53 protein-coding genes and 2 pseudogenes (1 of these 55 running past the window's edge) are annotated in these 57,671 nt (G+C 33.0%); 16 read left to right on the top strand and 39 right to left on the bottom strand.

Translation table 11 applies throughout. The features are described 5' to 3' along the window. Positions 1–166: 166 nt before the first annotated feature. From IMCC3317_RS00005 to dnaA, 4 genes are all read right to left on the bottom strand, one after another. Positions 167–880 carry an SAM-dependent methyltransferase gene (locus tag IMCC3317_RS00005; RefSeq protein ID WP_160127455.1) on the bottom strand — a complete coding sequence of 238 codons (714 nt, stop codon included), beginning with the start codon at positions 878–880 and terminating at the stop codon, positions 167–169. 27 nt (positions 881–907) lie between these two features. Continuing rightward, the gene (locus tag IMCC3317_RS00010; RefSeq protein WP_160127456.1) at positions 908–2,296 is read right to left on the bottom strand and encodes a PQQ-dependent sugar dehydrogenase; all 1,389 of its coding nucleotides are present in this window, start codon (positions 2,294–2,296) and stop codon (positions 908–910) included. 67 nt (positions 2,297–2,363) lie between these two features. Then, on the bottom strand, positions 2,364–2,819 hold the full coding sequence (locus IMCC3317_RS00015; RefSeq protein WP_160127457.1) for a low molecular weight protein-tyrosine-phosphatase: 456 nt from the start codon (positions 2,817–2,819) through the stop codon (positions 2,364–2,366). Between the two features lie 9 nt (positions 2,820–2,828). Then, the gene (gene dnaA / locus IMCC3317_RS00020) at positions 2,829–4,256 is read right to left on the bottom strand and encodes a chromosomal replication initiator protein DnaA (RefSeq protein WP_160127458.1); all 1,428 of its coding nucleotides are present in this window, start codon (positions 4,254–4,256) and stop codon (positions 2,829–2,831) included. A gap of 205 nt (positions 4,257–4,461) precedes the next feature. Between dnaA and IMCC3317_RS00025 the strand changes: the two genes are divergently transcribed. From IMCC3317_RS00025 to IMCC3317_RS00035, 3 genes are all read left to right on the top strand, one after another. After that, positions 4,462–4,869, top strand: a complete 408-nt coding sequence (locus IMCC3317_RS00025) for an acyl-CoA thioesterase (RefSeq protein ID WP_160127459.1) — start codon at positions 4,462–4,464, stop codon at positions 4,867–4,869. 130 nt (positions 4,870–4,999) lie between these two features. Further along, positions 5,000–5,467, top strand: a complete 468-nt coding sequence (locus IMCC3317_RS00030; protein WP_160127460.1) for an N-acetyltransferase — start codon at positions 5,000–5,002, stop codon at positions 5,465–5,467. After that, entirely contained in the window at positions 5,460–6,002 is a 543-nt protein-coding gene (locus IMCC3317_RS00035) for a hypothetical protein (RefSeq protein WP_160127461.1), read from the top strand. Before IMCC3317_RS00030 ends, IMCC3317_RS00035 begins: the two co-directional genes overlap by 8 nt. An 83-nt stretch (positions 6,003–6,085) precedes the next feature. On the opposite strand, the pseudogene IMCC3317_RS23620 reads toward IMCC3317_RS00035, so the two are convergent. The 8 genes and pseudogenes from IMCC3317_RS23620 to IMCC3317_RS00070 form a co-directional block, all read right to left on the bottom strand. Then, positions 6,086–6,258 (bottom strand): annotated as a pseudogene (locus tag IMCC3317_RS23620) (YigZ family protein); the annotation flags it as partial. A gap of 284 nt (positions 6,259–6,542) precedes the next feature. Beyond that, positions 6,543–7,193 carry a DUF2306 domain-containing protein gene (locus IMCC3317_RS00040; protein ID WP_160127462.1) on the bottom strand — a complete coding sequence of 217 codons (651 nt, stop codon included), beginning with the start codon at positions 7,191–7,193 and terminating at the stop codon, positions 6,543–6,545. A gap of 235 nt (positions 7,194–7,428) precedes the next feature. Beyond that, complete coding sequence (locus IMCC3317_RS00045) at positions 7,429–7,896, bottom strand: hypothetical protein (protein ID WP_160127463.1); 468 nt, start codon at positions 7,894–7,896, stop codon at positions 7,429–7,431. A gap of 345 nt (positions 7,897–8,241) precedes the next feature. Beyond that, the gene (locus IMCC3317_RS00050; protein WP_160127464.1) at positions 8,242–8,784 is read right to left on the bottom strand and encodes a hypothetical protein; all 543 of its coding nucleotides are present in this window, start codon (positions 8,782–8,784) and stop codon (positions 8,242–8,244) included. An 84-nt stretch (positions 8,785–8,868) separates the two neighbouring features. Continuing rightward, complete coding sequence (locus tag IMCC3317_RS00055; protein WP_160127465.1) at positions 8,869–9,321, bottom strand: GNAT family N-acetyltransferase; 453 nt, start codon at positions 9,319–9,321, stop codon at positions 8,869–8,871. Beyond that, positions 9,321–9,782 (bottom strand): hypothetical protein, encoded by a 462-nt coding sequence (locus tag IMCC3317_RS00060; RefSeq protein WP_160127466.1) that lies wholly within the window; start codon positions 9,780–9,782, stop codon positions 9,321–9,323. The genes IMCC3317_RS00055 and IMCC3317_RS00060 overlap by 1 nt, the downstream gene beginning before the upstream one ends. Before the next feature lie 349 nt (positions 9,783–10,131). Next, positions 10,132–10,524: a rhodanese-like domain-containing protein gene (locus IMCC3317_RS00065; protein WP_160127467.1), complete on the bottom strand. Its 393-nt coding sequence runs from the start codon at positions 10,522–10,524 to the stop codon at positions 10,132–10,134. Between the two features lie 43 nt (positions 10,525–10,567). Further along, positions 10,568–10,873: an ArsR/SmtB family transcription factor gene (locus IMCC3317_RS00070; RefSeq protein WP_160127468.1), complete on the bottom strand. Its 306-nt coding sequence runs from the start codon at positions 10,871–10,873 to the stop codon at positions 10,568–10,570. Between the two features lie 207 nt (positions 10,874–11,080). Between IMCC3317_RS00070 and IMCC3317_RS00075 the strand changes: the two genes are divergently transcribed. From IMCC3317_RS00075 to IMCC3317_RS00095, 5 genes are all read left to right on the top strand, one after another. Continuing rightward, positions 11,081–11,434 carry a hypothetical protein gene (locus tag IMCC3317_RS00075; RefSeq protein ID WP_160127469.1) on the top strand — a complete coding sequence of 118 codons (354 nt, stop codon included), beginning with the start codon at positions 11,081–11,083 and terminating at the stop codon, positions 11,432–11,434. Positions 11,435–11,440: 6 nt separating this feature from the next. Continuing rightward, entirely contained in the window at positions 11,441–13,042 is a 1,602-nt protein-coding gene (locus tag IMCC3317_RS00080; protein WP_160127470.1) for an FAD-linked oxidase, read from the top strand. Between the two features lie 72 nt (positions 13,043–13,114). Further along, entirely contained in the window at positions 13,115–14,050 is a 936-nt protein-coding gene (locus IMCC3317_RS00085; RefSeq protein ID WP_160127471.1) for a DNA/RNA non-specific endonuclease, read from the top strand. Between the two features lie 73 nt (positions 14,051–14,123). Further along, complete coding sequence (locus tag IMCC3317_RS00090) at positions 14,124–15,020, top strand: CHAT domain-containing protein (RefSeq protein WP_160127472.1); 897 nt, start codon at positions 14,124–14,126, stop codon at positions 15,018–15,020. Positions 15,021–15,035: 15 nt separating this feature from the next. Next, positions 15,036–16,133 carry a hypothetical protein gene (locus tag IMCC3317_RS00095; protein ID WP_160127473.1) on the top strand — a complete coding sequence of 366 codons (1,098 nt, stop codon included), beginning with the start codon at positions 15,036–15,038 and terminating at the stop codon, positions 16,131–16,133. A gap of 157 nt (positions 16,134–16,290) precedes the next feature. Here the strand turns inward: IMCC3317_RS00095 and IMCC3317_RS00100 are convergent, their stop codons facing one another. The 12 genes from IMCC3317_RS00100 to IMCC3317_RS00155 all read right to left on the bottom strand — a co-directional run bounded on the left by IMCC3317_RS00100 (position 16,291) and on the right by IMCC3317_RS00155 (position 27,760). Further along, positions 16,291–16,842, bottom strand: a complete 552-nt coding sequence (locus IMCC3317_RS00100; RefSeq protein WP_160127474.1) for a GNAT family N-acetyltransferase — start codon at positions 16,840–16,842, stop codon at positions 16,291–16,293. A gap of 68 nt (positions 16,843–16,910) precedes the next feature. Then, positions 16,911–17,291 (bottom strand): hypothetical protein, encoded by a 381-nt coding sequence (locus IMCC3317_RS00105; protein ID WP_160127475.1) that lies wholly within the window; start codon positions 17,289–17,291, stop codon positions 16,911–16,913. A 12-nt stretch (positions 17,292–17,303) separates the two neighbouring features. Beyond that, positions 17,304–18,506 carry a hypothetical protein gene (locus IMCC3317_RS00110; RefSeq protein WP_160127476.1) on the bottom strand — a complete coding sequence of 401 codons (1,203 nt, stop codon included), beginning with the start codon at positions 18,504–18,506 and terminating at the stop codon, positions 17,304–17,306. Next, the gene (locus IMCC3317_RS00115) at positions 18,503–21,010 is read right to left on the bottom strand and encodes a DNA cytosine methyltransferase (RefSeq protein ID WP_160127477.1); all 2,508 of its coding nucleotides are present in this window, start codon (positions 21,008–21,010) and stop codon (positions 18,503–18,505) included. The genes IMCC3317_RS00110 and IMCC3317_RS00115 overlap by 4 nt, the downstream gene beginning before the upstream one ends. Next, positions 21,007–21,330: a helix-turn-helix domain-containing protein gene (locus IMCC3317_RS00120; RefSeq protein ID WP_160127478.1), complete on the bottom strand. Its 324-nt coding sequence runs from the start codon at positions 21,328–21,330 to the stop codon at positions 21,007–21,009. The genes IMCC3317_RS00115 and IMCC3317_RS00120 overlap by 4 nt, the downstream gene beginning before the upstream one ends. A gap of 149 nt (positions 21,331–21,479) precedes the next feature. Then, positions 21,480–22,055, bottom strand: a complete 576-nt coding sequence (locus IMCC3317_RS00125; RefSeq protein ID WP_160127479.1) for a YdeI/OmpD-associated family protein — start codon at positions 22,053–22,055, stop codon at positions 21,480–21,482. 5 nt (positions 22,056–22,060) lie between these two features. Then, entirely contained in the window at positions 22,061–23,398 is a 1,338-nt protein-coding gene (locus IMCC3317_RS00130; protein WP_160127480.1) for a M28 family peptidase, read from the bottom strand. Further along, entirely contained in the window at positions 23,395–24,024 is a 630-nt protein-coding gene (locus tag IMCC3317_RS00135) for a TMEM175 family protein (RefSeq protein ID WP_228054893.1), read from the bottom strand. Before IMCC3317_RS00135 ends, IMCC3317_RS00130 begins: the two co-directional genes overlap by 4 nt. Positions 24,025–24,032: 8 nt before the next feature. Beyond that, positions 24,033–25,295 (bottom strand): DUF6265 family protein, encoded by a 1,263-nt coding sequence (locus IMCC3317_RS00140; RefSeq protein WP_160127481.1) that lies wholly within the window; start codon positions 25,293–25,295, stop codon positions 24,033–24,035. 643 nt (positions 25,296–25,938) lie between these two features. Continuing rightward, positions 25,939–26,523 (bottom strand): pseudouridine synthase, encoded by a 585-nt coding sequence (locus tag IMCC3317_RS00145; RefSeq protein ID WP_160127482.1) that lies wholly within the window; start codon positions 26,521–26,523, stop codon positions 25,939–25,941. Position 26,524: 1 nt separating this feature from the next. After that, positions 26,525–27,007: a 2-dehydro-3-deoxyphosphooctonate aldolase gene (locus IMCC3317_RS00150; RefSeq protein ID WP_160127483.1), complete on the bottom strand. Its 483-nt coding sequence runs from the start codon at positions 27,005–27,007 to the stop codon at positions 26,525–26,527. Between the two features lie 150 nt (positions 27,008–27,157). Then, on the bottom strand, positions 27,158–27,760 hold the full coding sequence (locus tag IMCC3317_RS00155; RefSeq protein WP_160127484.1) for a hypothetical protein: 603 nt from the start codon (positions 27,758–27,760) through the stop codon (positions 27,158–27,160). Between the two features lie 63 nt (positions 27,761–27,823). On the opposite strand from IMCC3317_RS00155, the gene IMCC3317_RS00160 reads away from it, so the two are divergent. Next, entirely contained in the window at positions 27,824–28,180 is a 357-nt protein-coding gene (locus tag IMCC3317_RS00160; protein WP_160127485.1) for a DoxX family protein, read from the top strand. Positions 28,181–28,282: 102 nt separating this feature from the next. Here IMCC3317_RS00160 and IMCC3317_RS00165 read toward each other — a convergent pair whose 3' ends face one another. Next, positions 28,283–28,621 (bottom strand): hypothetical protein, encoded by a 339-nt coding sequence (locus IMCC3317_RS00165; RefSeq protein WP_160127486.1) that lies wholly within the window; start codon positions 28,619–28,621, stop codon positions 28,283–28,285. 62 nt (positions 28,622–28,683) lie between these two features. After that, positions 28,684–30,195: a sodium/proline symporter gene (locus tag IMCC3317_RS00170; protein WP_160127487.1), complete on the bottom strand. Its 1,512-nt coding sequence runs from the start codon at positions 30,193–30,195 to the stop codon at positions 28,684–28,686. A 950-nt stretch (positions 30,196–31,145) separates the two neighbouring features. Here IMCC3317_RS00170 and IMCC3317_RS00175 point away from each other — a divergent pair. Further along, positions 31,146–31,700 carry a hypothetical protein gene (locus tag IMCC3317_RS00175; protein ID WP_160127488.1) on the top strand — a complete coding sequence of 185 codons (555 nt, stop codon included), beginning with the start codon at positions 31,146–31,148 and terminating at the stop codon, positions 31,698–31,700. A 108-nt stretch (positions 31,701–31,808) separates the two neighbouring features. On the opposite strand, the gene IMCC3317_RS00180 is transcribed toward IMCC3317_RS00175, so the two are convergent. The 10 genes from IMCC3317_RS00180 to IMCC3317_RS00225 form a co-directional block, all read right to left on the bottom strand. Then, on the bottom strand, positions 31,809–33,632 hold the full coding sequence (locus IMCC3317_RS00180; protein ID WP_160127489.1) for a DUF262 domain-containing protein: 1,824 nt from the start codon (positions 33,630–33,632) through the stop codon (positions 31,809–31,811). A 4-nt stretch (positions 33,633–33,636) separates the two neighbouring features. After that, positions 33,637–34,443, bottom strand: coding sequence for a hypothetical protein (locus IMCC3317_RS00185; RefSeq protein WP_160127490.1), 807 nt, complete (start codon positions 34,441–34,443; stop codon positions 33,637–33,639). Between the two features lie 545 nt (positions 34,444–34,988). Then, on the bottom strand, positions 34,989–36,800 hold the full coding sequence (locus IMCC3317_RS00190; RefSeq protein WP_160127491.1) for an acyl-CoA dehydrogenase family protein: 1,812 nt from the start codon (positions 36,798–36,800) through the stop codon (positions 34,989–34,991). Positions 36,801–36,841: 41 nt separating this feature from the next. Continuing rightward, positions 36,842–37,195, bottom strand: a complete 354-nt coding sequence (locus IMCC3317_RS00195) for a four helix bundle protein (protein WP_160127492.1) — start codon at positions 37,193–37,195, stop codon at positions 36,842–36,844. A gap of 40 nt (positions 37,196–37,235) precedes the next feature. Then, positions 37,236–38,426 carry an acetyl-CoA C-acyltransferase gene (locus IMCC3317_RS00200; RefSeq protein WP_160127493.1) on the bottom strand — a complete coding sequence of 397 codons (1,191 nt, stop codon included), beginning with the start codon at positions 38,424–38,426 and terminating at the stop codon, positions 37,236–37,238. Positions 38,427–38,484: 58 nt separating this feature from the next. Continuing rightward, complete coding sequence (locus tag IMCC3317_RS00205) at positions 38,485–40,890, bottom strand: 3-hydroxyacyl-CoA dehydrogenase/enoyl-CoA hydratase family protein (RefSeq protein ID WP_160127494.1); 2,406 nt, start codon at positions 40,888–40,890, stop codon at positions 38,485–38,487. Positions 40,891–40,967: 77 nt separating this feature from the next. Then, complete coding sequence (locus tag IMCC3317_RS00210; RefSeq protein WP_160127495.1) at positions 40,968–41,435, bottom strand: MarR family winged helix-turn-helix transcriptional regulator; 468 nt, start codon at positions 41,433–41,435, stop codon at positions 40,968–40,970. Positions 41,436–41,630: 195 nt separating this feature from the next. Then, on the bottom strand, positions 41,631–42,419 hold the full coding sequence (locus IMCC3317_RS00215; protein WP_160127496.1) for a hypothetical protein: 789 nt from the start codon (positions 42,417–42,419) through the stop codon (positions 41,631–41,633). Between the two features lie 83 nt (positions 42,420–42,502). Next, on the bottom strand, positions 42,503–44,380 hold the full coding sequence (locus IMCC3317_RS00220; protein WP_160127497.1) for an eCIS core domain-containing protein: 1,878 nt from the start codon (positions 44,378–44,380) through the stop codon (positions 42,503–42,505). Positions 44,381–44,496: 116 nt separating this feature from the next. Then, positions 44,497–46,272, bottom strand: coding sequence for an AMP-dependent synthetase/ligase (locus IMCC3317_RS00225; protein ID WP_160127498.1), 1,776 nt, complete (start codon positions 46,270–46,272; stop codon positions 44,497–44,499). A 284-nt stretch (positions 46,273–46,556) separates the two neighbouring features. Here IMCC3317_RS00225 and IMCC3317_RS00230 point away from each other — a divergent pair, with 284 nt between their 5' ends. The 4 genes and pseudogenes from IMCC3317_RS00230 to IMCC3317_RS23755 all read left to right on the top strand — a co-directional run bounded on the left by IMCC3317_RS00230 (position 46,557) and on the right by IMCC3317_RS23755 (position 49,912). Then, the gene (locus IMCC3317_RS00230; RefSeq protein ID WP_160127499.1) at positions 46,557–47,135 is read left to right on the top strand and encodes a Crp/Fnr family transcriptional regulator; all 579 of its coding nucleotides are present in this window, start codon (positions 46,557–46,559) and stop codon (positions 47,133–47,135) included. A gap of 227 nt (positions 47,136–47,362) precedes the next feature. Further along, positions 47,363–47,959, top strand: a pseudogene (locus IMCC3317_RS23855) (leucine-rich repeat protein); the annotation flags it as partial. A 234-nt stretch (positions 47,960–48,193) separates the two neighbouring features. Next, entirely contained in the window at positions 48,194–49,663 is a 1,470-nt protein-coding gene (locus tag IMCC3317_RS23860) for a leucine-rich repeat protein (protein ID WP_394351597.1), read from the top strand. 117 nt (positions 49,664–49,780) lie between these two features. Continuing rightward, positions 49,781–49,912 (top strand): hypothetical protein, encoded by a 132-nt coding sequence (locus IMCC3317_RS23755; protein WP_262887071.1) that lies wholly within the window; start codon positions 49,781–49,783, stop codon positions 49,910–49,912. A gap of 536 nt (positions 49,913–50,448) precedes the next feature. On the opposite strand, the gene purL is transcribed toward IMCC3317_RS23755, so the two are convergent. Continuing rightward, complete coding sequence (gene purL / locus IMCC3317_RS00240; protein ID WP_160127501.1) at positions 50,449–54,222, bottom strand: phosphoribosylformylglycinamidine synthase; 3,774 nt, start codon at positions 54,220–54,222, stop codon at positions 50,449–50,451. Between the two features lie 269 nt (positions 54,223–54,491). Next, positions 54,492–55,034 (bottom strand): DUF4287 domain-containing protein, encoded by a 543-nt coding sequence (locus tag IMCC3317_RS00245; protein WP_160127502.1) that lies wholly within the window; start codon positions 55,032–55,034, stop codon positions 54,492–54,494. Between the two features lie 109 nt (positions 55,035–55,143). Here IMCC3317_RS00245 and IMCC3317_RS00250 point away from each other — a divergent pair, with 109 nt between their 5' ends. After that, positions 55,144–56,247 carry a bestrophin family protein gene (locus tag IMCC3317_RS00250; protein ID WP_160127503.1) on the top strand — a complete coding sequence of 368 codons (1,104 nt, stop codon included), beginning with the start codon at positions 55,144–55,146 and terminating at the stop codon, positions 56,245–56,247. 34 nt (positions 56,248–56,281) lie between these two features. Next, positions 56,282–56,938 (top strand): carbonic anhydrase, encoded by a 657-nt coding sequence (locus tag IMCC3317_RS00255; RefSeq protein WP_160127504.1) that lies wholly within the window; start codon positions 56,282–56,284, stop codon positions 56,936–56,938. Between the two features lie 195 nt (positions 56,939–57,133). On the opposite strand, the gene fumC is transcribed toward IMCC3317_RS00255, so the two are convergent. Continuing rightward, positions 57,134–57,671, bottom strand: the 3' portion of a protein-coding gene (gene fumC / locus IMCC3317_RS00260; protein ID WP_160127505.1) for a class II fumarate hydratase. 860 nt of this gene lie beyond the right edge of the window; 538 of the gene's 1,398 nt are visible here — the last part of the coding sequence; its start codon lies beyond the right edge, outside the window — the gene reads right to left on this strand; the stop codon is at positions 57,134–57,136.

The following is a 57,671-nucleotide window of genomic DNA, read 5'->3' on the forward strand; positions in this document are numbered from 1 at the left end:
TTTATAAGTTTATCAAATATGTAAATAATTCACATACCAAAATACCAAGAGCGTTTACACTCAACTTGTAGAAATGTAGCGATCTAAAAGCGAAGCGCGTCTAAAGGCAAAGCCGTTTCCAAAAGCGAAGCGAGTCTAATATCTAACAGCGCTAGCGGTCTAATACCTATTTATCAATAATAAACATCGTCGGTCTCTTATGAAGATTGACAGATGTTTTCTTCCATTCATTAATCGTCATAGTTCTAATATATTCGGTAGTTAAGGTAATATCGCATGCAATGCATAATCGTGTATTTCCAGAAAGTGTTGCGGTTAAATCGGCTAATAATTTATCGTTTCTATATGGAGTTTCTATAAATGCTTGTGATTGTTGAAAATCGCCAGCACGTTTCTCTAATTGCTTTATCGCTTTTTTACGTTCATGACTGTCAATCGGTAAATATCCGTTAAAAGCAAAGTTTTGTCCATTCATGCCTGAAGCCATCATCGCCATTAATATAGAAGATGGACCAACTAATGGCACAACTCGAATTCCTTTTTCGTGCGCAATTTTCACAATTTCCGCACCAGGATCGGCAACACCAGGACAACCAGCTTCCGAAATCAGACCGACATTCTTTCCTTGAAAGCTAGCTTCTAGAAACGCAGGCAATTCTTCATCTTTCGTGTATTTATTTAAAACATGTAACTGTAATGAAGGTTGCGATTTCTTTGGTGTAATCTTTTTGATGAAACGACGTGCTGTTTTTTCATTCTCAACAATATAATGATCGGTTGTTTCTATAATTTTTTTGACAGATAATGGAAGAACTTCTAAAGGTTCATTATCGCCCAAAGTCGTTGGAATTAAATATAAAATTCCGTTGGTTGCATGCATAGGTAAGGAGTTTGATTACAAATAAAACTAATTTATTACTAATTTATGATATGAAACAGCGTCATTATTTGAAATTAATTGCACAATGTAAATTCCTTTACTCAACTGACTTGTTGTAATTTTTTGATTTTCAGTAGAAATACGTGTGTTAGAAATTAATTTTCCACTAAACGAATACATAACAACTTCTTTAATCTGTGATGCTGAATTTTGGTTGTTTATTTGAAAAAAGTCTTGTGTAGGATTTGGATACAATTGATAATTGTTTGAAAGTGAATTTTCTTCCACATCTAAAGTGGTATCAATGATTTTATAAATTACTCCGTTAGATAATCCTGCGGCGTATAATTCTTTGCTTGAATCTTCGCCAAACGTGGCAATATTTCCAGAAAATGGACCGTTAAACGTCATATTCCAGGAACCGCCTGAATATTCTAATGTTCCTATTTCGTTAGTACAATAATCAGCAAAAAAGTACAATCCTTGAAAATCTGAATAATCAGCACCTCTGTAGCGATAACCGCCAGTAATAGAGCATTTAAAAGGACTTCCGCCATAATTATATTGCGCAACAGGAAATGTAATTGTTGACATTGATGGACAACCAGAAGTATTAAAAGTACTATTTCCTTCATAACATCTCCAACCAAAATTATAACCAGCATTTACAATAGGAACATTGTTGATTTCTTCTTTATTGCTTTGTCCAACATCGCCAATCCATAATTCTCCATTATCGCTATCAAAGGACATTTTCCAAGGATTTCGAAGTCCATAAGACCAAATTTCGTCCAAACCTGCAGGATTTCCAACAAATGGATTCGTAGCAGGAACTGTGTATGAAGTCGCGCCGCTCACATCAATTCGAAGAATTTTACCCAAAAGAGATTGTAAATTCTGTGCATAATTTTGTGGATCTCCACCATTTCCGCCATCGCCCAAAGCAATGTATAAAAAGCCATCGTTCCCAAAAGCTAGCGAACCGCCATTGTGATTGTTGTACGGTTGTGTAATTGTGAGTAGAATTTCTTCAGAAGTATCATCAGCAATATCAGGATTTGCGGAAGTTGTAAATCTTGCAATGACCGTATTTCCGCTAAGATTGATATAATTTACATAAAACCGATTGTTGGTTGCGTAATTTGGATCGAAAACCAATCCTAATAATCCTTGCTCATTTGCTGTAGAACGAACGCGCGTGTCAATGTCTAAAAAAGGTGTTGGATTTGTGATTCCTGCCGAATTTAAAATTTTGATGACGCCATCTTGTTCTACAATAAATAATCGGGAATCGTTGGCGTGTTTAATGTCTACGGGTCTTGTAAATCCTGATGCGAATGATTGCAGAGATACATCTTGTGAAAACAATAAAATAGGAAAAAGTAGGACAAATAATAGGTAGTTTCTTGATTTCATAGTAAAGTAGGTTTGCTTTTTTTTAGTAAGATACAAAAAAATGACAAACGCTTTTTTTACTTTTAGTTTAGGAAATTTTCTCTGCAAAAATACCACAAGCTTCATCTAACATTTGATACACATTTTCAAAACCTTGATCGCCGCCGTAATACGGATCGGGAACTTCTGAATTTGAATTTGGTGAGATTTGATTTAACATTAAATGAACTTTTGCGCGATCTTCTGAAGTTTCTGCTAAACTCACCATGTTGCTATAATTGGATTGATCCATCGCAAAGATATAATCAAATTTTTGAAAATCATTTTTTATAAACTTTCGTGAGCGTTGATTGGTAATGTCAATTCCGTATTGTTTTGCAGTTGCGATTGAACGTCTATCGGGAAGTTCGCCAACATGATAACCTGCAGTTCCTGCGGAATCAACCTCGAATTTTGCAGCGTTGAGTTTGGAAGCTAAAATACCTTCTGCTAAAGGAGAACGACAAATATTTCCTAAGCAAACCATTAGAATTTTAGTTTTCATGAAATGAGATTATAGCGAAAGTTTCTTTGTTAAATCTTCAACGTATTTACGGAATTGCTTATCGGTAGAAGATAGGTTGTCAACCGTTTTGCAAGCGTGTAAAACCGTTGCGTGATCACGTTTTCCAATTTGCGAACCAATACTTGCCAACGATGCTTTTGTGAATTTCTTCGCGAAAAACATAGCCAATTGTCTTGCTTGTACAATGTGACGTTTACGTGTTTTAGATTGCAACGTAGAAACGTCCATTTGGAAATAATCTGAAACGACTTTTTGAATATAATCGATTGAAACTTCTCGTTTTGTATTCTTTACGAATTTTTCAACGACTTGTTTCGCCAATTCAATCGTCACTTCTTTTTTGTTGAATGATGATTGCGCGATCAATGAAATAATTGCGCCTTCTAATTCGCGTACATTCGATTTGATGTGCTTCGCAACATATTCTATAATATCATCAGGCATTTCTACACCATCACGATAAAGTTTGTTTTTTACAATAGAAACACGTGTTTCAAAATCAGGAGTTTGTAACTCGGCAGAAAGTCCCCATTTGAAACGAGATAATAAGCGTTGCTCAATATCTTGCATGTCCACAGGTGCTTTGTCAGATGTTAGAATGACTTGCTTTCCGTTTTGGTGTAAGTGATTGAAAATGTGGAAGAAAACATCTTGTGTTCCCGATTTTCCAGAGAAAAACTGAACATCATCTATAATTAAAACATCTATCAATTGATAAAAATGTATAAAATCGTTTCGTGTATTCTTCTTTACAGATTCTATGTATTGTTGTGTAAATTTCTCCGCAGAGATATATAAAACCGTCTTTTCAGGGTATTTGTCTTTGATTTCAACACCAATTGCGTGTGCAAGATGTGTTTTTCCTAATCCAACACCACCAAAAATTAATAGTGGATTAAACGACGTTCCTCCAGGTTTGTTGGCAACTGCCATTCCTGCAGATCTGGCCAAACGGTTAGAATCGCCTTCAAGGAAATTGTCGAAATTATAATTTGGATTTAGCTGAGATTCAATTTTCACATTTCTGATACCAGGAATGATAAACGGATTTTTCAGTTCGGGACTTTTATTTTTGGTTGGCACATCAATTTCTTGTGCTCTTAGACCGCTACGATTAGAACTTGGAATTTTTTCTGTAAACGGTTTCTTATTGCCGTATGTATTTTCCATCTTAATAATGTACACCAATCGTGCTGTATTTCCTAATTCTTTAACTAGAGCAACTTTTAATAACTTTACGTAATGCTCTTCTAACCATTCATAAAAAAACTTGCTAGGTACTTGAATGCTTAGCGCTTTATTTGCTAACTTTACAGGCATTATAGGCTCAAACCAAGTTTTATATGCTTGCGGTTGAATGTTGTCTTTTATGAAAGACAGACAGTTATCCCATACTGATTGCGCAGTTACACTCATTTATTACTGTTAAAATTGTTAGTTCTAGGTTGGAAAAAAAAGAGAAAATTCGGGGTTTTCTCGTTTCACTTTTTAGCGTTCACAAATATGTGAAAAAAAAAGTGAAAAAAAAATTAGTAGGCTATTGAATTTGTGAAATTTTTTTCGCATGCTAGGAAACAATTTCTTTACAATTAGTTAACACGTTAAATATACATAAAATACTTTGAGAAGTCACGAAATAAATGTAAGAATTAGATATGCCGAAACCGACCAAATGGGCGTTGTTTATCACGGTAACTATGTGCAATTCATAGAAATGGGGCGAACTGAGTGGTTACGCGTTTTAGGAATTTCATATAAAGAAATGGAAGAAGCTGGTGTAATGCTTCCTGTAATTTCAATTACGATGAATTATAAGAAATCTGCGTATTACGATGATGTACTGACGATTAGAACAACGCTTAAAAAATTACCGTCTGTTAAGATTGAATTTGACTTCGAAATTTTGAACGAAAAAGAGGAAATTATTACTGTCGGAAGCACCGTTTTGGCATTCATTAATATGAAGACGAAAAGACCAATGAAATGTCCTGCGCATTTGATCGAAAAATTATCGACGATTGACTTTTGATTGATTGAAAAATTTATCATTCATCATGACTTTTTTAATATTGGAACCTCTAATTTTTAAAAGTTTACAATTTCGGAAACATTATGTGTTTATATTATAAATTTCGGAAACAATTCCGTATCTTCACTTCATGGTAATTATTGAAACTGTAACAGGAAAATCACATCGTGTGGAAATATCACTTGTTGACACTAAAGATTATCAAAATTTAACTAAAAAACGCTATTTCTTTGATTGGAAAGAAGAGAAACTTTTTGAAGTATATAAACTGTGCCTTGTTGGTAGTAATGAAATATTAGGACTAATTTCATTACAACGAATGCCTTCCGAATGGAGAATACACATACGTTTGCTTACCGTTTCGATTGAAAATCAAGGAAAAAAGAAGCTTTACAATAACATTGTGGGAAACTTATTAGCGCATGCTGCAAAAATTGCAATATTCGATTATGCTGAATTGGCGTGTGTTTCTTTAAGACCAAAAACTGAAATAGCGAAACATTATATTGATACATATAATATGATGGTAACAGGATTGACGTTGAGTATAGAAGTACCCGAAATATTAAACTTGATAAACAAATTTGATCATGACTAACGCAGAATATAAAGATTCAAATAGCCCAGAATTTGCTGTAGATTCTCGGTATACTTCAAACAAAGCATATCAATCAGAAGCTACTGCTTTAATGGAAGCACGTTTGAAGCGCATGAAGAATGTATCTAAAAATGATGTCATTCGTGCAAAACTCATGCAGTTAAAGTTGAAAATGGAAGCATTTATCAAAGAACCAATTCATAACAATCGTAATTATTTTTCAGAATTTTTGGAATCGTATGTCGATACAATTTATTCAAGGAGAAGTGTTTTTGCAAAGGATATTGATATTACATCATCGAAATTAAGTCAAATTATCAATAATCACAGAGAACCACAAGATGCTTTTATCTTAAAATTGATGATTCATTCTGAAAAAATCTATACAGATGTTTGCAGTTTTAAGAAAGAAATTTGGTATCAAGTTTTTTTCCATGAAAAGTTATGCAATACGATGTCTACTCAAAAAGAATGGAAATCAAAACTCGAAAATGTGGTGTGTGTAAGTGAGCCTATTGCGAAGTATTCGAAGTAATTCGGAGCGATTGTTCGTGTTTTTATACTGAATCTCCTTATTTCAATTCCTTAACCTCGTACAAATTCTCAAACAATTCAAAAATCTGTAACATCAAACGACTGAATCTGTCCGTAAATGGTCATTCCGGTACTATTTGAAGGTTCGCCATCATCATTCGCGCGAAAGCGAAACGGTTCACTTTTACCAAATTGCCACGCATAACAAAATGTCGCGCGGAATGATGACTTTTTTTCAACGATTCCAATTGTTTTTTACACCTTCTCCGTTTTCTAGTCTTCTAAATAAATCATTAAGTTCTATTGCATCTTTTTGACGTACAGAAATCGTAAATTTTTTTAATGAGTGATGAAACTACTGTTTTTTCATGCATAGATTGATCTGGTAACGGACCAAATTCTGAGCACTGTGCTATTCAAAATTGTGGAATTCGGCAAGCGCCAGCAATTGTTTTAGACAAAGAAGCCAAAAACAGAAAAATTGAAACAATTACATGCTAAATTCACATCTTAAAATAGCTCAAATTTGGCGCAATTTACCTTAAATTTTCACTGATTTTTTAGACGATTTCTTGTTCAGTTTCCAAAACCAAAACATCATATATGCAACTCCAAAAACACTTGGCGTTAACCAACCTGCAATTCCAGGAATGAATTGATTCACGACAACGAATGCAGTTACAGCCGAAATGTAACCGCCAAGCATTTTTCCAATGTGTAGTTTGAGCCAACCTTTGCGGAGTTTTTTAGCGTTTTTAAACAACATGAAATCTCTTATTGCCATTATAATTCCGACTGCGCCAAAAATTGTTAATATAATGTTTAGTCTTCCCGTGATTATGATTGGATAAAGAATCATTACAATTCCTGTAATAATCATTACACTAGCAATTATTTTGTCAATTAATAGTGAAGGATTTGGCTTTTTGAATCGCAATGCGCGATATCCTGTGATGATAAAATAGGAGCTGAATACTCCGATGGTGAATAGAAATGGATTTTCATGTGTTGGTAATACTGCAATTACCAACGCTGATAGTGCAGAAAATAACATGGTGTAATAAAATATGATTCCAGATTTTTTATGATAGTTTCCGCCTTTTTTTGTGATGATGGCGATGAATCCTGCAATGAAAGCAATTCCGCCAAGCGTTGCATGTATGTAAATGAGATAGGTTGCAAATGTGTTCATTGAGTTATTTTTTATCAAATATCAATCGTTTGCAATTGTGTAGAAATTTTTTGTAACTGAGTTGTAGCATTTGATTGCTGAGTTGTTTTTTGTCATATAAATGTCAATAGATACGTATAAACGCAGTAGCGGATTAGAAAGATCTTCATTTGGACTAATTTATAAATATTATTTGAAGTTAAACAGTTCTTATTGAATATTTTCTACTATTGCGTTTATAGATTTTTACATAAGTTTATAACACAGTAATGTTAATACAAATCTTTTCTAAGCCGCACACACCTTTGTTTACAGTTATTTCAGCGGTATAATTACCAGCAGCTGCATTAATGTTTTGCCAGACAGGAATGTCTTGAGCAGTTGATACTTGCTGAGGTACATATGTAGAAGATTTTACAAGCTGCCTAGTAATTGAATATATTTCAATATCAATGTTAACAGGAATTGGCTGATTACTCAGATTTATTGCACGAACGATTGCACTTATCTTTGTAGTGCCTCCACTTTGAACTGGGTTTGGGTCTGCACTGGTTATAAGTGTAAATTCGGAAAATTCACAATCTGATTCGGGTTCAGTTTTTGCTCCACAATCTAAAGATGTACTTGGACTACAAGTATTTCCATCATCATTATTACAACTAATAAGGCAAAGCAAAATGATTGTAAATAATCCCGCGAGATAAATAATTTTTTGTTTGTTCATGATTTTTATTTTTTAATTTATTCAAATGTAGAATACCTATTAATCGTTGAGAAGTACCAGTTGATTATCTGTTGAGTTGGTTCGATTATAGGTTTTACAATGAATAATAAATTACACGTAAAGAATTCCATGAGTATCTTTCATAGTTTTTTCATTCTTTAAATGATTAATCTATAGTAGAGAAGTATAAAAATGTAGAAGTCTAATAATCCAAGTAGTCTGAAAATCTAATAATCTATTTTCTGCCACGAATTCACGAATATTTATTAATTTGTTTATTGGCATGAATTAGTAATTCGCGCTAGCAAAGAGGAAAAGGTATTTATTGCAACGAACAGATACTTTTTAATTTTCTAAATCGTCACTGATTATTTTGCGACTGTTTTTACGTTGTTTCTTGATTTTGGCCGATTTTTCTTTCGCAGCATATTCGTTTTTATCTGATTCAAACCACATGTGACTTTCGGTAAATCGAGAACCTTGTTTTATCATAATTCCGTTGTATGGACAATCTTCACATCCACAATTGTGTTTTGAATATTCGCCGAAATTTCGATGTTTAATTTTCTTTTTGGAGAGTATTTTTTCTTGGTTTATTCGGATATCGTCCCAAACTTTACGTTCATCAGCTTGCGTCATTTCTTTTCCAAGTGTCGTTAAATCAAAATAGGTTTTAGGATCTTTTAGTTGATAGAAATCGAATGTTTTTCCGAAAATAGTATTTGCATAATCTCTGATTTCAATTCGGTCATTTAATCCGAGTTTTTCATTTTCACAAATGGAGCGATACATTCCTAACGTATTAAAATCAGTATATTTCTTAAAGTTATCAATAAAATGAAAGTATTCATTTTTCTCTAATTGATTAAATTTTTTTCCAATTTTCATTTCAGCTAAAGTATTCGTGAATTATTTCAATTAGTATGGACTAAGATACTAAAAAGAAACACAGATATATTTCATTAATTAGTTTTAAACGTTCCAACTAAAGCGTTCTTTACTTTTAGAAGTTGCGCCTAATCTTTTGTAAAACCGAATCGCGTTGACGTTAAAATTTGGTGTTTGCCATTGAATTACGGAACATTCTTCATTTTTAGCATACGCTTTTATTTCTTCCATCAATTGCAAACCTATACCTAGATTTCTAGCTTTTTCATTCATGAATAAACAATCCAAATACACATAGAAATTCGCATCCCAAGTGGAAAACTGTTTTATGAATGTTGCATACCCTACAAGTTCTTTATTCATTTCTACAACAAGACATTTTACGTCATTTTTGGCGATAAATAAATGCTTTTTTAGTTCTTCAGCTTTTCCAGTTGCATCATAACTTGCTTGCTCAAATTCGGCATGAGCCGCACATAATTCTATGATTTGTGGAATATCTTCTTCGGTAGCAAATCGAATGTTGTACGTAGTCATTATAGTTTTGTATTTATATGATCTTCCAAATAAGCTGTGTAATTAGGGTTTTCATGTTGTTTCAATATGTGTTTTAGCCAAGATAAGCGTTCAAAATTGATGATTTCTAATTCCCAAATACAAGGCGCAATTCCGTCACCAGAAATAAGTGTAAACTCGATTTCTTCTATTTTTTCTGTTAAAAAAACATGTGTATTTAGCATATTTTCGCCAACCCACCAATTTACGATAGAAATGATACCTTCTTTGCAAGCATGTAGAATTAAGAATCCTACATTGTTATGATTTGCATTAAAACTATTTTCTTTTTGTAACCAATTTGGAAGTTGCGCAATCGCTTTTTTATAAAATTCTGGATGATTGAATTCGTCTTCTCTTGAAATTGTATAAACTTTTATTTTCCAATTATCAATAATGACAACTTCTACAAATGAAATGGTTCTTGGTTGGTGTTTTTGCATGATATTTTAGATATTAAGTATTTCATTATTAGGTTTTTATTTTCGTTTTCTTTGCTCGCACAAAGAAAAGAAACAAAAGAAAGTGCATTTTTCCAGAGGTATTTTTAGTTTTTCTATCGAAAACTAAAACCGTAGCAATTTTTCTAAATTTATAGTTTGTCAAGCTCTGTTTTTTGGAAGTTTTGATAATCTGTGATTTTAATAAAACTCAGAGAATTTTTGATGAAAAATTACAACTATACTGCGGAAAAAAAACCAGTACAAAGAAAAATTAGTATCATTTATATTAATCAGTAATTATTATAAACGCTTCAGGTAACGTTATTTATCAATTAATTTTTAGTCAGTTTTAACAAGCACATTCAAAGATAGAACCTTTAGTTGGTTTTGTTCCTTCGGTTGCGTATCCGTCAAATTTCCACCATTCAATTCCGCCCATGAGTTCTTTTACTTTAAAACCCAATTTCGTCATTTTTAACGCACCTTTTGTAGAAGCATTACAACCAATTCCATCACAATAACAAACGTAGGTTTTAGATTTGTCTAAGTGTTTGGTGCTTTCTTCAGTCATTAATCGATGTGGTAAATTTATTGCTGTCGGAATGTGTTCGCTCTCAAAACCAAAGTCTTGTCTTGCGTCTACAGCTACTATGTTGACATCTTTTTGAAGTGCTTCATACAAATCGGATGGATCTATTTCATAGGCTAATTTGTTTTCGTAAAATGCAATTTGATCTTTCATAATATTTATATATTTAAATTTATCAATATGTTTATTAAAAAAATTAGATAAGTTGTTTGCTTATTTCAGCAAGATAATTTGCAATAGTTTCTTCGTTTCTTTTATAGTAAGACCATTTTCCAACACGTGTTAAAATAACCAACTTTACATTTTCCATTGTGCTCATATAGAGTGAAATTGTTGATTGAGAAAGTCCAGATTTATCTCGAATATTATTCACACAAACACCAAAATCAAAATGTTTTATATCTTGATGTGGCGGGAAATTTTTTTCAGGGTTTTTCAACCATTTCAAAATATCCAATCGTGTTTGGTTTGCCAAAACTTTATTTATCTTCAAAAGATTCATATGTAAATATATAACTATATATTGAGATATATCGATATGTTTAAAATTATTTAAAAGTTTACTTGGTATTAGTTGTCATTTCTCACCAAAAATAACTGAACTAGCAACGAATTAGTAAAATTTAAATTGATTGAATTTTAGGGTGTTTTTACCCTTGAAAATCTATCAGAAAGCAACTACTTTTATACATTACTAATACAAGTAGTTATGAAATTAAGATATAAACCTTTTGTAAAATTCAGTATTGCTATTATAATTTGCTGTCTTTTCTCGTCTTGTTATAGTGTTCGATTAAAGAATGTGTATGGCGATCCGAAACCAGACCCAATGAATGATAGTAAAGATTATTATCGATTTATGGATGTACAACCAATTGATACAGTAATCACTATTAAAGTCACAGATAAAGATTTTACGATGCTAATTAAAGATTGCGGAACTGCTGGAATTCACACCATAGAATACCGAAATACGTTTGGTGGCGTTTTGTTAAGTGCAGTTACATTTGGACGAAAGCGTAGAGTGCGCGTGAAATATGTGTGTATGAAACCTACAAACTAATTAACTATGGCAACTACAAAATCTCACCCAAAAAAATCTTGGGACACGTTACATAACAACGGACCATTTGATTTGAAAACATTACACGTTACAGAGCTAGCAGGTTCTACACATATGTTTTCAAAATATGATCGTTACAATGATGTTGCGTTGGAAATTCAACGATTAATTCGGGAAGCGGCAGGCAGAAATGAAGGATTTAGAGCGTACGGTTCAGCTTGGTCATTATCGCACATTGCGCATCAAAAAGACAATATGCATTACAATGGTTTCATGAGTATTCACATTCCAATTCCACAAGAATTGACACATGAAGATTCAAATTATGCCAACGAAAATTTGTTCTTTTTTCAATGCGGAAATACTATCAAGCGAGTTTCTGAAGTATTAGGTTCGCATGGAAAGTCATTAAAAACTACAGGTGCAAGTAACGGACAAACGATTGCAGGTTGCATGTCAACAGGAGTTCACGGTTCGGCGTTAAATGTTGGTGCTGTGCAAGATTATGTTGTTGGAATTAATTTGATTGTAGGCGATAAACCAACCGATATTGTCTATCTAGAAAGACACACAAAACCTGCCTTAAATGATGATTTTGCCAAAAAAATAAACGCGAAAGTGATTCGTAATGATCATTTATTCAATGCTGCTTTGGTCGGATTGGGTGCATTTGGATTTATTCACGGCGTTGTCATTGAAGCAGAAGATCGTTTTCTATTAAAAAGATATGTCAAAAAAATAAAGAAAGAAACTGCGTTGAAATTGGCAGATACAATGGATTTTGAAAATTCTTCCTTCAAAATTGACGGTGAAGTTGATGAAAATGGCAAACCAAATCGTCCGTATCATTACAAAGTATTCATCAATCCGTATACTGATGAAAGCGAATATGTGATTGAGATTATGTATAAAAAACCATACAAAGTTCCGTATCCTGATCCGTTTCCAGTCATCAAAACATCACTTTATAAAGATTTAATTTATCTGTTGATAAAAGTTTCCGAGAAGTTTCCAAAAAGCATTCCGTGGTTTATTAAAAAATTACAAAAAACCATTCTTCCTGAAGTAAATGAAGAAACATTAGGAACATTATATGAAACCTTTTGGGACGCACCATATCAAGGTCCAGCGTTTGCATGTTCGGTAGGAATTCATCATAAAAATTCATCAAAAGCGTATAAAGTATTGGAAGAAATGACAAAAAATGAAGGTCCAATTCCAGGGATTTTTGCAATGCGATTTGTCAAACAAACCCAAGCCACGTTAGGTTTTACCAAGTTTCCAATAACGTGTATGTTAGAGATTGATGGTGTTTTATGGGAGAAATCGAAAAAAATTATGAGTTTGACCGAATACGGCACACGAATGATTGAAGTTTTGCAAGAAAACAATATTCCGTTTACAATTCATTGGGGAAAAAATTCGAATTGGAAGTTTCCAAATCTAGTAAATCATATGTTTGGTGATAAAGTAACCGAATGGAAAAGCTATCGCAATGGATTGTTATCAACGGAAATGCAACGTGTATTTTCTAATGGTTTCTTGGAAGATACTGATTTAGATACACCAAATGAAACGAGTGAAGAAGATTTAATTGTCTCGTTATAAGTATTAAAACTTTGTTATTTCGTTGTAAAACCATAAATATTTGATATTTTTAAAAAGTTAACACAAACGGATTTGAGTTATTTAACTGATTTTTTTGAAACGCACCAAGTGAAAACGCCAACGATTCACGCGGAAGAAGTAGCCAAATTTACTGCCGCAATATTGGAAGTGTCAGATTATTATTTGCCATATCAGAATTACAGTGTTTTGCAAAATCCGTTTCGAAAATTCCCTTACTATTCAGCCGTTAACGTAGATGGAACTTGTTTTCATAAAATAAAAAGAGATACAATTTTTGAAGGAAGCGAACGCTGGGAAAAAGATGCGCGAATTCCTGAAGAAGCACAATGGGGAAAAGCATTGTACAATGCTAAAACGTATGATTTTGACAAAGGTCATATGGCAAAACGAGAAGATGTACAATGGGGAAACGATGTTGAAGCAGCACGATTGGCGGCAAAATCAACATTTTACTACACAAATGCAATTCCGCAAGTAAGCAAACTAAATAGAGGTGTTTGGAAAAGCATCGAGAATTATATTTTGCATCATGAAGCTGTAAAAAATAGCATGAAAATTTGCTTGTTCAGCGGTCCAGCTTTTAGAGAAGATGATCCTGAATTTTTAAAAACGGTAAATGATGAAGTGGTACGATTGCCGTATCTTTTTTGGAAAGTTGTATATTATGTGAAAGATAATGTATTGCATAGAGCAGGTTTTTTAACAAGTCAAAAACGAATATTGCAAAAAAAGCGAATTGTAAAACCTGTAAGTCGTTCCGAAGGTGTTCGAAGTGCAGATTTTAATTCGTTTAAAGATGCAGAAACGTATCAAGTAGATGTTTCATTCATTGAAAAAATAAGTCAGTTGACATTTGAAGCTGCGGCTGAAACGTTTCAGAATAATGAGCCAGAAAAGATTATTCTTTCTCGTGTAAACGTTCGAAGTAGTAGCAATGAAAGTGTACAACTTGAAGAAATAGTATCAAATATGAACTTAAAATTATAACGTCATTTCAGATATAGTTAAAATATTATTCATAAAGGCAAATCCAGTCGATAGCGATGCATTACGCTTAGACGTGGAAGAAAACGCGATCCGTGAAGTTTTGGGCGGAAGCGATCAAAAGAAATTGTTTGTATTTGAATCGAGAGGCGCAGTAACGAAAGACCTTTTAATAGATCATTTACTCAAAATTAAACCTAATATTCTGCACATTTCGGGACATGGAAACTCGGACGAACAATTATTGTTGGAAGATGTAGAAGGTTACAAAGCAGAAGTTTCTATTCAAAAACTATCCGATTTACTGTCAGGTTTTTTAGATCATATCGATTGTGTTTTTCTAAATACATGTCACAGTTTGTCTGGAATTGATGATTTCAATAAAAAAATTCCATATGTCATCGGAATGAATACTGAAATTCCTGATGATGTTGCGATTGATTTTTCTAAGAATTTTTACAATGTGTTATTTAATGGAAGAACGATAAAAGATGCGTTTAAAATTTCATTGGCTACAATTGCATTGACAGATACAGGCGATGAAAACATTCCGAAATTAATTGTGAATTCAGCCGCCGTAAAAGAAGATGAAGAAAGACGTCATGGAGAAGAAATTGATGTGTTGACAAGTACTATTATCTCGGAAGAAGAAATAGAAGTCGCGAAAAGCGGGTATACAAAAAGTGTCAGTTTTTATTATAGATTGATTTATGTTGCGATTGCTTTAAGCTTAGGATTGGTTATTTTCTTATTTATGAGTAACGATCAAGATATTGCTTCTTCCATGTTAGGACTGATTCCAGGAGCGTTTAGTAGTTATCCATTTTTAGAAATTCAGAAGAAGAAAAACAGAATTACATTGATTACATTATTTGAGTTGAAACGAAAACGTTTGCTAAAAGCGTTGTCACAACTCTCCGATAATGAGCGCAAAGACTTGAATGAAGAATTCATGCGATTAATCGTAATATAAAGAATTACAGCTATAATGAAACAATATAAATCTATAGAAGAAACGATCGCAGATGTTCGAAAAAAGGACAAAAAGTATAATTACATCATTTTGATTGTGGTTTTGTTGATGATTTCCGTGATTGCATCTTTAATTATTTATGCGCAAGACAAAAAAAATAAAGCAAATAAAACTCGTATTGAATTTTTAGCTGACGAAAATGAAGTAAATCAAGAACTCATTGAAAAATACCAATTTGAGTTTATTGAAAATGAACGCTTGCGAAGAAATGATTCGTTACGAACAGATTCTATTGCAACATTAGTGAAAACACTCCGCAAGGAATTAGCACATATTGAACGCGACTTGAATAATAAAAATATACCAAGAACGGACAGAGCGACTGCATTGACAAGTGTAAATTTGGCACAAGACAAATTAAACAGAATTACCAATAATATTACAGATAATACCATTGTTCGTTATTACAAACGAAAAGCAGACGGAAGTAGGATTGAACATTTGATTCAAGGCATGAAAAACCCCAGTTTTAATTTAAACCTCATGCAAGTTGTCAATGATAATGGTCGTAACAGAGTAAATACCATTTGGTACGGAGCAGACGTAAATAAAGACGAAGTATTCCAATTGGTAGATCATTTATTGAAAATTCGTGTACATATCAAAAATGTCAAAGAATTTGATAATCCAAGTACAAAAGGTTGGAAAAGCCAAGCCATTGAAATTGGTTATGAAAATGTAGCTACAACGACAAAAGTTGTAACGCAAAGCGATCTTTTAAAATATAAATCTGTCAATACAAATGACAAATACAATGTGCGATTCTATTCGTTCAATCCAGATGAAAAGGCAAAACGATCATTAGCATCGTTCATTAAAAAATACAATTACAATCTCAAAATCTATCCAGATTGGAAAAAGAAACCTAGCTTTTTCTCCAATTCGCCTACCATTTTTTATTACAGTGATAAGAGCAAAATAGCGGCTAGGGAATTAAGAGATAAATTGAATAAAACAGGTCTCGGAGTTAAATTCACAACACAACGCGGAAGCGGTTATGGAATTAGTAAAAGCGAGTTAGACAATACGTTTATTGTGCATTATATGGAATAAGAATCTGTTGTGTATATCTTTCTTGTATTGAAATTGGTCAATTGAAAATATTTTTTGAAATTCACAAACAAACAAACAAACAAACAAACAAACAAACAAACAAACAAACAAACAAACAAACAAACAAACAAACAAACAAACAAACAAACAAACAAACTCACTTCTTCCGTTCATCAGTTTCCAAAATAGAATATTCAAAATTATCTGACCAACCATTTTTTAAAGGCAATGTTTGTCTTCCGCGTCCTTCGCGAATCATTCCAACTTTTTCCAGCACTTTAATTGAACCAATATTGTCAACAGCACAACCTGCTTGAATTCGGTGTAAATTAAGGGTTTCAAATCCGAAATCTAATACCAAATTTACTGATTCGGTTGCGAATCCTTTGCGCCAATAATCGGGATGGATTTTATACCAAACTTCTCCTCTTCGGTTTTTTTTATTCCAAAGTTTTAAACCAAAGAGTCCAATAAATTCTTTCGTTTGAATGTGTTCGATGGCAAACGTATAATTTTTAATCTCATCCAATTCATGTTCGGCAATCCAAGACTGAATAACGGCTTGTGTTTCCTGAATATTCTCTGGAATTCCCAAGGTATTAAACTCATCAACTTTGGGCAACGAATGCAGTAAATGAATTGCTGCTAAGTCTGATGGTTTTATTAATCTTAAAGTAATTCTATTGGATTTTAGGTTGGTGTTTTTCATATCTATTATTAGGCTAGAGATTTAAGTAGTATAAAATAATAGGATATATATCTTTAAACGTTGTCACTTTACAATGCCAAACCTCTATCGAAATCTACTTGATATTGAGCAGGAATTGTATTTCTAATAGTATTTACATCTTGAATTTCATCTTTCTTAAAATTATGGTTGTCTAATAAATCTTGTATAAATTCATTACAGTTTATACGGTGCAATACTTTCTTTCCTCTACCTTTTGTAAATTTTCTTTTTAGTGGAGCAGGAAATTTATGAAGGTTCTTATAGCAATTCATTCTTATTTCTGGTCCCCAAGCTCCTTGATTTTGATTTTCTTCTCTATATAAATCGCAAGAACCGTCAGATTTCGCTATGTATCCCAAAGTTTCATAATATTCTTCTGGAGAATCGAATCTCATTTTTTTTCTCACGCCAAAGTATTGTTTATACATATGTTTAGTTTTTTAAGCTGCGTTATAAATTCTTGCTAATTCATTTTTTATTTTTCTAAAATCAATCTCATAATCCAATTTTTCAGTTAAGCCTGTATTTATTACGTAAATAAAAGATTCTTTTCTATATACAAATTCTCCTTTTTTTATAGAAGTTTCAATACTATCAGTTTTTGCTAATAAACAAATTAATTGATAGTCCTTATTTATTTGCTGTGTTTTATTACTTGGATGTGCTTTAGTATAATGCTGAGTTGGCGTTAGTTTTATTAAATTCTCTAAGTAATGAGCTAATTTTGGGAAATCGGACTTTGGGAAAATATGATGAATTTGAGTAGCTTCTCCATTGGACCATTGGTCAGTAACTTCACTTTGGGTATACATTTTACGAACCATATTCATAGCTTTCTGGACTTGATAGTCTGAATAAGCTTCATTTTGTTCTATCATTAAGTTTTCGTGTTCAGAAATTGCTTCCGTTCTTGAAATCCCTTTATTTTTATCAACATCTCTCCAATTTGGACGATTATACATTAAATCCGTATAGTAGATTTGTCTTTTAGATAATCGACCTTTTATTGTACCTTGAATGTTATTTTCACAAGAATATACATTTAAGATTTTTGGAAAAATTCTATTTACTTCAGTTGTTCCATTTATTGGTGTGTTGCCAATTATAAATCTCTGAAAACGGGTTTTTAAATTCTGAAATTCAGTATTGTCAATAGTCCCATTTATACATTTGTTTTTAAAATCTTCAAAAAATCTTAATAAATTACTATCGGACAAAACTTTTTCTAAATAATAGTAAAGAAAAATATAAGCATTCCTCTCTTTCATTCCAATAAATTCAAGAATGGATTTGTTGGCTATTTTATAAAGGTTTTTATTTCCAGATTTTCGCATTTTCAAAACTCCAGAATATGCTAAAGTTCTCAAAGGTTGAGAAGTAAACTTATCATATTCTTGACGAGTTGTTTCATTTTGAGCATCAGGCTTATTAAAAATACCTTTTACATTTGTATTAAAATAATTGTCGCTCCAAATATCATCTTTAGTAAATTCAATATTTCTATCAGCATCAAAATTTAAAACACAATCTGCAATTATACTTAAAACGTCAGGTGTTACTTTTTGATCCATAAATCTTGCGTCTTTACTTTTTCTTACGTCAAAGTCAAATTTTTGCAAGTGGTTGGTAATGTTTTCTATCATTCAGTTAATTCTTTTAAAAGTCCGAAGAAAAATACGGAATTATTGTCAATATTCAAAGAACGTGTTCCGTGATTTCTTGCTACTCGATAATAATTTTCGAACTCTTTTGTACTATAAAACTCCAAATCCTTTTCAGTTGGCAATCTACTTCCGTTTTTCAACGTTAGTAAAGCAACTGAACCATCAACAATTGTATTTTTCGGTAAGAATGTTGCTCTTGGATAATAAGTTAAATTAGGCACCATTACAACATCATTCTCATTGATGTATTTCGAAACCGCCAAGTTTTCCAAATGATCAACATAGCAGTCATAGTTTTCTAAGTCTTTAATTTCATTGTTTCCGATATTTCTAGCTTTTAAAACTCTTATCTCTCCATTATTTTTAGTTAAAGATTTGGTTATTTGTCTGTCTCTAAAACTTTGAAATATATCAAGTTTCATTTTTGAAGCAATTTCATCAAACGTATCACTTCTATAAATTAACCAATATGGAAAATCATTAGATAAAATATATTTTTTACTTTTTAGAGTATATTTTTTATTTATATAACTTTCAATTTTAATAATATCGCTTTTCTCTTTATCTATTGTGTTAACTAAAAAGCTAACAGTTTCAATTTTTACACCTTTAAAAGCTTTTTCTCCATAATCACAAATCTTTTCTAGATTATAGCTGTTTATCAGTTCTCTAGTTTTATTAAACTCGGGAGAATTTAATAAGCTTTTAGGAACGATTAATGAAATATAATTACCTAGTCTTATTGATTTTTCAATAAAAAAAGAAAACAAGTTATTAGTGTCTGTATTTTGTATACCGAACTTGTATCTTTCAAGAAGTTCTTTATTTTTTGTCAACTTTTTGTATGGAGGATTTCCAACTACTAAATCGTATTTTATTTTAGTATTCCAAAGTAAAAAATCTATATTTTTCAGATTAATTTTGAAGTTTTTCGGAACTTTAATCTTTTCTAAAATAGTTTTTAACACTTTTAAAGAGTTGCTATCAATATCACAAACATCAATTACAATTTCTTCTTTGTCTTTATATTTTTCAATTAATTGAGGAATAAAATTACCAACACCAACAGATGGTTCTAAAATTCTAATTTTCTTTTTCTTTTTTAGTTCTGGCAAATCCTTAATTACTGTAAAAGCAATATCTTTTCTTGTAAAATATGCAGACGTATTTTGTCTTTCAGAATTTGAAAATTCCGCAATTAAAAAGATATTTTCTAATGATAATTTACTGAAGTTTTCTTTGATGAAATTTATTAAATTATCAGTAATGCTTAATTCGTTTTCTATAACAAGTTTGTTAATTTCAGAACCTGATATTTTTTCTTTTTTATAGAAATTCTTAATATTAGAAGCTATACTTTTAAAAACACCTGTTGGAACAGCTTCACCTAAACAATGTCTAATATTTAATTCTTCTTTTTTAAGAAAAAGCTTTTTTTCTAATACTGTTCTTTCGTTTAAATCTTGAGTTTTGATATTAGACCATTCAAAACTTTCTGGAATTGACATCATTCGCATCAATTCTCTTATCGAAAAAACTCGATTATCTCTTGGATGAACTGTATTTTGACTTGATAAAATATCATTTCTTGTGTGAACACAAGGACCAACTTTGTCCCAATACCATCTAGCATATTTATCTCCGTTTTTACTTTTATTAGGAACTAATTTCCCATCAATAATTCTATGTGGAATTCTTAACTCTTCAGTTTGTTCAAAAGCAGATTGGCCTTCTTCTAAATTCTCAATCCAAGGAAGCATTCTTTTATCAAATTCACGATAAGCGTGAAAAATATCTTCGGAAATTTCACCCATTTCTTCCAACACTGGTAAATCTCCAATAAGTTGTCGTAAAGATGTTTCTTTTTGTTTTTTAGGAAAAATATCAAAAGGAGAAACGTTTTGAATATCTTTTCTAATTCCAATTACCAATGTTCTTGTTCTGCTAGAATTTGAACCATATTCTTTAAAGTTTACAATTTTTGAAAGAATATTATAGTGTCCACCAAGATTATATTTTATTGCCTCTTTAATTGGTTTATCAACACCATCAATATCCGTACAAATAGTATTTAGAAATGCCCTTACGTTTTCATAAATAAAGAATTTAGGAAGTATTTCTTGTGTTACTTTTATAGATTCAATTACTAATGAATTCCTTGATTTTTCATTATTTTTCTTGTGATTTGCAACTGACATTCCTTGGCAAGGCGGCGTTGAAATCAGAACATCAGGCTCTTTTATTTTGTGCTTATTTTGCCAAAATTTTAATTCTGCAAAAAGTTTTTCCTTAACATTTGAATTAGAAATATCTCCATCAATGTATCCAGTTTCGTATTTACATTTATTATTATAAGTCTGTATTTTAAGTCTTTTAGTTAAGAGTTCATTCGTAGCAATACATTCAAACCCATTTAGTTTAAAGCCATAGCAACCAACACCTGCACTACTGAAAAGGCTAATATATGTTAATGGTTTTTTCATAATTCAAGTTTTCCTTGTGTTGCGTTTATATTTTTTAAATAATTTGAAGTGTCTTCTGCTACAGAGAATACAGAATCAGAGCATTTATATTTGTTTGCTTCTCTTGCGAATTTGTCCGCAAAAAATAAATCATTCACTAGTTGAGTATCAATTTGAAAAATTTCAGAGAGTTTTTTTAATTTGGATATACTAAATTTTTGTGTGCCATTTTCCATTCGACTAATTGCACTTGAATTTATTCCGACTTTAGCACCAAAATCAGTCTGTGTCCACTCTCTTTTTTCTCTTTCTCTTTTAATAAAATGTCCAAAACTTGCCATAAAAATGATTTTACAAATTATAGTTTGATCCTTTTTCTGCAAATTTAATAATAATTTGTGAATTTTGGGTTAAGTGTGAAGAGTAATTTTAGTTGATTTTGATCTTCGATAAAGATCAAAATCATTATGTTTTATTAAAGTAAACAAACCTACCAATTCCCTCTACTCTTCACATTCTCACCACACAAACGAATAATCTCTGCAATTCGTTTTTCGCGCGTTGCTTCTCGTTTTGCTTGGTTCAACCAATACAAATAACTTTTTCGATAGGAAGGACTGAAATTTTGATAATTTTCAAATGCTTTCGGATTATTGTCAAACGCACGTTGTAAATCGTTTGGGACAATTAAATTTTCAACATTATCCAATGCTGTCCAAGAACCATCTTTCATGGCAGTAATCATTTTTTGCGAACCGCTTTCGTGCATTTTGTTTTCTGCAATGAGTTCTACAATATAGGTTTTATTCAGTTTGCTCCAGACACTTTTTGGGTTGCGCTGACAAAAATATTGTCGCCTGCGTTCGTCGTCCAATTTTTTAACTGTGCTATCAATCCAACCAAAACACAAGGCTTCTTTTACGGCTTCTTCCCAACGCATACTTTCTGTTTCAGAACTTACCTTGTAAAATATAAGGTAAATTCCTGTGGACGAATCATGATTTTCAAGCAACCATTCTCGCCATTCTGTAGTGTTTTTAAAGTATAATTCTTCTCTTTCAGACATGTGTATTATCTAAATGTTTTCGCAGGGAAAACGATCAAACTTTCATGACCATTTTTTCCAACGGTGGCAATTCCGAAGTAATAATTATCAATCACAATTCCGTTCAATGTAAACTCAGTGACATCGCCAACAAAGCGCGAATGTTGCCATTGTGGCGCTGTTGTGTCTCGCCAATAAATTTTATAACCAACTACATTTGAATCATCCGATTTTTTCCAACGAAATTTCACACTCGGTTCTACAATTCCGCCAATTTCTACCTCTTTTGGTGGCGAAGGTGACCAAGCCAAACTTGCCAAATTAATAGCATTTACAGCAGTGAGTTTCTTCGCGTATGCGAAATTAACACCTTCAATCACATCACCATATTTAATACCATTTTCTTCTCGAATATCTTGATGCTGACGATTGTAATTTTCATGCGCTTCCATAATTCGGATTCCCGCAAAACCTAAGTCATTAAAAGGTCTGTGATGTCCGCCACGACCAAAACGATCCAATCTGTAAATTAGCATCGGATTCATTTCTGGCATATATGTTTTTACTTTTTTATGAACGTAACGCGCTAATTGTCTTGAAATTCCATCAACTTCACCGCCATAAAAACGACGCGATCTGCGTTGACGTTCGGTTTCATCAGCAGGAACTGGTTCTGAGAAAATTCGGAACGAACGATTATCAATTACGCCGTCAACACCTTCAATATTTCCGATCATATCATTGTTTAAAATGCCAATAATATCCCAACCTTTTTCTTTTGCATACGTTGCCAAACCTTGTCCGCCAAATAATCCTTGTTCTTCGCCAGAAAGTCCCACATAAATAATACTATTTTCAAATTTATAGTTTGATAAAACGCGTGCCGCTTCAATAGTTCCAGCCATTCCAGAAGCGTTGTCGTTTGCACCTGGAGCATCTGTGGTAAAATCCATCGTGTCGCTTGCGCGCGAATCAATATCGCCGCTCATAATGATATATCGATTTGGATATTTTGTTCCTTTCTGAATCGCAATTACATTTACAACCCAAGCATCTTTTGGCACACGACGATTTCCTTCTTTCGTTACAAAATCTTTCTGATAAAAAACATTCAAACAGTTACCACAATTTTTAGAAGTTTTGTCAAATTCGGCTTTTATCCAGCGTCTTGCCGCGCCAATTCCGCGTGTTTCCGAAATGGTATCGCTAAACGTGTTTCGAGTTCCGAAGTTTGCTAGCGTTTTGATGTCGTTTTCAATTCGGTCAGCCGAAACAGCTTCTATGATGTCGTATAAACGAGAATCGGTTTGTGACATCGCGAAAGCAACAGAAAAGAATAGGAGAGAAGTGATGATTTTTTTCATAAGGTAATAGTGTTTGATGGATATTTTGTTTGAAATTTTTTGCTGTGTAAAAAACAGAGAAGTCCGAGAATAGAGTAGATAAGTCCTGGTAACCCGAATCGGATTCCGATATTGAAATAAGCGAGTATTACTGAAAATAATCCTACTAAAACAAAGATAAAAAAGTGTCTTTTGTAAAAAAATAAATTCAGCGGATGTTTGTTTTTAATGTCTTTTTTGTGTGCGCGTCTATACATTAATGTTAAACATAAAAATATAAGCGTAAATCCTATGCTATAGAGTTGAAATAGTCCAGAAAGTTCATCCAATGACATACGCGTTTTTAATATTGCGGCGGAAGCCAATGATTTTAAGGGAAATACGTAGAATAAAATCGTAAATAAAAAGATAATATTATACGTAATGATCCAATTATCAACGTAACTCGTGCGTCTGAAAAGGTTGTAATGTAACTTCCAGAGTGCCATCATCACAAAAAAACTGATTCCAAAACTTACAAACATCGGCAGTTGTTCTTTAAGTGACGATAAATCGGTATTGGCGCCAATATTAACCACCATAAGCGTAGCAGCAAAGGCAAATACGCCGTCGCTCAATGATTCTATTCTATTTTTAGAGTGTTTCATTATACGTGTTATTGTTTGGTATAATTGAATGGAACAATTGCAGTTGAACCATCTTTTTGTCCAATTGCAACATAAACAATCATATTGTTTTCGTCTATGGATTCAAACGTCATTCCTTCAAAAATAGCTTTATTTTTTGTGACTCTGATTAGTGGGAAATCAACGGTTTCGTCTTTCGTTTCCCAACCTTTCAAATCGTTTCCGAAATGTTTTAGACGTAAAATCAAACTATTATTTACTTCCGAAATGGTTTCTATTTCGTAAAACTGAACTTTTCCATCAACAATCAATTTGAAAGTTGCCATCATAGAATCGCCAGAAGGCTCGCTCCAGTTTTCTTCTGTGATGCCGCCAAAAGCTTCGCCTTTCCAGTTTCCTGCAATCCAACGAATGTTTTCAAGTTTCGGTTCGAGTGTTGTTTCAAGTTCACCAACAACAACCAATTTCGTGTTTGATTTATTCGCAGTAATTCGTGTGATATTGTCAAAATTTTCTTTGTCGAACAGTTTAATGATTTTCCATTCGGTATCTTTTTTAGGATCGAATTGATACAAAGCTTTGCCTTTTCCCATAAAAATAGAACCATCTTTCAGCCAACACATATCTTCCACATTTGGAACTGTGTTTGCGATTTTTTCGGTTTCACCAGTTATAGGATTTAAGGAACGAATTTCCCAAACTGCATTTTTCTTACTGATATAACTCACCAAATTCGTATTTGGAATATTGTGCAAAGAACGTCCAATAGTAGTGTCAACAATTGTATTTGTTTTCTTTTTAAGATTAGAAATCACTAATTCAAGCGATTCGCCTAAAACACAAGACACTAACATGTTTTGAGAATTCCACACGTGATAACCAATCACTAAATCCTTATGAATAGGTTTGCTTTTTCCTTTTCGGTAGCGATATAATAATTGTTTTCCTGTCGTGTCGAGTCGGATTGCAGAAATATCTTTTGTATTCGGAATGCGCATTGGCGAATATTCACTTCCTTGTTTCGTATCGCTCAGCCATTTTTTTGTGTTGGAATCCATAGTATATTGAAGAATATCCGTTTGTTTATTTCGCGTGGACGCAAATAGAATTGTGTTTTCATCTTTAAAAGAAGGTTGGTTGTCGTAACCTTCATTATTAGAAATATTTTTTCCGTTGGTAATTTCAACTTGATTTCCGTCTATTTTTAAATCGAATAAATACACTTCTGTATTTGGTTGACATAATAAGACAAGCGGAAACGTAACTACTAGAAATTGCAGTATTCTTTTCATGTGGTTGGTTTGTTTGATGATTGGAAAGTTACGCAATTTTAAAAAGATGCTTTGTACGTGTGTGGTTTTTTTGAATTTTAAATGTTGAATGCTGAATTTTAAATGTTCTACATGTCAGTTCGAGTTGAGTCGAAGACGAAGTATCGAGAACCTTTTGAAAACAGCTATTTCTCGATACAAAATTCTTCGTTTTACTACGAATTTCACTCGAAAGGACGTTTTGTTTGCACTACCAAAACTTTAAAATTTTACATTTGGAGTTTTACATTTTATATTTTAAATGTTGAATGCTGAATTTTAAATGTTCTACATGTCAGTTCGAGTTGAGTCGAAGACGAAGTATCGAGAACCTTTTAATAATAGAGGTTTCTCGATACAAAATTCTTCGTTTTACTACGAATTTCACTCGAAAGGACGTTTTGTTTGCACTACCAAAACTTTAAAATTTTACATTTGGAGTTTTATATTTTATATTTTAAATGTTCTACATGTCAGTTCGAGTTGAGTCGAAGACGAAGTATCGAGAACCTTTTGAAAACAGCTATTTCTCGATACAAAATTCTTCGTTTTACTACGAATTTCACTCGAAAGGACGTATATTTTACAAAACCCAAAACCTGCTACATTGAGCGAAGTCGAAATGCTAAACTCCTAAACTAAAACCATCAACTTCTATAATTTCGCCAGAAGGTAAATCATTTAATAGAATGTTTCCAATTCGAATTCGCATCAACCGCAAGGTAGGAAATCCAACTTTTGCAGTCATTTTTCGTACTTGGCGAAATTTTCCTTCCGAAATTGTGACAGAAATCCAACTGGTTGGTCCGTGACGTTCATCGCGTAATTTTTTGGTGCGATCTTTAAATATTGGCGCAGGATTTAACATAGAAGCTTCACACGGCAATGTTTGGTATTTTGTGCCGTGAATGCCGATTTCGACACCAGTTTTTAATTGTTCAATTGCTGCTTGTGTAATTTCTCCATCAACTTGTACATAGTATTCTTTTTCCACTTTTTTACTCCGAACTTGCTCGCTAACCATTCCGTCAGTCGTCAAAAATAATAAACCTTCGGAAGTTTCGTCTAAGCGACCAATTGACATAACACCTTCAGGAAAATCGTGTAATTCTCCCAAAAGCTTTTTGTTTTTTCGCTTGTTTTGATTGTTGACAAATTGTGATAAGTAGCCAAATGGTTTGTGTATGATAAAATGGCGATGTTTGGTCATATTATTTTTTCAATGTAAACCCTTTTGGTGCTTTTAGTTTAGTAGAATCATACATATTTATGTAAATAGAAACCGTGTCTTTGGAACCTTCCCAAGTAACTCTGTAATTGTCAAGCATTGCGCTTTTCCCCATAAAACCATTTTCACTTGGAACAGGACAACAACTTCCAGCTCTGTAATAGGTTACTTCTTCGCCATTTGGACCTTCTAAAGCGTTTAAATAACGTTGCTCATTTAGTGGACCTTCACTATTTTTAACGCCACCAACCTCGACAGCATTTTCGGGTGAATATCCATAGGTTTCGTCTGTGGAAATTTCGTTGATGACAAATGTATATCGATCACGTAAAGTTTGTTTGTAGTTTTTCTTATTCGCTTTTTTTATGGTAACTTCTTTCGATACTTTACTTGTTGAAGTCGCTTTTTTAGTTCCGCAGGCAAAAGTAAATGCCGCAATAAGTAAAAGGAGTCCTAGTTTCTTCATGTTAAATAGTTTTGGTGGTTCATGTTAATCAATCTAAACTACTGTTTTTATTGTTGAAAACAAATTTTTTGTAGTTAGAAAGCTGAAAAAATAGACATGCACATTTTAATCAAAAAATGCTTGGTAACACATCATAATTTGAATTAATTATTACTTTTTTTCATTGTTCCATTCTTGAACAACTTCTCGTAAAACCCAATTTTCATTAACTCTTTCGTAAATTCTAATAAATCCTTTATTGGCTTTGGATGATGACATTTTAAAGAAACGAATCACGACGAATTTGCCATCTTTTGAAACTAATGGAAGTCCAAACTCTTGAATTGCGCCTATTTTTTTATTGAATAATTTATCATAATCAAATTCTTTTTCTTTGACATAATCACTTTCTACTTTGGCAATAAAGTTGACGATTTTCTTTCTTCTAATGAATTCATATTCTTTGAATACACCTTTTTTTAATAACTTTACTTTTGAGTTTTTAGTAATTTGACTTCTGTAAAATTCAATGTCCTCCTTTTTAAAATATGGACTTAACTTATCGAGATATTCTTCATCCAAATAAAATCTAGCAGGAATTTGAAGTGCAGAATTGAATCCATCAACTAATTTATGGTTCTTTTCTAAAATGGTTTCATCTGATGCTACAATTTCTTGTAGAATGTTATTTAAATATTGCTCGTCTGTTGTTTCATTTTGGATAAAAGAAGTTAATAGAACTAAGCTTAAAAGTAGTAGGAAGTTTTTCTTCATTATTTTTTTGATAAATTTAATAAAAAAAGACTAATCTAAAGGTGTGATTAGTACCTTTATCAAATGTCAACATTACAACTTATTTCGCTTTGTGCGATGTCATTTTTATACTGTTTTGCGGGAATCAGCCATTTTTGGAAGCCGAAAGTATTTCTCAGCATCACGCCAAAATGGGTTCCTTCTCCCGAAAGGGTAAATATTATTGTCGGAATTATAGAAATTGTTTTAGGAATTTCGTTATTGTTTGAAGCAACTCGTTCCGCAGCTGCTATCGGAATTATTGCGTTGTTGATTGCTGTATTTCCTGCTAATATTAGACATTTTCAAAAGTCGAGAAAAAAAGGAAAATTGGTCATTCCTACCATGATTCGATTGCCTTTGCAATTGGTATTGATATATTGGGCGTATAGTTTTGTTTGATTTAATTAAATAATTGAAGGATTGAAAGATTAAGAAATTGAATGACTTTTGACATTCCAATGAAGACAGAAATTTATTTTTAGTTTTATTGATTGCCATTCATTATCCATAAAAGAATTCCATTATTCCTCCAATTATAGTCAAAATTCCAGCACCTAACATTATATAACTCCAAAGTCTATTAGACATATAAAAAAAGTAGTTATTCATTTCAATTTTTTCTTTTTCACCATTGACTTTTATAAAATCATAACTTGTAAGATATGTCCATAGAAAAGATATAATAAGTCCAATTCCTAAAGCAATTTGAAAAGCAGCGTCTGTAGCGAAAAATCCACCAACATTCTCTTTTAGAAAACTGTATAAAATTGTGATTCCAAAAAATGGAACTATTAAAAATACAGGGATTAAGATTCCACGATTGTTAAAAATTAATATCATCTGATTATATATTTAGAAAAAGAGAGCTTCATTTTGACTAGATTAAATATAAAAAAATCTCTTTATTCAATTATTTCTATTTGATCTTTTTCTAATCTCTTGTTAGGAAATACTTTTGAAACAATATAGCCAACAATCATTGCCAATGCAAAAGAAGGTGCTAACACATCTAATTCTACAAAATATGCGCCAATTCCTTCTATTTCAGACACCACAAATTTGAATAGGATTACGGAGAAGAAACCAGTAATCATAGAAGCAATTGCTCCTTTTTCAGTATAACCTTTCCAGAATAATGATAGAATAATTACAGGACAGAACGTTGCTGCAATTCCAGACCATCCAAAAATCATAATCCAAAAAATCTTCCGATCAGGATATAAAAAATATAATAAAACAGCGATTCCAAGTGCTACCATTGCCATTCCAATAGTAACTAATCTTGAAAATTTTGTTAAGTCTTCATCCTTTAAATCTGGTCTGAATATTTTCTGATAAAAATCACGAGTAATTGCGCTAGAAGCTAAAATTAATAGCGAATCTATCGTTGACATAATCGCTGAAAGTACAATTGCAATAAAGATTGCGACTAAGATTGTTGGTAAAAATTCGTTGGTGACCATGCTTAAAACGTCTTCTCCGCCAGTTCCTAATATTGATTCGGGATCTTGTCCTGCTTGGGTGAAATAAATTCGACCCAAAATACCAATCGTTACTGCTGCTGCATCTGTTAAGAGCGTGAAAATTAGTGCAACCCATTTTCCTTTGTCAATTTCATGTTCACTTTTAATAGACATAAAACGAACATATACTTGTGGAGATCCTAAGAAGCCCAATCCAATCATGGAGAAACCAAGAATCGTAAATAAGTTCATCCAACCGTCGTTACTTCTTCCCATTATTTGGGTTAATGTCGGATCAATGGCATTCAATCCTTCTGTAATTCCAGCTCCGTGATCCATGGAAAACCAAACAACAATTGGCAGTAAAACCAACCCGAAAAACATTAAGATTCCTTGAAACATATCAGACCAAACTGCGGCGACAAATCCTCCAATAAAAATATAGATTAATACGATGCTGAAACCAACTAAAACGCCAATTCGATAATCAATACCAAGCATGGATTCAAACGCAATTCCTGTAACATCCATTTGCGATGCGACATAAATGACCACGAACACGACTAATACGGAAGCTGAGAGAATTCGAAGTGTATTTGTGGACGATTTGAAATGACTTTGAAGATAATCAGGTATTGTGATTGCTTTGTATTCGTCTGATCGTTTTTTGAATCGTTTTGCCATAAATTGCCAGGAAATAAAAACGCCGAGCAATTCACCCGCAACTACCCAATATCCAGAATAACCTGCAATTGCGCCCATTCCTGTGAGACCTATTAAAAGCCATCCAGATTCGCCAGTTGCTCTTGCAGAAAAAGCAACTGCCCAAAAGCCCATTTTTTTGCCTCCTAAATAGTAATCACTCATACTTTTGACTCTTCGCGAAGCCAAGATTCCGATTAAAAATAGAATGGCAACGTAAATTGCGAGAACGGTAATTTTTGTGATCATTGGTTATTGTTTTTAGTTACCTCAATACAGAAAGTATTTTGCTAACTATTGGTGGAAGCGGAATATACGTAACTTTTGCCGTGAATGCATGAATTTTATAGTTTGATTGTATTGTCATTCCTGCGTAGGCAGGAATCTATTTTTAGTTTGTTTAATTGCACAAATTAAACTTGTATTGAGCCTGTTGAAATAGAATTACGCTGACCTACTTGAAAACATATACTAAAGCTTGTTTTAGATAATTCGTAAAAAAGATAGTGTTTTTCGCTGTTTTATTGAATAATTCGCAATAAAAACAGTCCCGAAACGTTCTCGCTGATGTGCAACAAGCTTTCGGGAAGTCCCGAAGCGTTCTCGCTGACGTGCAGCAAGCTTTCGGGAAGTCCCGAAACGTTCTCGCAGTTGTGCAACAAGCTTTCGGGAAGTCCCGAAACGTTCTCGCTGATGTGCAATAAGCTTTCGGGAAGTCCCGAAACGCTCTCGCTGATGTGCGGCAGGCTTTCGTTTACTTAAGAAATAACTAAATAGTACTTTGATATTAATTTTTTTGATGAAAAAAGCGAACCGAATTTCGCTAGATGTTACTATTAAAGTTCCTTACAACCAGATTTCGTGCAGACCAACCCTGGAGGACATCCGTCCATGGCACATCGGTGAATACCACCGTGAATAGTTTGCTGTTCTTTTTTAGTAAGTGTTTTAACTTCGACTAAATTTTTTATGTTTTGAAGCATGATATAAGGATTTGGTTTATAATATCATAAAGTTACAATAAGCACAACTGTTCTGCCTACGGGAAAGCCGTAATTTATTGATTTGTGGAAAGTATGTTAGTATATGGGAATTTTTTTGGTTACGAATTCACGAATTATTTTTAGTAAATTTGTTGATATGAGTTGTAAACTTATGCTAACTGAGAATATTTTATTGATATTAAAATAGAGTAGAATATGAAATGGATTAATTACATGTTTGTTTTTCTTGGAATTATTTTGATGTGCAATTGTAAATCTAACCAAGTTAAAAGCGATAATGATTTGCCACTAGATATTGTTGCTAAAACATATGTAGAAAAAACAGTAAATGGAACTCGGTTAAAAGAAGCTAAAAGTGATTTAAAACTTTACATAAGCGTTTATACCGATTCAGGTTATTTTAGAAATTCAAAATATATATTACAAATATATATTTGGGATAAAAATTTGTTTGGAAGTACGCCTAATGATAGTATATTTTCTTATCAAGGAATTGATAGTTATTTTGGTTCAACTGAATACAAATACAAAAAATTATTCAAGAAAAAGTTTGCATATATCGCTGGCAAAGCTCCAAAAAATGATTATAAAAGTTTAAGTGACGCTATTTCACAAATTTCTGTGTATTTCAATCAAGAAAATGAAATAACTTATATCGATTTTGCAAATGAGATGTATTATAATCTGTTAAGAGACAAAGTTAAATTTTCGAAAGTTTTTATGCTTGATTTGAAAGTAGATGATGATTGATAGTTTTTTTTGGCAGTGTTTCTAAAATATTTTTTGGTTACGAATTCATGAATTGTTTTTAGTTTGTTTTTGGGCATGAGTTTGGAAATTGGCGCTATCTATCATGAGTTATATTTTTTCAATATCCCAAATATCACGAATTAATTTATTTAAGGCTAAAGTTCGCAAGTCTATAGTTTCTTTGAAACTTGTAAAAGCTTCAAACCCTAAATTTTTTAGATAATCATCTTGTTCGGTTTTGTTATGATAAATGTTCGTCAAAGAATTTGTTAATAAGTATTCTTTAGAAAGTTTATTAATTTTAGTTGATTTATTATCCGAACAAAACCCAATTGCGATAGGGTTTGGTATTAATAAATAATTACCTAATTTTTTTTCTGTTATATAGAATATATCTTCATTTTTAAATTCGTTAACATATTCTTGATAATTAGAAATAATAGGAGCTAATACAAATCTATTTTTCTTCCTTGTAGCCATCAATATATTCATATTGACATCTGTATTATTATAAACTGCTCTCTCTACATGTAGAATACATCTAGCTTTTAGGTAATGGATAAATTTTCTACTACCATTTGTGTAAACAAATTTCTCTAAATTATTTAAATTTTCTTTAGTATTATAGAGTTTCTCTTTTAATATTTCTCTTAGTTCATTAAGGTTTTTATTTCTAATCTCTTTTACTAAGCTATATATTATATATCTTAAAAATGACTGTGAATTACCTTTATAGTTTATTGCTCGTGTTACCACTAATATATCAATGAAAGACGACACAGTATTTAGTTTTTGTAAAATAGCGTTTTCATTATCTAATTTATTTATTGGCGCCATCAATAATGGATAACTTAAAGATGATGCTATGTTCCAATATGAAGATAAGTATAATCTTTCTACTCCTTTTGTATAATTTGTTTCAAATTTTTTAATTTTTTCATATATAGAAGAATAAAACTCAAAATCACCTTTTATAAAATGATAATAAGATTTAGGGTTTGTTAGTTTTAATTTTCTATGATTATCCTTAACCCAAGTATGGAATCGAGTTCCTATTTTTTCAAAATCTTCATTTTCAGCACCTTTGGAGCCGCTACGAATTGAATCAGCATATTGACTTCTTAGCCAAGCTCTAATGAACTCTAAATCTTCTTGAGTAGAATATTTATGTAAATTGGAAATTTTACTTTTCCAAAGTAAATTTAATTCATCAACCTTATCCAGTTCTTTTACATGAGTAAGTAAATAACCTTTTAACATTTCTGTAGGACTAAGATTTAATCCTCTATCGTTCATTGTTTCAAAAATAGTATATGCATTTTCATCTGTAAATGCCAAAATTTCAACAAAAACAATTTTTTCTTTAACCCATTCAATAAAGAGAGGTAATTTTTCTTTTTTTAAATCATCTGAAAAAATATTCATAATATCTGAATATCTTTCCACCATATTTATTATTGATTCATCAGTTTCATTCGTAGTATCATATATGCCTCCTTTAAATAAAGTGTCTAAAACTTTAGTTCTATCTGGAACTTCAATATTGTAACTTTTTCTTCCACCTTTTTTAGAATAAATTAAACCCTCAATCTCTTCTGGGTCATCAGATTCTTTTTGTAAATTATTTAAATATATCAGCAATAAAGTAATAGATGTCAATCTTTGTTGACCGTCAACAATTGAACGTATATTACCTTTTTCACAAATAACTATTGGTCCTAGGTAATACGAATTGTATTTACCAACTACATCACTTATTTGATCTGTTGTGTTATAATTTGTATTAAAGGAAGATTCTAAATCAATTAATAATTGCTCAATATGTTTAAATCCCCATTTGTATTCTCGTTGAAAATAATCTACGATATACTTGTTTCTAAGTAATTCAAAAAGTTTTCTCGAATTTGCTTGAATGTTATTGCTTAAGCTCATAAGTTTAATTTAAGGATTTTATTAATAACCTAAGCATGTAAAATGCTGGTTTATATATTTTCAAATTATCTTTATTAGGATTTATTTCACCGTGAAATAAAATGCATCTCAAATTATATAAGATTTCAATTATAGCTTGTGATAAATGGTCTGTATTTTCGGTAAGTAAAATTTCTTTAATTTTTTTAAATGATTTATTTCTTTTTTGAACAATTAATGATTCTTTTAATCGAGGACTTAATGTTTTAAAACCGTCTAATATAATTTTTTGATTTGTTTCTGATAAATTTTGATAATCATTATCTGCTACGAAATGTATCAAATTGTATTTGGTGTATTGATAGGCAAGAATACTAATGTTGTTGTTGTTTATTACATCAATTTTTATTCTGTAATTCTGTGGAGGTATTGGAGTTATAAATTCAACTTTAAATTGATGGTTTCTGTGTGTTTTGGTAAATATCGTGTTAGGGTTTTCTCTAAAATTTAAACTTTTAAAACTTACACTTTTTTCAACAGAAGGTACTTTGCATAATTCTAATTGATTATGAAGCTGTACTAGATTGTTTCGAAAATATACAGATTCATCGTCTTCTCCTTCTAATAGTGAGATTATACGAGTTCTAAATAAGTTGTTATTATTTTTTAATACAGTTAGTATTTTTCTGTCATTATTATTTAAATCAGGATAACTACTACAATACCAAGCATTAAATGGAAGCCAAGATTTAATGAAAAGTAATGAATATTCAAAATCATCATTAGCTATTTGAAGCCATCTACCTTTATTATCAATAAAATTATTTACCATTCTTTATTTTTTGTTTATTGAGTATAATTTTTATTTGGATTTAGGTTTCTAAATCAGCCACAAGGACTATTTTGTTCTTCAAAATTAAAAATTCACCCATAGTTTAAGGATGGGGGAATACTTTACAAGTAATATATTTCGGTTATTTTTTATAAACGAAAGGATGCTGAGAATTTTTATTCAAAACTCCTGTTATTTTATATAAATATAAGATAAAGATTACTTCTATGCAATATAGTTTTAGTTTCTTACAATCCAACAAAATGATTCGTGAATACATAGTGAAAAATAAGTAAAACGATAAGCAGATTACTTCAGTCATACTTCCTTCGTAATGACATTTCATTGCGTAGGAATAAGAAAATTAAGCAGTGTAATGATTATGAGATACTGAATCATACTTCGACTTCGCTCAGCATAAAAGTTTAGCATGACGCGCATTGAGCGGAGTCGAAATGCAACAAAAAAAGCCACCTTTTTCAAGATGGCTTTTTAACAAACAACTAAATTCTAAAAATCAATCTTAGAATTAATTTTTATAACTTTTAGAAACAATATTCGTTTTCTGCGGTCATTTTTTCTGCAATTTGGTTACGTAATGCAACAACATTTGGCATATTTGCATATTTCGTGAAACGCTTAAGTCCCATTAACATCATGCGTTGTTCATCACCTTCTGCAAACGAAACGATTCCTTCTTTTGCTTTGGTTGAGATTTTTTCTACCGCGTTGAATAAGTTTAAACGTGTCATTGCAATTTGGATTTCCTGAGAATCTTCTCCAAAACGTTTTGCATTTTTCTCTGTACGTAACATGGAAGATTCAACCATGTAGATTTCAATTAAAATATCTGCTGCAGCCATTAATAATTGTTGGTGCTCTTCTAATTTTGGTCCAAATTTCTGAACCGCCGAGCCAGCAACCATTAAGAATACTTTTTTCAGTTTTCCTAAAATTTCTTTTTCTTCAGCGAATAATTCAGAGTAATCTGGAATGTCAAAAGATGGAATTCCCATTAGTTCGTCCGCAACTTTCATCGCAGGACCTAATAAGTCAACGTGACCTTTCATTCCTTTTTTAACCAACATTCCAACAGCTAACATTCTGTTTATTTCGTTCGTTCCTTCATAAATACGTGAAATACGTGCGTCTCTCCATGCAGATTCCATTGGCGTATCTGCTGAAAAGCCCATTCCGCCAAAAATTTGAATTCCTTCATCTGTACAGTTTTGGATGTCTTCAGAAACTTTTACTTTTAAGATAGAACACTCAATTGCGTATTCTTCCACACTTTTTAATTCTGCATCTTGGTGTGTATTTCCTTCTGCTTCACGAATCGCAATTCGATCTTCAATATTTTTTGCAGCTCTGTACGATCCAGATTCTCCAACGTAACATGCAGTTGCCATTTCTGCTAATTTCGCTTTGATAGCACCAAATTTAGCAATCGGAGTTTTAAACTGAATACGCTCATTTGCATATTTTGTTGCTTCTGTAATTACACGACGTTGTGCATCTAAACAAGCCGCAGCCAATTTGATTCGACCAATATTCAACGCATTCATTGCAATTTTGAAACCGTTTCCTCTTTCAGAAAGCATATTTTCTACAGGAACTTTCGTCTCATTATAGAATACTTGACGCGTAGATGAAGAGTGAATTCCTAGTTTGTTTTCTTCTTCACCAAGCGTAATTCCGTTTGGATTTTCTCTGTCAAATTCAACAATAAATCCTGTAATGTTTTTGTCATCTTCAATACGCGCAAAAACAATCATCAAACTACAAAAACCTGCGTTTGAAATCCACATTTTCTGTCCAGAAATCAAATAGTGTTTTCCATCTTCTGATAAAACTGCTTTTGTTTTTCCTGAATTTGCGTCCGATCCTGCGCCTGGTTCTGTCAAACAATAAGAACCAAACCATTCTCCTGTCGCTAATTTAGGAACGTATTTTTTCTTTTGTTCTTCTGTTCCGTATAATGTAATTGGCATTGTTCCAATTCCTGTATGCGCTCCAAAAGCAGTTGCAATTGAACCTGTTGCACCAGAAATGTAATCGCACACTAGCATTGTAGAAACAAATCCCATTCCCATTCCGTCATATGCTTCTGGAACTGAAACTCCTAAGAATCCAAGTTCAGCAGCTTTGCGCATGATTTCTTCCGTTAATGCGTAATCTTTCTTTTCAAAACGTTCTTTGTGCGGCCAAACTTCACGATCAATAAATTCCTTTACCGATTCTTTCATCATTATTTGTTCCTCCGTGAAATCTTCGGGAGTAAATACGTCTTCGCATTTTGTTTCTTTTACTAGGAATTGTCCTCCGCGTAAAAGTTCTGTTTTTAGTTCTGTGCTCATCTCTTATTTTATATTTTAAATGTTGAATTATATATTTTAAATTATTTTAAATTCTGCTGTGCTGTTTTCACAATTTTTGTCAAAATGCTAATCAAGTGCTCAACTTCTTTTAAATGAATGTCAACATTTGTATTTGTTAAATTTGACTTATTTAATAATTGTAACCAGTATCTGGTTTCTCTTGCTTCCTTTGATGCTATTGACATCTTATGTGTAAAATCTTTTTTAGAAAACCCTGCAGTTGCTTCTTGCACATTTGCTCCAATACTTGTACCACTTCTTAATATTTGTTTCGAAATGATAAATTCATTTTCTCCTTTTAAGATTTTATATAGTTGAATAATTTTTAATGCAAATTCAAAGCTTTTGTCAACTATTACATTTTCTTTCTTCATAGACAATTCAACATTTAACATTTAACATTCAACATTTAGTTTACGAAAGAAATTCAAAAACTCCAGCTGCACCTTGTCCAGTTCCTACGCACATGGTTACCATTCCGTATTTTCCTTGCATGTTACGCTTGCGCATTTCGTCAAATAATTGCACAGATAGTTTTGCTCCTGTACAACCTAATGGATGTCCTAAAGCAATGGCGCCACCATTTACGTTTACGATGTCTTGGTTTAAATTTAATTCGCGCATTACGGCTAATGATTGTGAAGCAAACGCTTCGTTCAATTCAATTAACTCAATATCGTTTTGTTGTAATCCTGCTTGCTTTAATACTTTCGGAATTGCTTTTACAGGTCCAATTCCCATGATGCGTGGTTCAACACCTGCCGCAGCATAGTTTACCAAACGTGCAATTGGCTCCAAGTTTAATTCTTTGACCATTTCTTCACTCATGACTAATACAAACGCAGCGCCATCACTCATTTGAGACGAGTTTCCAGCAGTTACACTTCCGCCTGCAGCGAATACAGGACGTAATTTGTTTAACACAGCTACGCTAGTTCCTTTACGTGGTCCTTCATCTTTAGTTACGGTGTAGCTTTTCGTTGCTTTTTTACCATTTTCATCAACATAAGTTTGATCAACAGTAATTGGAACGATTTGATCTTGAAAACGATCTTCCGCCTGAGCTTTTAATGCTTTCATGTGTGAATTGTATGCAAACTCATCTTGATCTTCACGAGAAACTTTAAATTGGTTGGCAACAGCTTCCGCCGTATTTCCCATTCCCCAATAATAATCTTCATGACCTGCATTTACGATGTCGTAATTCAATTCGGCTTTGAATCCTGTCATTGGAACAGAACTCATACTTTCCGCACCACCTGCAATAATGCAATCTGCCATTCCTGCTTGAATTTTTGCAGCTGCAATTCCAATGGTTTCAATTCCTGAGGAACAAAAACGATTTACCGTAACTCCTGGAACATCTACAATGTCTAATCCCATAAGTGAGATTAAACGTGCCATGTTGAGTCCTTGCGCACCTTCTGGCATTGCGTTTCCAACAATCACGTCATCAATACGTTTTTTGTCAAAATTTGGCAATTCATTCATCATGTATTGAATGGTTTCTGCTGCCAATTCATCTGTTCTTTTAAATCTGAACACACCTTTTGGAGCTTTTCCTACGGCAGTTCTGTATGCTTTTACTATGTATGCTGTTTTCATTTTTTTGAATTTTGAATTTTAAATGTTGAATTTTAAATTAATTTAAAATTTAACATTATTAATTACGTAAAGGTTTCCCCGTTTTCAACATATGCTGAATACGTTCCAACGTTTTTCGTTCTGTACATAAACTTAAGAAAGCTTCGCGTTCTAGGTCTAATAAATATTCCTCTGTGACCAATGTTGGTTCAGATAAATCTCCACCAGCCATTACATAGGCAAGTTTGTTGGCAATTTTCTGATCGTGTTCACTGATATATTTACTAGCTTCCATTGCGTCAGTTCCTACTAAGAACATTCCTAATGCTTGTTTTCCAAGAACTTTTACATCTTTTCTAGGAGCAGGTTGCGTATATCCAGATTCTGCCATTAATTTCGCATGTGCTTTCGCTGTTGCGATTTGACGATCTTTGTTTACCACAACAACATCTTTTCCTTGTTGTAAAATTCCCATATCAAATGCTTCGTATGCAGAAGTTGCAACTTTAGCCATTCCGATGGTTAAGAAGTATTCTTGTAATACGTTCAATTCTACATCACCTTTTCTAAATGTATCCGAAGCTCTTAATGCCATTTCTTTTGATCCACCGCCGCCAGGAATTACTCCAACGCCAAATTCAACCAATCCAATGTACGTTTCCGCCGCAGCGACTACTTTATCCGCATGCATAGAAAGCTCGCATCCGCCACCAAGTGTCATTCCGTGAGGCGCAACAACTACAGGAATAGAAGAATACCGCGCACGCATCATTGTGTTTTGGAACATTTTGATTGCCAAGTTTAACTCGTCATATTCTTGCTCCACAGCCATCATAAAAATCATTCCGATATTTGCTCCAACTGAGAAGTTTGCGGCTTGATTTCCAATAACTAATCCTTGAAAATCTGTTTCAGCTAAATCAATTGCTTTGTTGATTCCTTGTAAAACGCCGCCACCAATTGTATTCATTTTTGACTGAAATTCTAAGTTTAGGATTCCGTCGCCTAAATCTTCAATAACAGCTTCACTGTTTTTCCAAACTTCTTTCGATTTACGAATGTTGTCTAAAATAATGAATGCATCTTGACCTGGTTTTTTTGTTTGCGCTTTCGCTGGAATGTCGTAATAATAAGTTGCACCATCTTTTACGGTGTAGAATTTTGTTTCTCCAGCAGCAATCATTTCAGTTACCCAAGAAGCAACTTCTTTGCCTTCGGCTTTCATTAATTCAACACCTTTTTCAATTCCGATTGCATCCCAAATTTCGAAAGGACCATTTTCCCAACCGAAACCAGCTTTCATTGCATCATCAATTCGGTATAATTCGTCTGAGATTTCAGGAATTCTATTTTGAACATACGCAAACATTGCGGCGAAGTTTTTACGGTAGAATTCGCCTGCTTTATCTTTTCCGCCAATTAATACTTTAAATCTATCAATTGGTTTGTCAATCGTTTTTGTTAATTCTAACGTAGCAAATTTTGCTTTTTGACTACTTCTGTATTCTAATGTGTTTAAGTCTAAGGTTAGAATTTCTTTTTTTCCTTCTGCATCTACATTCTTCTTATAGAAACCTTGTCCAGTTTTGCTTCCTAACCATTTGTTTTCCATCATTGTATTGATGAAACTTGGAAGTTTGAATAAATCGTGCGCTTCGTCGTTAGGACAGTTTTCGTAGATTCCGTTGGCAACGTGCACCAATGTATCTAATCCTACAACATCAACTGTTCTGAACGTTGCTGATTTTGGACGACCAATAACAGGACCAGTTAATTTATCAACTTCTTCAACCGTTAATCCTAATTCTTTTACTTGATGAAATAAACTCTGAATTCCGAAGATTCCAATTCTATTTCCAATAAAAGCCGGCGTATCTTTTGCTAAAACCGAAGTTTTTCCAAGGAATTTTTCACCATACATCATTAAGAAGTCTGTAACTTCTTGCTTACAATTTGGTCCTGGAACAACTTCGAATAATCTTAAATATCGCGGCGGATTGAAGAAATGCGTTACCGCGAAATGCTTCTGGAAGTCTTCGCTGCGACCTTCATTCATGAAACTAATCGGAATACCAGAAGTGTTCGATGTAATTAACGTTCCTGGTTTTCTGTGTTTTTCAACTTGTGCAAATACTTTTTGTTTGATGTCTAATCGTTCAACAACAACTTCAATAATCCAGTCGACATCTTTTATTTTGTGTAAATCATCTTCTAAGTTTCCTGTAGAAATTCTATTTGCAAATTTCTGAGAATAAATAGGAGAAGGTTTTGATTTTAAGGACGCCATTAAATGATCGTTGACCATTCTGTTACGCACTACTTTATCTTCAAGCGTCAATCCTTTTGCTTGTTCTTTATCGGTGAGTTCACGAGGTACTATATCTAACAGTAATACCTCAACTCCAATATTTGCAAAATGACAGGCAATTCCAGAACCCATGATTCCAGAACCGATGACTGCTATTTTGTTAATTGATCGTTTCATCTGTTTTTTCAATTTTTAGTGGGTTATTCAAAATCTACTTTGTACTAAATTAAGTAGATTATTAAGTATGATTTTGGTTATTTAGTATGTTCTAATGTAACTTCCATATCAGAAGTATAGATTTTCTTGTTGCTAATGAGTTCCAAAATAACTTCTGAGACTTCGTAGAAATTTTTTAGTTTGTCTTCATCAATATTTGCACGAATGGCATCATTGAAACGTAAAACTGTTGTTTTGGAAACGGCGCGCATTTCTCGTCCGAAATCTGTTAAACAAATAAGAACACTTCGTCCATCTTTAGGATTTCTTTTTCGGTGAATAAGTCCTTTTTCTTCCATACCTTTTAAGGTGCGAGATAGGCTAGTGGCTTCCATGCCCATTTTGGGGCCTAACATAGTGGATGGAGTTCCGCCTTCTTGATCAATACTAAGTAATGTGAAACCTGTTGCCATAGTGCTGCCAAATTTTCCGGCTTCCTCATTATACATTTTGGAAATGGCTTGCCAAGTGGCTCTCATTACATGATCTATCGTTTTTTCTTTCATATAGTTGTTTGGTGTTCAAATATATGAAAAATATATTATGCGCGCATAGTAAAAAAGAAAATAATTTTATGAATTTGGTAAATTTTTGGGAAGAAGAATAGGAGTACGCTATAAAATCACGGTTTAATTGCGATTTTTTATATAATTACTTTTGAAGCAACAAGGTACAAAAAGATGTTGACTTTCGTAATATGTTTAGTTCTGAATGCCTTTTGCGAGCAAGAAACAATGTGCTACTGTATTGGTTGTTGTATTGATTTTTAATTGTACTTCCATCATTGCATACCATGTTTTATTTTTTTCTAGTAGTAGCGTGTTACTAAATGATACTTTTTCGTCGGTTGCTATCGTGAATGAACTTTCAGTAGTTTCAAACTGAAAAGGAATTCCGTCACTATATATAGCAGGAAGATTCAAGTATGCGGAATCATTTTCTTCTTTGTGCGCAATTAATAGTGTTCTTTTTTTTAAGATTGTATGTTCAGGAAGAATAATAGTTACAGGCATTTTTCCAGTATTGTGTATATAAATTGTTGCGTTGTTTTGTGTGTTTTTTGAAGAAATTTCTAAAGAAATTTTGATTGTTTGATCGTTATATTGTAAACTATTTTTTAACAATTGTTGAAGTGATTCGCTAAAATTTTCCAATGCTTTGGGAAGAGACGCAAAATGATCCCAACGTATGATTTTATCGTTAGTATCATCAGAAATAGTTAGGTGGTATTTTAAACTTCCGGGTAGTTTCTCGCCATAATATGAATTAAGATTCTTTTGTTTGTGTGCTTCAGTTATCAGCGATTGTATTTCAGCTTCCGTAATCGCGTATTTATAAATACCAACTTCATCATTTGTGGTTATAACTGGCCATGCATTTTTTATCTGCGTAATTACGTCTCCATTTTTATAGAGTTCTACACGGATACTAGTACTTGGAGAAGCTCCGCCAGTAATTGCAAATTTGATGAAAGGCTGTGTTGATTTCATAGAATTATTTTTCTCAGTTTTACAATGTATACCATTCAGAAGTAATAAAATAAGGCATAAAATTTTAAAAAGGTTCATATGTTTCATGGACCAGGCATTATTCGATATACAGCTTCTCCAGGTAATCTATTTGAATTAAGCCAAGTTACAAATGAAGAAAGATGTCTTCTTTGCACATTTCCAACTCCACTTTGCATTATCATATCTGAAGAGGAAAAACTTCCAGATGCGGCATGAGGTACAGCCGTGGAACCAACAGCCGTCGGACTAGATCCAATTAGTCGCGTGTATTCAGTAGTTGAGAGTCGATATTCATCTTCTAAACCAATCATATGTCCAACTTCATGCGCAACGGTGTCGGGAGTAGAATTCCCCAAATACCAATTTGTTTTGTTTGCTCTTCCTGAACCAGCATGTACATCTACAGAAGCATGATTATCATCATCTGTAAATTCAGGATCAACTTCAATGGCAAGTCGTCTAGGCCCAACAATATGAAAATGTCCATTCCAACGATTTCTAATACCTGCAAGCCAAGCAGTTTGCGTAGCGGCTGGCACTGTTACACCATCGAGTTCTATACGTAAAAGTATTTTTAATCGATCACGATGATATTCAATATCGTAATTTACATTCCAATTATAATCTTTTTCTTCCCATACGCCATCACCATCAGTGTCTTCAAAATGCCTCTCAGTAGCGTTAGTGTCAATTTCTTCCCAAACTAACAATCCATTTAGCATTTGCACAATTCTGTTGTATGTACTTGTTGAAAAATCACTTTGCAATTGAAGTAATGTATCTGCATCCGCTAAAGTTGCTGTTAATTCTGCATTTGATGCAATTCGTATTTTATCATATACGGTTTGTGTACTTGCGCCTTCATGCGCCATCCAATTGAGCTTAAAATTAAGATCGCCGCCCAAGGCATCTACTGCTTGAACCATTGTATTATTGTCACAAATTAATGCAAAATTAGTTCGCATAGTCGTACTATTTCTAATGGAAGCAACACTTTGCTTATTTTCAGAAAGCAACATTTGGACGTCTACCCAATTAGTACCTTCATAAAACATCCATTCCAATCTTTTTTTAATAGTACCATCAGAATAGCGCATGGCAATAAACATTTCATCATTGTCCAAAGCGGAACCTGCTTTTTGCTTTAATGCATAATCATTCAAAGCGGTATTAGAATCAGCAACATTCAAACTTCCAAAAATTGCAATGACTTCTGTTTCGGGAACATTATACCAATTAAGTATTTCTCTAAGTCTTGTCAATTCACTTCCTGGAGCAGCTTGTTTTTGAATAATTGATCTTTGTACTGCGTTCGTACCTTTCTGTTGAATTGTATGTGTGAGTTCATGTGCTAAAAGATGTTTTCCGCCTGTAGAATTTGGCGAATATTGCCCTTTGTTGAAATAAATATTTGAACCATTTGTAAATGCGCGCGCACCCAAATTTTGACTCATTTGTACCGCATTTTCATCTTTATGAATGCGAACATCACTGAAACTTGTACCAAATCTATTTTCCATAAAGTCTTTGGTATTCGGTTCCATGCTTTCGCCTTTTCCGTTTCTGCTATTTAACTTTTGACTAATATCATTAGAAGTTGTTTTGTTTTTATTCGAATTATTACTAGCTTTTTGAACAATGGGACTAATAGTATTTGCTAATGCTTTTCGTTGTGGTTGTGATGTATTAGTAGCGGAAATAGATTTTTTTTGAAGCGTCGATGTAGTTTGAGAACTCTCAGTAGCATTTGACATACCAACTACTTTACTCGCAATAGTGTCGGCTTCTTGTTCGTATTTGTCATTCGGTTGCCCAATGCTAAGTTTTGGTTGAATAAATGTATTCGCATTCGCCGATTTGCTAGAATTCTTTTTTTGGATAAAAGAATTGTTAGTTTTCTCTGCATTATCTTTTTTGTGTGAAGCAGTTGCGAACATCATTTTTTTTAAGACTACATAGTTATGAATTTTTTTAATTTATTAAAAGAGGATAAACACCCAATTGTATAAATAGAAGATACAAAAAAACCGCTCATGAAGTTTGAGCGGTTTTGAATTTATGCACGATCGTATATTCGTTCGTAACAATCTTTATAGATTTCTTTGATGACTTTTCGTTTCATTTTCATCGTTGGTGTTAATTCGCCACCATCAATAGACCAAACTTTCGGTATCAATTCAAAACGTTTGATTTGTTCCCACTTTCCAAAATTTTCGTTGGCTTCATCCACTTCTTTCTGAATACGTGCAGTAATTTCTTCAGAAGCACATATTTCTTTTTCAGAAGTTCCGATGTTTTTCTTTTTCTTCTTGATCCAATCTTTTATGAATTCAAAGTTTGGTTGAATAAGCGCAGCAGGCATTTTTTCACCTTCACCAATTACCATAATTTGTTCTATGAATCTAGATTCTTTGAATTTGTTTTCAATTAATGCTGGAATTACATATTTTCCACCAGAAGTTTTGAACATATCTTTTTTACGATCCGTAATTTTCAAGAATCCTTCATCGCAAACTTCTCCAATATCTCCAGTATGGAAATATCCATCAGACATTACACTTGCCGTTTTTTCAGGATCTTTAAAATAGCCTTGCATTACATTTGGACCTTTGACTAAAATTTCTCCGTCACTTGCAATTTTCACTTCTACGTTGTCAATAACTTTCCCAACAGTTCCTACTTGGAATCCGCCGTCACGTACATCATTTACAGTGACAACAGGAGATGTTTCCGTCAATCCGTAACCTTCCATAATTGGAATTCCTGCCGCAGCAAAAACTCGTGTCAAACGTGCTTGCAATGGCGCACTTCCAGAAACCATTAGTTCAAGATTTCCGCCCAAACCTTCTTGCCATTTGCTAAATATTAGCTTACGAGCAATTTTTAATTGTGTTTCATACCACCAACCGTTTTGTCTGTATGGTTCGTATTTTAATCCAAGTTCTATCGCCCAGAAAAATAACGTCTTTTTAATTCCTGTTAAATCAGCTCCTTTAGCGTAAATTTTGTCATATACTTTTTCATATAAACGCGGAACAGCCGTCATTACATGTGGTTTTACTTCTTTTAAATTATCACTGATTTTTTCGATCGATTCTGCAAAGAAAATTTCAATTCCACAATATTGGTATAGATATAAAATCATACGTTCAAATACGTGACAAACTGGTAAGAAACTCAATGCTCTTGCTTTTCCAATATGTAAAGGAACACGTTTTTGACTATCTAATACGTTTGAAACTAAGTTGTTATGTGACAACATTACACCTTTTGGTCTTCCTGTAGTTCCTGATGTATATATTAAGGTAGCTAAATCATCTGGAGTTACGGCATCTTTTCGAGCTTGTAATTCAGCTTCATTACTTGTGTCTTCTCCAGATTTTTTAACTTCAGACCAATGTTGTTCGCCAGCTACTTCATCAAAAGTATAGACACCTTTTAGTTTGGTATTTCCTTTGATAGCATTTAGTTTTTCAACGATTTCAGCATCTGAAGCAAAACAATAAATTGCTTCTGAATGATTTAAAATATATTCGTAATCTTCTTTCGAAATTGTTGGATATATAGGAACATTTTGCGCACCAGTTTGTAAAATACCAATGTCCATTATATTCCATTCTGTTCTGTTTGTGGACGAAATGACGGCAATTTTGTCATTTGGTTGCACACCTAAACGCAATAAACCTCTACTAATAGCATTTGCTTGATCTATGTATTCTTGTGTTGATGTAGAAACCCATTGTCCTTTATGAAAGGAAGTTAAGGATTTCGCTAATGGATAAGTTGCTAATTGGTAGTAGGGAAAATCAAATAGTCGGGTTACATTAGTCATTCTCTGATTTGGTTTAAGTATGAACTTGCAAAATATGAAATTTGACAACCATTTTCAAAAGTAATGTTAAAAAAACATATGATTTTTTGACAACTATGTAATTAATTATCGATTTAATAGAAATTTTGCTTTTTTAGTGATGAATTGTTTTGTCTTCCAGTTGCATCACATACCACTATATCATTTTGATTTAAAAACTTGTTTTAAATAATCTGTAATAATAAATCATTTTTTAAATAACGTATATTAGCTAAGTAACAACTAATAATTAAAGGATTTAAGTAATGAATAATAGTTTCATTGAGGCATTTAATCGATTTAAATTTTTAAAAATTCAAGATTTGTCAGCAATTTTTAGATTTTCTTCATTTAAAAGTTTTAAAAAAGGGGAAATTATTGCGAGAGAAGGTCATTACTGTGAACATGTTTTTATGATTAGAAAAGGGATCATTAGAACTTATATATTAACTCCTGATGCTGAGGAGAAGACAATAAAACTTGCAAAGGAAAAAGGATTTACCGCATGTGCGAATAGCTTTCTATATCAAAAACCATCAACAGAATATCTAGAAGCAATAGAAGACTGTAAAGTATTTGCATTTAACATAAAAAAAATAAATGAAGCAGCTAGTTCCAATATTAGAATTATGAGGCTTTTACATGAATCTCTGAAAGAAGCTATGGCAGAAGCTGTTGAAAGGGTTGAATTCTTCACAATACTTTCTCCCGAACAAAGATACGAACGGTTATTAGAAGAATCTCCAGATTTAATACAACGCGTTCCACAAAAATTTTTAGCATCTTACATTGGTGTCACTACGGTATCATTATCACGCATTAGGAACAGGATAATTTCAAAGTAACTTCATTAATTATCTTTTGTTATTTTATTCATTTTTTTTTCAGCATAGTTTTGTAAAAATATAATTACATCAAAATTATGAGAAAAAAAATACTTGTTTTATTACTGCTATTTAGTGCCGTATCAAATGCGCAATATACGTTAACAGATACAGATGTTACAGTTACAAGTGGAGTATTGGTAAGTTATACACCAACTACTTCAGATAGAGATATTAGTATTCCAGAAATGTTAGACGGACAAACAATAACCGCTATTGGCGATGCGGCTTTTATTTCAAGCGGATTGACAGGTGTTGTAATCCCTAATTCTGTGACTAGTATCGGTGTTGATGCTTTCAGAGACAATCTATTAGCTAGTATAATCTTAGGGAGTTCAGTAGAAACTATTGGTAATAATGCTTTTAGAACTAATTCATTAACCAGTGTTACAATCCCTAATTCGGTGGTAACAATTAATGATTTAGCCTTTAATTCTAATTTATTAACTACTGTAACCCTTGGCAATTCGGTAGTAACCATTGGAGAATTTGCTTTCTCACAGAATTCATTGACATCAATTACAATTCCCAATTCAGTAATCACTATAAAGAAGAAAGCTTTTCAAAGCAACCCATTTACTAGTATAACGCTTGGAAATTCAGTTGAAACCATTGGAGCTTATGCTTTTGATGCCAATCAATCAACCAGTGTATTTATTCCAGCTTCGGTAACTACTATTGGAAATGGTGCTTTTTATGCTACTTTTTACAATTTAAACTTATCTTTTGAAAATAGCTTACTAGGAAATATTACAATTGCCGGTACCAATTCACATACGTATACCGATATAAGTAATGCCACTTTTCAAGTAGCTGCTGGAGATGATTTGGTCATTACACCTGCAAAATCAGGATACGTTTTTTATCCTAATAATCTAACAATTAATAATATACAGTCAGCTGTTACGCAGGCATTTACAGCTTCTTACATTTTAACCGATGCTGATGTTGTGGTTACAGCTGGTGTGCTAGTAAGCTATACTCCAATAACATCTGATAGAGATATTATTATTCCAGAAATGTTAGATGGACAAACAGTAATTGCTATTGGAGATACTGCTTTTGAAGATTTTTCATTAACCAATGTAATAATTCCTAATTCTGTAACTACTATTGGCGTTAAGGCTTTTAATAATAACTTATTAACTAATATCACAATTTCTGATTTTGTAACTTCAATTGGAATTAGAGCTTTTCAGTCCAATCAATTAAACAGCGTAACCCTTGGTAATTCGTTAGTAACCATTGGAAATTATTCTTTTAATTATAACACTTTAACACATGTAACAATTCCAAACTCTGTAACTTCTATTGGATTTGCTGCCTTTGAAAATAATTTATTGGCTAGCGTAACCATTGGTAATTCAGTAGAAACTATTGATCAAGATGCTTTTGCTTCTAATCCATTAACAAGTGTGTCAATTCCAAACTCAGTAATTTCTATTGGAGAAAGTGCTTTTGAATATACCATGTTAGCTACTGTAACACTTGGTAATTCGTTAGAAATAATTGGAGATAGTGCTTTTGCTTACAGTGAAGCAAGTTTATTAACTAGCGTAACAATTCCTGAATCTGTAACTTTTATTGGTCCTGGTGCTTTCATCGGTAATCCGTCATTATCAGGATTTAACTTTCCAAGTATAAATTATTATGATTCAAGTTGGGCAGCTTCTGGAGGTACAATTTACAATAATGGAGATACTACTACTGATTTTGTGAGTTCATATACACTTACTAAGACAGCAATTATCTATTCAATAACATATCATTTAGATGGTGGTACAGCAACAAACCCAGCAAGTTATAATGTTGAAGACTCAGAAATCATATTGAATGCAGCAACCAAAAATGGCTATATATTTGATGGTTGGTATACAGAAGACACTTTTATGAATGAAGTTACAAGTATTGCAGCTGGAAGCAACGGGAATATAGACTTATACGCTGCTTTTGAAAATGTTACGGTAGCACCTAAAGTTTTCTTGCAAGGAGCAGCACTAAATCCAGCAACCGAAGAAACATCGCTTATGCGCGACGATTTACGGAGTAACAATTATATTCCAACAACTTCGCCGTATGGAGATGGACTCACGTGTGATGCAAATGTTTTAAATGCTTCAGGTACTGCAAACAATGACATCGTAGATTGGGTTTGGATAGAATTACGCGATGCTACCGATAATACGTTGGTAAAAGCATCACGTTCTGCTTTGCTTCAACGCGATGGAAACATTGTAGAAGTTGATGGAATCTCTTATCTCAAATTTGAAGTTGCAACTGATAACTATTATGTGGCAGTTCATCATAGAAATCACTTAGGAATCATTTCAAACAATACAATTGCTTTATCCAAAACTGTCACTACTGTAGATTTTACAGATGCTAACAATCAAATTACCTTTGGAAGTAATGCACAAACGACCTTTGGCATGCAAACTGGAAAAATTGCCATGTGGACAGGAAATGTAAATAATGACACTGTTGTTTAATACTCAGGAACAACGCCTGATACACCGAACATACTCTCGAAAGTCTTAAATGATGCTGGAAACTTTTTAAACTTCCCAACCTATGTCGTTAGTGGCTATGATGTAAATGATATCGATATGGACGGAAATGTACAATATACTGGAACAACACCAGATACACCTTTCATCTTGCAAAATGTGATTTCACATCCAGGAAACTTCCTAAACTTTAGTACCTATCAAATCATGGAGCAATTGCCAGAAAATTAGCTAACAAACTGAGTTTGATATATATTTCAGAGTGTGTTTTTGTCTTTTCCGCAGTATAGCAGGGGTTTTTCGTTAAGAATTTTCGAATCCTTGGAGAAAATTTAGAAAAATTCATGCGGTTTTAGTTTTTTTCAGAAAGAAAAACTAAAAATACCTCTGGAAAAGCGCACTTTCTTTTGTGAAGCCTGTGCTGAACTTGATTCAGTATTCTTTGTGCGAACAAAGAAAACGAAAATAAAAATATGAAAATCAGATACTTAGCACTTATTTTCAAAATATGTTCAAAATTTTATTTCAGTAAACTTATGTCGAACTCACATTGACAATAAAAACAGCAACGATACAATTATGTGATGTTTTATTAAATACAAAAAGCCAAAGGGGTTGTCTGAAAATCCTTAAATAACGTCATTACGAGAAATTTTTATTTCGAAGTAATCTGTAAATCAACAACTTAAATTTGACAGATTGCTTCATTTCATTCGCAATGACGACTTTTTAGACAACCTCTTCTATACAAAGTATTTAATCTTGAATTACTTATTCTTCGCTTCAATCCACAATCTAGCATTCACAAACGCTTCCAACCAAGGTGAAACTTCGTCTTTTCGTCCTTGCGGATAATTTGCCCAATTCCACTGAAATGTTGAACGTTCAATATGTGGCATTGTTACCAAATGTCTTCCAGTTGCATCACACATTATAGCTGTATTAAAATCTGAACCATTTGGGTTTGAAGGATAACTTTCATACCCATATTTGGCAACTATTGAATACTCTTTTTCAGAAAGCGGCAAATCAAATTTTCCTTCTCCATGACTAATCCAAACGCCTAAAGTTGTTCCTGCCAATGAAGAAAGCATCACCGAATTATTCTCTTGAATCTTCACAGAAGTAAACGCACTTTCGTGTTTTTGAGAATCGTTATACGTTAATTTTCCGTGCGTTTCATGCTCAGGATTCATCAACTCTAATTCCATAAACAATTGACAACCATTACAAATTCCAACAGATAAAGTGTCTTCTCGTTTAAAGAAGTTTTTCAAAGCTGTATTTGCTTTTTCATTATACAAAAATGCGCCTGCCCAACCTTTTGCTGAACCTAACACATCCGAATTTGAAAATCCGCCAACAGCACCAATAAATTGAATATCTTCCAAGGTTTCTCGTCCCGAAATCAAATCAGTCATATGTACATCTTTCACATCAAAACCAGCCAAATACATAGCGTTTGCCATTTCGCGTTCAGAATTTGAACCTTTCTCACGAATAATTGCTGCTTTTGGTCTTAATTCTCCGTCATTACGAGGAGTTTGCGACGAAGTAATCTTTTCATTCGCAGCAGATTGCTTCACTGCGTTCGCAATGACGTCTTGTAATTTGCCTGTAAAATGACTCGGAAATGTATATGTTAACGGTTGATTTTTATAATTGTCATATCTCGCTTGCGCTAAATTGTTCGCTGTTTGTTTTTGATCGAGTAGGAAAGAGGTTTTATACCAAACATCTCTCGTTTCTGCAACATCAAACGTAAATGAATCTTCGTTATTTTTAATGTTGACAGTTGCCGTATTTGTGACAGTTCCAATATTGAAAAACTGAATTTTATTGGCTTTTAAAGTCTCTTCTACACTTTCATTTGCCTGAAAAACGATTCCTGCATTTTCTGAGAATAATAATTTGATTGAATCTTCTTCTGCTAAGCTTGACAAATCTAGGTCTGCGCCTAAATCTACTTCGGCAAAACATAATTCTAATAATGTAGTAATCAATCCGCCAGAAGCGACATCGTGTCCAGCTACAATTTTATCTTCTTTGATTAAATCTTGAATCGTATTGAAAACCGTCTTTACAAATACTGCATTTTGTACGTTTGGTGCTTCGTTTCCAATCGCATTTAATGTTTGATTGAAAGAACTTCCACCTAATTTAAAATCATCCTGAGAAACATTGATATAGTAAATGTTTCCGCCATTTTGCTGTAAAACTGGTTCTACTACTTTCGTGATTTCAGTACAATTTCCTGCCGCAGAAATAATAACTGTTCCTGGAGAAATAACTTCGTCATCTGTATATTTCTGCTTCATTGATAAGGAATCTTTCCCAGTTGGAACGTTGATTCCTAAATCAATAGCAAACTCAGAAATTGCTTTTACTGCTTCGTATAAACGCGCATCTTCACCTTCATTTTTACACGGCCACATCCAGTTTGCAGAGAGTGAAACACTTTGCAAATTATCTTTTAATGGCGCCCAAATTATATTCGTTAACGCTTCAGTGATAGAATTACGACTTCCAGCCACAGGATTTATTAATCCAGAAATTGGCGAATGTCCAATAGACGTTGCAATTCCTTCTTTTCCGTTATAATCAAGTGACATGACACCAACATTATTCAACGGAATTTGTAATGCGCCAACACATTGTTGTTTGGCAACTTTTCCACCAACACAACGGTCAACTTTATTCGTTAACCAATCTTTACAAGCCACAGCTTCTAACTGTAATACTTGGTTTAGATAGATTTTCAGATTTTTGGTTTTATATCTTGGATTCTTGTATTTTCTTTCGATTGTAACATCGTTCATGATGGTTTTTGGAGAACTTCCAAAAATATCGCTCAAAGCCAAATCCATTGGTTTATCGCCTTTGGTTTTAGATTCAAATGTAAAACGGTCATCTCCAGTTACATCTCCAACAGTATACATTGGCGAACGTTCACGCTCGGCAATTTTACTCAATGTTTCTAAATGTTCTTCAGCAATGATAAGTCCCATACGTTCTTGCGATTCGTTTCCGATGATTTCTTTGGCAGAAAGTGTCGGATCGCCCACAGGCAATTTGTCCAAATCAATTTTCCCGCCAGTTTCTTCAACCAATTCAGATAAACAATTTAAGTGTCCGCCAGCACCATGATCGTGAATGGAAACGATGTAATTCTCATCACTTTCCACCATTCCACGAATCGCATTTGCAGCACGTTTTTGCATTTCAGGATTGGAACGTTGTACTGCATTCAATTCAATTCCTGTGGAGAAAGCGCCTGTATCTGCGGAAGAAACTGCCGCGCCGCCCATTCCAATTCGGTAGTTTTCGCCACCAAGAATTACAATTTTATCGCCTACTTTTGGAATGTCTTTGATGGCTTGAGATGCTTTTCCGTAGCCAATTCCACCAGCTTGCATAATTACTTTATCATACCCAAGTTTTCTAGCTTTCGCTGTACTTGAAGCATTATTTTCTTCATGTTCAAATGTTAATACAGAACCACAAATTAATGGTTGTCCAAATTTATTTCCAAAATCAGAAGCACCATTCGAAGCTTTGATTAAAATGTCCATTGGTGTTTGATAGAGCCATTTTCGGGGTTTAAACTTTTCTTCCCAATACCTAGTATTTTTCTGAGTGGACTCGATTGAATCTTCTAAGCGAGAATACGAAGTCATATAAACTGCCGTTCCTGCTAATGGCAATGAACCTTGTCCGCCAGCAAGTCTGTCTCTGATTTCTCCACCAGCACCAGTTGCGGCTCCGTTAAAAGGTTCAACTGTTGTTGGAAAATTGTGCGTTTCTGCTTTGATTGAAATTACAGATTCAAATTCTTGCGTTTGATAAAAGTCTGGTTTGTCTGCTGTTTTTGGTGCAAACTGTTCCACTTTTGGACCTTTTATAAACGCAACATTGTCTTTATAGGCAGAAACAATATCGTTTGGATGTTGCTTCGATGTTTCTTTGATAAGTTTGAATAGTGAGGTTGGTTTTTCTTCGCCATCAATGACAAATGTTCCGTTGAATATTTTGTGTCGGCAATGTTCTGAGTTTACTTGCGAGAATCCAAATACTTCAGAATCAGTCAACTTTCGACCTAATTTCTCGGCTAATTGTTCTAAGTATTCAACTTCTTCTATGTTTAATGCCAAACCTTCTTGTTCGTTGTACGCTGAAATATCTTCAATGTCTAAGATTGCTTCTGGTTCAACATCAATTGTAAATGTATCTTGGTGTAAACCGTTGAATTTCTGAGAAATCATTGGATCGAACTCTGTAAAATCTTCAGCGACAGCTTTAAATTCCTCCATTCGGATAATGTCAGAAACGCCCATATTTTGAGTGATTTCTACGGCATTCGTACTCCAAGGTGTAATCATTGCGGCTCTTGGACCAACAAAAAAAGCATCTAAAGATGCTTGTTCTATTTTAGAGGTATTGCCAAAAAGCCAGTTTAGCTTTGCAACGTTTTCTGTTGATAATTCTTTTGTTGTCTGTACAGCGAATATTTTGCTGTCTACGTTTCCAAAGAAATGAATCATTATGTAGTTGTTTGTGTTGTTGTTTTTAAAAGTGCAAATTTAATCTATTTCGTGATAATTTGACTTAAAATTGATTGTATAATTTAGGAGTTATTCACTAGGTTTTGAACAGCATTTTTTTTGGTCACGCTTTGCTGTTTGTTTATTTGTTAATCTGTTTTTTGTGTCATTTTGTTGTTTGTTCTTGATTGTTTTTTTATTTTCTAACATCTAACATCTAACATCTAACATCTAACATCTAACATCTAACATCTAACATCTAAAAACTATTACCCAGCAACTTCATACGCTTCCTTGAGCCAGTTTTTTACTTCTTCAGAAATATCGTCAATAGTTGTCAATCGGATTCTGTGCGTACACATCGCGCTGAAACTTCCAGAGTTTTCTAAAACGCCTTCTGCTTCTTTTCCTTTTAGATTTAAACCGAGATCAACACGTGTTTTGGTAGATGGTTGAATGATAGCGAATTGCTTTTTTCTACGAACACTAACATATGCTTTTTTTGGAGCGAATTCAATGTCTTTTCCAAAGGTTTCTATATGTGTTTTTAAAGCGTCATAAATAGGTTTTAATGTTTGTTTTTTCTCGTATTGAACAGCAACCAAATCTACAGTTTGCGTTTTGTCTTCTTTAGATAGATGCACAATTGTATTGGCAAAACCATGTGTGACGCCGTGTGTTTTTTTAAGAAAATTAACAGCTTCAGAATGTTTTGAAAATGCTTGTTTTTTTAGAATTGCAATCCATACGTCTAATGATTTCCCTGTTTTTTCAGGAATATTTGCGAGCATTGTTTCGAGAGCTTTGTCCATAAGTGAGAAGTTTCAAATCGTTTTAAATGTGAATATATAAATTCTGGCGCAGACCAAAAAAATAGTTATAAAGCTTTTTGTATCTTTCAATCTTTAATTTGAACAACCTATGTATACAAGAAGAATATTTCCTGTGACAACTGTTTTGAAATGGACGCGTCGTCATATTTTTTTATTTCTCATTTTAGCCACTATTCCTGTGATTTTGTTTGATGTTATTGGAATAAAATGGTTCAGAGTTCCTTGGTTGCCATTAGGTGTTTTGGGTACTGCCGTTGCTTTTATTGTCAGTTTTAAGAATAATGCTTCGTATGATCGGTTGTGGGAAGCCCGAAAAATTTGGGGCGGAATTGTAAATACGTCACGTTCGTTTACGATTATGGTGAAAGATTATATTACGAATGATTTTGCAATTGATAATTCCAGCGAAAGCGAACTAAAAAGTATAAAACGCGAATTGGTACACAGACATATAGCTTGGTTAACAGCGTTGCGGTATCAGATGCGAAAAGAGAAACCGTGGGAAAAACATTTGAAGAATACACGATCTAATAGAGAGTTTCGTTCTAGAAAATATTTAGTGTGTGAAGATGAGCAACCAATTTCAGAAATCATTAAACCTTATATTTCACAGAAAGAATATGATGAAGTTTTTGCGAAAGGAAATCAAGCTTCGCAATTACTAGGAATCCAATCCAAACGCTTGAAAGAGTTGAAACAGAAAGGATTGTTGGATGATTTTCGTCATATGGAAATGACTAATTTAATTGTAGAGTTATACACGTTACAAGGAAAGAGTGAACGAATTAAGAATTTTCCATATCCGCGTCAATTTGCAACGTTAAATTATATTTTTGTTTGGATTTTTATTATTTTGTTGCCTTTTGGGATTATGGAAGGTTTTGAAGCTATTGGAGATCATATTTCACGAGATTTGGCTTCGCATACTTCAACTACTTCAGCAGTGCATAAATTTCAAGAGTTTATAGCAAGGCATTTTGAATGGTTTTCTATTCCATTTAGTACATTGTTAGCTTGGGTTTTTCATACTATGGAAACTATTGGCGAGAATACTGAAAATCCATTTGAGGGCAGTCCAAACGATGTTCCTATTACCGATATGAGCAGAGGAATTGAGATTGATATTAGAGAATTGATTGATGATACAGATATTCCTGCGCCATACGAATGGAAGAATCATATTGTAATGTAAAAATAAATTTAATCAAACCATATAATTAATTATTATGAAAGATCAAAAAGGAAAATTAAAATGCAAAGATGTAGAAGATGTAGTATATACTGATGCGCCAGAAAAAATATTGAAACGTTTAGAATGTGGAAATAAACGTTTTATGAAAGATAAATTAACAAATGAAAATCAAGGTAGTAAACAACGTGAAAAGTGGAATACAACGCAAGAGCCTTTTGCTATTGTATTGAGTTGTGCAGATAGTAGAGTAGTGCCAGAACTTGTTTTTGATACAGGTTTGGGAGAATTGTTTGTAGTGCGTGTTGCAGGAAATATTGCCAATACAGATTCCATTGCAAGTATAGAATATGCAGTTGCTGTTTTAGGATGTAAACTTATTGTCGTATTAGGTCATGAAGGTTGTGGCGCAGTTGGCGCAGCAATGAAAGGAGATGATTTAGGTTATAATTTGAATCATTTGTTAGCACAAATTTCACCTGCAGTTAAATCATGTGGATGTGATGCTCCTAAAGATGATGTAATTGTTGAAAACGCGTTGCATGCGGCTGAACAGTTAGTGAGTCGTTCTGAAATTATTAGCAATGCAGTTGGTACATCAGGAGTTAAGATTCATACAGGTTATTATCATTTAGAGAGTGGAAAAGTAGATTTTGATAAAAAGTCGCCTTGTAGAAAGAAGAATGATGCTTGATTTGAAAGTGAAAAGTGAAAAGTTAAGAGTTAAAAGTTAAAAGTTGAAAGTGAAAGTTAATAGTTAAGAGTGAAAAGTTCGCTTTTTTGCTCAAAAGTATTTTTCAATCTTTTAATTTTTGAATCTTTCAATTATAAAAAAAACGCACTGAGATTTCAGCGCGTTTTTTGATTTTATAAATTTGGTTTGAAACGATTATTTTAACGTACCTACCATATTTTCTGGTTTTACCCATTCGTCATATTCTTCTGGAGTTACATATCCTAAATTGACAGCTTCTTCACGTAATGTAGTTCCGTTTTGATGTGCTGTATTTGCAATTTCGGCAGCTTTGTAATATCCAATTTTTGTGTTCAATGCAGTAACTAACATTAATGAGTTGTTTACCAATTCGTTGATTCTTGGAAGATTTGGCTCAATTCCAGACGCACAATGTTCATTAAAACTTGCACATGCATCACCAATTAATTGTGCCGATTGTAATAAGTTGGCAATCATCATTGGTTTAAAAACATTTAGTTCATAATGACCTTGCATTCCGCCAACAGCAATCGCAACATCATTTCCCATCACTTGCGCGCAAACCATTGTAATAGCTTCACATTGTGTTGGATTTACTTTTCCGGGCATAATAGAACTTCCAGGTTCGTTTGCAGGAATGATCAATTCGCCAATTCCTGAACGCGGTCCAGAAGCCATTAAACGAATGTCATTTGCTATTTTATTCAACGAA

It is taken from the genome of Kordia antarctica (genome assembly GCF_009901525.1).
Lineage (GTDB): Bacteria > Bacteroidota > Bacteroidia > Flavobacteriales > Flavobacteriaceae > Kordia > Kordia antarctica.

Excerpts from the sequence above, each read along its gene's own strand:
- IMCC3317_RS00005 (WP_160127455.1), bottom strand. The coding sequence starts at position 880 with ATGCATGCAACCAACGGAATTTTATATTTAATTCCAACGACTTTGGGC.
- IMCC3317_RS00010 (WP_160127456.1), bottom strand. The coding sequence starts at position 2,296 with ATGAAATCAAGAAACTACCTATTATTTGTCCTACTTTTTCCTATTTTA.
- IMCC3317_RS00015 (WP_160127457.1), bottom strand. The coding sequence starts at position 2,819 with ATGAAAACTAAAATTCTAATGGTTTGCTTAGGAAATATTTGTCGTTCT.
- dnaA (WP_160127458.1), bottom strand. The coding sequence starts at position 4,256 with ATGAGTGTAACTGCGCAATCAGTATGGGATAACTGTCTGTCTTTCATA.
- IMCC3317_RS00030 (WP_160127460.1), top strand. The coding sequence starts at position 5,000 with ATGGTAATTATTGAAACTGTAACAGGAAAATCACATCGTGTGGAAATA.
- IMCC3317_RS00035 (WP_160127461.1), top strand. The coding sequence starts at position 5,460 with ATGACTAACGCAGAATATAAAGATTCAAATAGCCCAGAATTTGCTGTA.
- IMCC3317_RS00040 (WP_160127462.1), bottom strand. The coding sequence starts at position 7,193 with ATGAACACATTTGCAACCTATCTCATTTACATACATGCAACGCTTGGC.
- IMCC3317_RS00045 (WP_160127463.1), bottom strand. The coding sequence starts at position 7,896 with ATGAACAAACAAAAAATTATTTATCTCGCGGGATTATTTACAATCATT.
- IMCC3317_RS00050 (WP_160127464.1), bottom strand. The coding sequence starts at position 8,784 with ATGAAAATTGGAAAAAAATTTAATCAATTAGAGAAAAATGAATACTTT.
- IMCC3317_RS00055 (WP_160127465.1), bottom strand. The coding sequence starts at position 9,321 with ATGACTACGTACAACATTCGATTTGCTACCGAAGAAGATATTCCACAA.
- IMCC3317_RS00060 (WP_160127466.1), bottom strand. The coding sequence starts at position 9,782 with ATGCAAAAACACCAACCAAGAACCATTTCATTTGTAGAAGTTGTCATT.
- IMCC3317_RS00065 (WP_160127467.1), bottom strand. The coding sequence starts at position 10,524 with ATGAAAGATCAAATTGCATTTTACGAAAACAAATTAGCCTATGAAATA.
- IMCC3317_RS00070 (WP_160127468.1), bottom strand. The coding sequence starts at position 10,873 with ATGAATCTTTTGAAGATAAATAAAGTTTTGGCAAACCAAACACGATTG.
- IMCC3317_RS00075 (WP_160127469.1), top strand. The coding sequence starts at position 11,081 with ATGAAATTAAGATATAAACCTTTTGTAAAATTCAGTATTGCTATTATA.
- IMCC3317_RS00080 (WP_160127470.1), top strand. The coding sequence starts at position 11,441 with ATGGCAACTACAAAATCTCACCCAAAAAAATCTTGGGACACGTTACAT.
- IMCC3317_RS00095 (WP_160127473.1), top strand. The coding sequence starts at position 15,036 with ATGAAACAATATAAATCTATAGAAGAAACGATCGCAGATGTTCGAAAA.
- IMCC3317_RS00100 (WP_160127474.1), bottom strand. The coding sequence starts at position 16,842 with ATGAAAAACACCAACCTAAAATCCAATAGAATTACTTTAAGATTAATA.
- IMCC3317_RS00105 (WP_160127475.1), bottom strand. The coding sequence starts at position 17,291 with ATGTATAAACAATACTTTGGCGTGAGAAAAAAAATGAGATTCGATTCT.
- IMCC3317_RS00110 (WP_160127476.1), bottom strand. The coding sequence starts at position 18,506 with ATGATAGAAAACATTACCAACCACTTGCAAAAATTTGACTTTGACGTA.
- IMCC3317_RS00115 (WP_160127477.1), bottom strand. The coding sequence starts at position 21,010 with ATGAAAAAACCATTAACATATATTAGCCTTTTCAGTAGTGCAGGTGTT.
- IMCC3317_RS00120 (WP_160127478.1), bottom strand. The coding sequence starts at position 21,330 with ATGGCAAGTTTTGGACATTTTATTAAAAGAGAAAGAGAAAAAAGAGAG.
- IMCC3317_RS00125 (WP_160127479.1), bottom strand. The coding sequence starts at position 22,055 with ATGTCTGAAAGAGAAGAATTATACTTTAAAAACACTACAGAATGGCGA.
- IMCC3317_RS00130 (WP_160127480.1), bottom strand. The coding sequence starts at position 23,398 with ATGAAAAAAATCATCACTTCTCTCCTATTCTTTTCTGTTGCTTTCGCG.
- IMCC3317_RS00135 (WP_228054893.1), bottom strand. The coding sequence starts at position 24,024 with ATGAAACACTCTAAAAATAGAATAGAATCATTGAGCGACGGCGTATTT.
- IMCC3317_RS00140 (WP_160127481.1), bottom strand. The coding sequence starts at position 25,295 with ATGAAAAGAATACTGCAATTTCTAGTAGTTACGTTTCCGCTTGTCTTA.
- IMCC3317_RS00145 (WP_160127482.1), bottom strand. The coding sequence starts at position 26,523 with ATGACCAAACATCGCCATTTTATCATACACAAACCATTTGGCTACTTA.
- IMCC3317_RS00150 (WP_160127483.1), bottom strand. The coding sequence starts at position 27,007 with ATGAAGAAACTAGGACTCCTTTTACTTATTGCGGCATTTACTTTTGCC.
- IMCC3317_RS00155 (WP_160127484.1), bottom strand. The coding sequence starts at position 27,760 with ATGAAGAAAAACTTCCTACTACTTTTAAGCTTAGTTCTATTAACTTCT.
- IMCC3317_RS00160 (WP_160127485.1), top strand. The coding sequence starts at position 27,824 with ATGTCAACATTACAACTTATTTCGCTTTGTGCGATGTCATTTTTATAC.
- IMCC3317_RS00165 (WP_160127486.1), bottom strand. The coding sequence starts at position 28,621 with ATGATATTAATTTTTAACAATCGTGGAATCTTAATCCCTGTATTTTTA.
- IMCC3317_RS00170 (WP_160127487.1), bottom strand. The coding sequence starts at position 30,195 with ATGATCACAAAAATTACCGTTCTCGCAATTTACGTTGCCATTCTATTT.
- IMCC3317_RS00175 (WP_160127488.1), top strand. The coding sequence starts at position 31,146 with ATGAAATGGATTAATTACATGTTTGTTTTTCTTGGAATTATTTTGATG.
- IMCC3317_RS00180 (WP_160127489.1), bottom strand. The coding sequence starts at position 33,632 with ATGAGCTTAAGCAATAACATTCAAGCAAATTCGAGAAAACTTTTTGAA.
- IMCC3317_RS00185 (WP_160127490.1), bottom strand. The coding sequence starts at position 34,443 with ATGGTAAATAATTTTATTGATAATAAAGGTAGATGGCTTCAAATAGCT.
- IMCC3317_RS00190 (WP_160127491.1), bottom strand. The coding sequence starts at position 36,800 with ATGAGCACAGAACTAAAAACAGAACTTTTACGCGGAGGACAATTCCTA.
- IMCC3317_RS00195 (WP_160127492.1), bottom strand. The coding sequence starts at position 37,195 with ATGAAGAAAGAAAATGTAATAGTTGACAAAAGCTTTGAATTTGCATTA.
- IMCC3317_RS00200 (WP_160127493.1), bottom strand. The coding sequence starts at position 38,426 with ATGAAAACAGCATACATAGTAAAAGCATACAGAACTGCCGTAGGAAAA.
- IMCC3317_RS00205 (WP_160127494.1), bottom strand. The coding sequence starts at position 40,890 with ATGAAACGATCAATTAACAAAATAGCAGTCATCGGTTCTGGAATCATG.
- IMCC3317_RS00210 (WP_160127495.1), bottom strand. The coding sequence starts at position 41,435 with ATGAAAGAAAAAACGATAGATCATGTAATGAGAGCCACTTGGCAAGCC.
- IMCC3317_RS00215 (WP_160127496.1), bottom strand. The coding sequence starts at position 42,419 with ATGAAATCAACACAGCCTTTCATCAAATTTGCAATTACTGGCGGAGCT.
- IMCC3317_RS00220 (WP_160127497.1), bottom strand. The coding sequence starts at position 44,380 with ATGATGTTCGCAACTGCTTCACACAAAAAAGATAATGCAGAGAAAACT.
- IMCC3317_RS00225 (WP_160127498.1), bottom strand. The coding sequence starts at position 46,272 with ATGACTAATGTAACCCGACTATTTGATTTTCCCTACTACCAATTAGCA.
- IMCC3317_RS00230 (WP_160127499.1), top strand. The coding sequence starts at position 46,557 with ATGAATAATAGTTTCATTGAGGCATTTAATCGATTTAAATTTTTAAAA.
- IMCC3317_RS23860 (WP_394351597.1), top strand. The coding sequence starts at position 48,194 with ATGTTAGATGGACAAACAGTAATTGCTATTGGAGATACTGCTTTTGAA.
- IMCC3317_RS23755 (WP_262887071.1), top strand. The coding sequence starts at position 49,781 with ATGGACGGAAATGTACAATATACTGGAACAACACCAGATACACCTTTC.
- purL (WP_160127501.1), bottom strand. The coding sequence starts at position 54,222 with ATGATTCATTTCTTTGGAAACGTAGACAGCAAAATATTCGCTGTACAG.
- IMCC3317_RS00245 (WP_160127502.1), bottom strand. The coding sequence starts at position 55,034 with ATGGACAAAGCTCTCGAAACAATGCTCGCAAATATTCCTGAAAAAACA.
- IMCC3317_RS00250 (WP_160127503.1), top strand. The coding sequence starts at position 55,144 with ATGTATACAAGAAGAATATTTCCTGTGACAACTGTTTTGAAATGGACG.
- IMCC3317_RS00255 (WP_160127504.1), top strand. The coding sequence starts at position 56,282 with ATGAAAGATCAAAAAGGAAAATTAAAATGCAAAGATGTAGAAGATGTA.